Origin of the sequence: Micromonospora sp. CPCC 206061, assembly GCF_036906915.1 — a bacterium.
GTDB lineage: Bacteria > Actinomycetota > Actinomycetes > Mycobacteriales > Micromonosporaceae > Phytohabitans.
Map to the genome: position 1 here is coordinate 1 of NZ_JBAKHX010000075.1, position 40,467 is coordinate 40,467.

A 40,467-nucleotide genomic window follows, 5' to 3' on the forward strand; every position below is an offset into this window, starting at 1 on the left:
CTGTCCGCCGGTCGCAAGTAGACAGTTAGCAAGATCCAGTTACACCGTTATCTTGACAGTCCCTCGACGATTTCGTGGGCGCTCACGAGCCTGGAGGCATGCAGCGGGCTGGATCCGCTCATGGTCATGAAATCCGCAATGATGTGCACGTGAGTAGTCTTGTCATCGCCGCTGGACGACGACACTCGTTGGGCCTGTGTGCCGACGGCACCGTGGTTGCGGTCGGCACGGGAACATCTGGTGAGTGTCGAGTCGAAGATTGGGTCCATGTGGTCGCCGTGGCGGCCGGCAACGTGCATACGGCGTCGAACACTGGACGATCCCACAGCGTCGGCCTCCGCGCGGACGGCACTGTGATGGCGACGGGCTGGAACGGTGACGGGCAGTGTGACGTCTCGTCATGGCGCGACATGACCCTTGTCGCTGCGGGCTGGCGCCGCACTTTGGGGCTGGTTGGTGACGGCACCGTGCTGGCTGCGGGACGGCTCCGCGAGGGGGCATGCAACGTGAGCGAATGGCGTGAGGTTGTCGGGTTGGCTTGTGGCGACTGGCATTCGGTGGGCCTCAGAGTCGATGGCACCGTCGTTGCCGTGGGGAACGATCGCCGTGGGCAGTGCGCGGTCGACAGGTGGCGTGACGTTGCCGCCATCGCGGCTGGCTACCTCCATACGGTCGGTCTCACCAACGGCGGACGCGTCTTTGCGGTCGGGGATCAATCGGCGGGCGCCTGTGATGTCGGTGCTTGGCGGGACGTTGCGGCAGTGGCGGCTGGCAGCTACCACACCGTGGGAGTCACCGCGGCTGGCCGAGTCGTGGCCGTGGGCAGCAACGATTACGGCCAGTGCGACGTAGCCGACTGGCGCGAGATCGTCGAGGTGGCAGCCGGATCCACCCACACTCTCGGACTACGCGCGGACGGAACAGTTGTCGCCGCCGGAAACAACAAACACGGTCAGTGCGACATCACCGGCTGGGACGCGATCCGGTCGCCCAGGTAGACGAGTGATTCCCTATGCGGTCGGTGGTCGTACGCGGTCAGGGAACGCTTGATCTCGGCGCTCGCTGCCCTCGAGGTCACCGACGAGCTGCTCGCCGTGCTGACCGACGCCTACCGCGCAGCCAGCCATGCGGGCGTCCTGCTCCACCGTTGGCGCGATACGCCCAAGTATCCGTTCACTCCAGCCGTACTCGAATCAGGGATCGCGGCTCCCGCCCGGCGAGCAGCCAGCCAAGTGCTGTGGCGACCAGCGGTACGCCGGCGGCGATTACGAGCAACTCCACGACCGGCACGCGCGCCAGATCGTTCAGCTGGCTGCGGGATGAGCCCGCCACTATGACGGTGTACGCGGCGCCGATGCCCAGGATTCCGCCCAGCAGCGCGAGGCCGCCGGCCGTTGCCGAGGTGAGCGTGCGCCGGATGCGGCCCGTCGCGCCCGTCGCGGTCAGCGTGCGTAGGTCGCCGGCCGCCTCGGCCCGGATCAGCCCGACGGTCATGGCTAGGATCGCGAGCGCGAGAACTGCTCCGGCCGTCGTCGCGATCGCGCGTAGTGTCAGGAGCCCACCGCGCTTGTTGCGGTCCTCGATGACTAGCCCCGCGTCGAGCGCGAGTTCCCTTGCCCCGGTGAGCTGCTCCTGGGTCAACGGCCGGGAGGTCTCGACCAGCCAGCCGGTCCGCACCGGCTTCCAGTTGTTGCGTCGCAGGGCCGCGGGAGTGAGGAGCGTCTTTGGAAGCGACTCGTACCGCGGGTTCGGCAGCTGCTCAGTGGTTGCCTGCGGGAGGGACTCGAAAAGCAGCGACAGGTCCGAGCGGGGCTGCGTGGTCAGCACGTCCGTTGTTTGGCTGATGCTGGCTGGATCGACGCCGTAGTAACGGATCAGCTCAGGTGTGGCGACCAACGGTACCGCCGCCGAACCGGGGAGCGAGCCCTGGTCAGTCTGCGGGCCGACGCCGACCGGCGGTCGCCCGACGCGTCCACCGCCGGCGTCCTCGGTTGGTTCCTCGACGGGATCTATCGCGATTTCAAGCGGGATGAGGGTCGGGTCGGTGAGCGTGGCCGTGTATCGCCGAACCTGGGCCTCGACCGCCGCGAGCTGGGCCGGTGTGCGGTCGGGAACGCGCAGGCCGGGGGAGTCGGTCCAGATGAGGAGCTGGTGGTCGGAGAGGTTGCCTTCGGCGGCGGTCTGCTCGAGGACTCTCGCCGCGACCACGGTCGCGGTCGGGATCGCGAGCGCCACGCTGATCGCGGCCAGCGCGGCGCTCGACCGTGCCTGATGGCGGGCGAGGTCACGTAGGGCCAGTCGGGGAGCGACCGGAAGTCGGGCGCCGATGGCGGCAAGCACCCGGATCGCCAGGGGGCCGACGAACAGCAGGGCGAACCCGATCGCCAGCGTGCCAGAGACGATCAGCGCCACGTCGGCGATCTCCAGCGCGTCGCGGGATGCCTCGTTGTTTCTTCGTTGCGCGAGCCGCAGCGAGACGATGCCCAGCACCAAGAGCACGGCCGCGGCCACCGCCGACCGGCGCACCCGCTTGGGCCTTGGCGGGCGCGAGGAAAGGGCAAGCGTTATCGGTACCCGGGCAGCGGCGCGCGCCGGCCGCCACGCCGCCGCGGTCGCCGTCAGGACAGCCAGCAGTACGGCGGCGGCGATCTGCCACCACGGCAGGTCCAACCGGTCGATGCGGTGCCCCGCCGCCGCCTCGAACCGTGGTGTCACCGTGAACCACACCAGGGCACCCGCGACCGCGCCGACCACCGACGCAGCGCCACCGACCGCGGCGCCATGGGCCAGCAACACGAGACGAAGGTGTCGTGGAGTCGCGCCGACCGCGGCGAGCAGGCCGAGCTGGCGCAGCCGGCGGTGCGCGACGACGGCGAAGCCGGCCGCCGCGATGAGGCAGACGAGCAGCATGCTCACCGCGAAGGCACTGAACACTCCGGCGGCCGCCTCGACCCACTCGTGTGAAGGACGCAGCTCGTACGCCGGTTGGCCGTGTTGCGCGCGGTACTCCGCGAACCGTGCCGGGTCAGCGGCTGTGAGCACGGTGACCGACTCCGGCGGTTCGGGCCGTGCCGGCGCGACGAGGACGAACTCCGCGCGAAGATCGCCGGGGTTCTCGACCAAGCCGACCACGGTCCAGGTGCGGCCGTCGAGCGTCAGCACGCCGCCGACGCGTACCCGCAGGTCCGTCGCCACCTCGTCGGTGAGCGCCGCCTCGCCGGGTGCGGTCGGGTAGCGACCGTTCAGCAGCCGCAACATCGGCCCGCTGTACGGACCGTGTGGATCCTGCGCCCGCAGTTCGACGGTCTCCACCGAGCCCGGGACCGGCAGGTACCAGTGCCCGACCACGTCGATCGTGCCGAACCACTCGCGCGCCTGCGCGATCCGGCTATCCAGCGGCCGCTCTTCGTCGGCGTACAACGTGAACCACTGGCTGGCGGAGCCGAACCTGGCGGTGCCCGGCGGCGTCGAGTGGTAGCCGGCTGACACGCCCACGACGGCCGCCGTGACGGCGACGGTCAGGAGCGTCAGCACCGCGGCCTGCTGGCGCCACTCGCGGCGGAACAGCCGCCACGCCCAGCGGACCACCGCCCGCCGGGCCGGCAGGCCACCGTTACGGCTCACTTGTTCGTTCCTGGTGCCAGGAGGGATTCCGGGCCAGGGCTCGGTGCCGTCTGGTCGACGATCCGGCCGTCACGCAGGAATACCACGCGGTCGGCCCAGGAGGCCATCTGGGCGTCGTGGGTCACCACCACGCCGGCGACGCCATCGTGGCTGGCCAGGCGGAGCATGCGCATCACCGTCTCGCCGCTCAAGGAGTCGAGCGCGCCGGTGGGCTCGTCAGCCAGCAGCAACTGCCGTTCACCGACGACGGCCCGGGCGATCGCCACCCGTTGGCTCTCGCCGCCGGACAGCTCGTCCGGGTAGCGGGTGGCCCGCTCGGTCAGGCCGAGCTTTGCGAGTACCTCCATCGCCGCTGCCCGGGCAACCTTGGCCTTCACGCCGTCCAGTTCTAGCGGAATCGCCACGTTCTCGACGGCGGTCAGCCCGGCGAGGAGGTTGAAGTCCTGGAAGACATATCCGATCGACCTCCGCCGTAGCCGCGCGCGGTCGTTGCGGGACAGGCGCGCCAACTCGTGACCGGCGATGAAGACGTCGCCGCTGGTCGGTTCCTCCAGCGTTCCGGCGATCGTGAGCAGCGTGCTCTTGCCTGAGCCGCTCGGGCCCATCACCGCCACCAGCTCGCCGCTGCGAACGGACAGGTCGACCTCGCGTAACGCGTGCACCTCGGTGGGACCCGATCCGTAGACCTTTGACACATGGCGTAGTTCGACGGCCGCGCTCATCGCCGTACCCCCGCGATCTTGCGGCCGACGCGCGGCGCGGACATCTGGTCCTCGACCGCGGTGCGAGCCGGTAGGCGCTTGAGCCGGGCGTCCGCGGTGTCGAGCCACCGGACGATCGCTTCTATCCGGAACAGCTCCGAATCCACGACGAGCGACAGCTCCACCTCACCCTCGGCGATCTCACCCTTCAGATGCGTGTACTCCTGCATCGCCTGCACGAGGTGCCGTCGGTGCGCCTGGAGAAGCTCGGGCAGGTCAACGCCTGGCACGCGCATTGCCACGAGCAGCTTGATGACGAGCTCGTCGCGCGGTGGCGGCACCACGTCCGGTGGCGTGCGCAGCCACTCGTTCAGCTCGCCGGAGCCGCTCGGCGTGATCGTGAATACGTTCTGGGGCCCGCCGGAGCCCTCCGACACGACAAGGCCGTCACGCTCCAGTCGCTGGAGAGTGGTGTAGACCTGCCCGACGTTGAGCGGCCACACCTCCCCGGTTCTGGATTCGAACTCCTGCCTCAACTGGAGGCCGTATTTTGGGCCCTCGCTGAGCAGGGCCAACAGGGCGTGCCGGATTGTCATACCGAGTATGATACTCAGTATATCGACCTAGCCGTCAAGAGTTCACCGTCCTCAGGTCGTGCGCCCGCCTGACCTCCGGTGCCGCACCACGCTGGGGGAGTCGCCATGCGAGAAGCGTCCAAGTCAGCACCGGGTCGTGGCGCTGGACGGCGGGTCCGTGCCCTAGTCAAGGTCCGACGAGAGGCCGACCTCCTCATGCGTCATCTCGCGCAGGCCGACGCAGTCGTGCTCCCAGAAAGCGTTCGAGTAGACGAATGTCCCGGTCATCCAGGGTTCGTAGGCAGACAACTTCACGACCTGAAATGCCTCATCGGGGATCCGCAACGATGGCTTACGGAAGCCCTGTTCCACAGCACGGCCAAAACCCACACGTGAGTAGAAGTGGGGATCGCCCTCCAGGAACACCAGTGGGACACCGCGCTCGTCGAGGTGCCGCAGACCAGCGCGGATGAGCGCAGAGCCGATACCGCGGCGTTGCCACTTCGGCGCGACCGCGAGTGGACTCAGCGACTGAACCGCCACAAGCCGCCGCGGCGCGTCTAGCAGCGCCGTGCTGAACAGGATGTGCCCCACGACCTCGCCCGCCTCCTCGGACACCAGGGAAAGCGCGGCGGGATCGGCGCGGCGCAGGGCGTCCACGAGCTGGGCCACCGTGCTGCCGTGTTCGCCGCCAAAGGCGGCCTGATGGACGGAGCGTACCGCGCTATGGTCACGCGGCTGCTCAATGCGCAAGGACATGGCCGGCAAGGTAACGACTCGGACCGTGGGCGCCAAACGAATTACCGCTCACTGTGCCTGCCGTCCGGCCGCGACGAGGACGCCGCCTACGGCGTTGGACGATCACATCATCCTGACTGCTACGGGTCGCTGTCGCACGTGCGGTATGCCGGGCCTTCCTACAGGACCGGCGCGGGCGGGATGTGGCACTCGGGCAGCCGACCTTGCGCGAGCAGTTCCGCAGGAGTTTCGCGTCGGTCTTGGCTCGCAGCTTGCGTCCGCGCAGCGCGGACGTGTCGGCCGGCTCGGCCAGATGCGCGGTCACGCCGGCCTTGCCCATTTCTTCGACGATGTACCGCCAGCCGGGCTGATCCGGCCGCGTTCCCATTTGCCGCTCATCGTGCAGCGGCGTCGGTGAGGATCGCCTGGAGTCGTGCTCGGCATTCGGCGATGAACTCGGGATAGGACTGCCAGTAGTAGGAGATTCCGCTGACGCCCACCGCGATGGCCCAGGCGCGGGCGCGGGCCCACGTCAGTTCGTCGAGGTTCAGGCTGTTCCAGTAGGCCTGTCGTGCGTGGGGCGGCAGATCCCAGACGGTGGAGTGTTCGGCAACCTCGTCCTGGTGCAGCGCCATCCCGGAGATCTTGCCGCCGGACGACATCGGAAGCCAGGCATTTCCCGTCAACCTTTCCCGGCCGGCGAAGTCGAAGCAGGAAGAGGGTGGGTCCGCAGTACCGTGGACAGCCGAATAGCAGAACTGGCGTAGGCTGCCCCAGCGTGTTGAGTGTGGATTGGACCGACTGCGCCCCCGAAGAGCACATCCGCGATGCTGGAGCGATCTTCGCGGTGTTCGACCAGCAAGACTCTGGCAACGTGTCGTATGGCGTCGAGGTCAGCGGCGAACGGTACTTCATCAAGACCGCCGGAAACCGCGAACTCGACCTGCCGCATCTCACCCACGAGCAGCGGGTCGGGCTGCTGCGCAATGCGGCCCGAATCAGTCAGGCTTACCGGCACACGGCCCTGCCGCTATTGCAACGCGTGATTGAGTCGCCGCACGGGCCGATGCTGGTCTACAGCTGGGTGGATGGCGAGCTGCTCGGTGTCCCTCGCGATGCCCGCGATGATCCGGCGTCGACGTTCTACAGGTTCCGGCACCTGCCGATCGAACGTATCGTCGCCGCGCTCGACACCGTCGTCGACGTCCACGACCTGCTCGGCCGAGGTGGCGAGGTGGCCTGCGACTTCTACGACGGGTGCCTGCTCTACAACTTCACAACCCACCGTCTGTCTATTATGGACCTGGACAACTACCACTCTGGTCCGTTTCGCAACGAGATGGGTCGCATGTTCGGGTCGACCCGTTTTATGGCGCCGGAGGAGTTCGTCAAAGGCGCGATGATCGATCAACGAACCTCCGTATTCACACTCGGGCGTACAGTGCTGGTTCTGCTCGGTGACGGCACGATGAACCGGGAGGCGTTTCGCGGTCCGGAAGGGCTCTGGAGCGTCGCTATGCGAGCATGTGAAACTGAGCCCGAACGGCGCCATAGCAGCCTGGCGGAGTTCTGCGCCGAGTGGCAAACGGCCAGGTCGATGTGACGCGTCGCTGCGTCGTCCGGCGGACGACGCTGGGGCGGCGTCGCTGGTCGTCTACGACGGCCGACTCGAAGTGGCTCGCCGCGAGCGGCTGATGACCAAGGCCGGCATCCGCCTGGTGGTACCCGCGCCCTGATTGAGGTGCTACTGCTGCACCCGGCACCTGCCCTATGAGCAGGCTGTCGCCGGGCCTGGCCGGCCACGCGCGCCGGGGCGCTGACGGCACGCCTCACCCGGCGCCCCGGTCGCGTAGCAGGCGCGGTTGGTCGAACCTGGTGTTGTCGATGACCACGTCAACCGGTCGCAGCGGATCCACCTCGGCCAGATACAGCCGTTCAGCCACCAGATAGCGGTCGCGGTGCACCGCCTCGGCCTGCGCGCCGGCCCAGTCTTGATCACGGTGGGTGCCCCGCCACACGGAGGTGTCCTCGTCAACGTCGATCCAGATCCGGAAGTCCCAGAAGTCGTTGATCTCCGGGCGGAACGCGAAGACGCCATCGACGATCAGCACCGCATTGGCTGCCGCAACCGTGACGACGTCACGATGCTCGACCTGGGTCAAAGGATCGATGCTGCAAAGCACGCACTGGCCGGACCCGTCAGCCCCCGCCGGTTGCAGTAACAGCCGTGCGACCGCCTCGTAGTCGAAGGCGTTGCGGTAGTAGCCCTCCCCGGACTCGCGGTCATACAGGTACCGGTCGCGCCAGGGCTTCTTGAAGTCATCCAAGCTCGCTCGCAGCACCGGCCGGCCACGGGCGCTGATCTGCTGCGCCAGCTCGTGACCGAAGCTGGTCTTGCCCGCAGCGGTCAACCCGTCGATGCCCACCCGCAGCCGCCGGCTACCGGCGCCCAGCACCCACTCGGCGACCTGGGCCAGCATCCCCGAACGCTGCTCCGACGCCGGGCGTGGCAGCGGCTGCCGCCACGTCGACACCGACAACTGCACCGCGGCCGGACCACCGTCCATGACCCGCAACCTATCGCAGCCAGCCAGCACAGATCATCAGCGCCGGCGGACATGAGGAGGATGTCCGATCACCGTGTCCAAGCGACGACCATCTGGTGCTACCGGCCGTGACCCCGGCAACGGGAAATTGCGCGGCGCGCGGTGGCCGGAGCGGTTAGGTTGCTGGGCGTGAGCAGGATTGTGTCGGTCAACCTGGCGGTGCCGGAGCCCAACCCGGCCAAGGGCGTTGGTGTCACGGGCATTAACAAGCGGCCGGTTGATCACCTGGTCAGCGTGCGCGCACCGGGGCCCAAGACGATCGGGCTGCACAGCGGCCTGGTCGGTGACCAGATCTTCGACATCGAGAATCACGGCGGCGACGACCAGGCGGTTTACGCGTACGCGCGGGAGGACTACGACTGGTGGCAGGCGCGGCTGAGCCGCCGGCTGGCCAACGGGCTGTTCGGAGAAAACCTGACCACCGAGGGTGTGGATGTCAACGGCGCGGTCATCGGCGAGCGGTGGCGCATCGGTCCACGGTTGGTCCTCCAGCCGACGTTTGGCCGCATCCCGTGCGCCACGTTCCAGCACAAGATGGGTGAGCCGCGCTGGGTGAAGACTTTCACCCGGGCGAACCGCCCGGGTGCGTACCTGCGGGTGCTGGAGCCGGGTGAGGTGTGGTCCGGTGATCCGGTGACCGTGGAGGACCGTCCGGCGCACGGGGTGACGATCGCGCAGGCGTTTCGGGCGTACCTGACCGAGCCGCAGCTGCTGCCCGACCTGGTCGAGATCGACGGGCTGCCCGACGACCTGCGCGAGACCCTCGCGGAACGGCTTCCCCGGCGGCGGTAGCTCGTGGTCCGGTGGCCGACCGGTCGCCGCCGCGCGGGCGGCGTTGCCAATACGGAGGTCTGCGGCGCGAGGCCAGACCCCCGCGGTCGAGCGCGAGTCAACGCGTCGGGAAAGACACGTAAACTCGGCTCGGCCGCGAGGGCAGCCAGTAGGGTTCTGGGTTGCGGGCGGGGCTTAGCCGGTGCGGGCTACCCGCGACGCTGGCTCGGTGTCAGTCGTCGGTTGCCTGGTAGATGGTGGTCCAGAAGTCGTGCATGACCCGGATCGAGTCGGGTGTGGACGCGCCGACTTGGGTGAGCAGGATTCCGGTGAGTTGCTTGTCCGGGTCGGCGTAGGTCGAGGTGCCGCTTCCGCCGTCCCAGCCGAACTGGCCGATGGGCGCGTAGTCGCCGCGGTAGGTGCGTACCGCCATCCCGAGGCCCCAGCCGCCGTGCTGTCCCTGGCCGTGCGAGATGTGGACGTTGTCGCGGGCAAGGGCGGTCCGCGCGGCGAGCTGCTCGGGTGTGAGGCGGTTGGTGGTCATCAGCTCGACGGCAGGCCGAGACAGGATCCGTTCACTGCCGTGCATGCCGTGGTTGAGCAGCATCCGGAAGTAGGCGTGGTAGTCGTCGACGGTGGAGACCAGCCCACCGCCGCCGCCCGGGAAGGCCGGAGGCTGGCTCCACCGTCCACCCACGGGCTCGTCCCACACGTGGAACTCACCGGTCGTCGGATCGGGGGCGTACAGGGCCGGCAGCCGGTCGATCTTGTCGGCGGGTACGTGGAAGCCGGTGTCCTTCATGCCCAGGGGGTCGAAGAGGCGTTCGCGCAGGAACGCCTCGAACGGCTGGCCGGTGACCCTGGCCACGAGCACGCCGAGCAGATCGCTGCTGATCTGGTACTGCCAGCGCTCGCCTGGCTGGTGCATCAGCGGGAGTGTGCCGAGGCGGCGCATCCACTCGTCCGGCTCGGGCATCGGCTCCGGCAGGTTGGGCGTGAGCCCCTGCTCGAAGATCGCGCCCATGATCGGGGTGCCCAGCACCGTCATGTCCATGCCGAGCCCGAACGTGGAGGTCAGCACGTCCCGTACGGTGATCGGCCGCCGTGCCGGCACGGTGTCGTCCAGCGGGCCGTCGATCCGCTTCAGCACCCGCCGGTCGGCCAGTTCGGGCAGCCACGGCTCCACCGGGTCGTCGATCCGCAGCCTGCACTCGTCGAGCAGGACCATCGCCGCCGCGACCGAGACCGGCTTGGATGTCGAGGCCATCCGGAAGATCGTGTCCCGCCGCATCGGCGCGCCACCGTCATGACGCATCGTCCCGATCGCCTCGACGTGCGTCTCTCCGCCCCGGCTGATCAAGGCGACCAATCCGGGGATCTTCCCGGACTCGACATGCCGTGCCAGTACCTCACGCAGGCTGCGTAGCCCCGTTGCCGAAATGCCGCTGTTGCCTTGTCCCATCATGAATCTCCTGACATACAGTGTTCGATCTTGCGAGACCCGCCCCGGCGGCGATCATGGGCTTCGATGAGCGACGCACGGGGGTCGGCGGGAGCTCGGCGTGTCCCAGTTCGGAGCCCTGAGGCCGTAATCGCTGAACCGTTCATGGCACCCACCGTCGCCAACCGCTCTGACACCAGGCCGTCACCGTCCTGACACCGCCGCTGACACGCGGGCGGGAAGGAGCCAGCCGGGCCTGAACCCGTGGGCCGCGTAGTTCAGACAGTCGATGAAAGTGGTGCTCGGCCCGGGCACGACGACCAGCTCGACAACCTTGCGACGGGCGCCACGCCCGGCGGCGTTGTTCGCGTTCCACCTGCCGCATCATGGCGACCGCTCGCTGTTGGCCATGCCATATCTGCAGCATTTTCGACTCGATAGGGTTGTGGGTCGTGACGGATGTACGACTGGAGCCGATGACCGAGGATCAGTACAAGCCGTGGCGGGTCGAGGCCGAGGCGCATTACGCGCAGAGCGTCGCCGCGTCGGGCCGGTCGGCGCAGGACGCGGCTCGCAACGCCGCTGACACCTACGCGCAGCTGCTTCCCGACGAGTCCGCCACCCCTGACCACCATTTCTGGTACGCCTACGACGGCGACCGCCGGGTTGGTTTCCTCTGGGTCAAAGTCACCCACGACATTGCGTTCGTCTACAACGTCGCCGTCGAACCCGACGTACGAGCAGTTGGGTTTCACCGAGACCGGCCGCAACATGGCCAAAGACCTGTGACCGCGACCCGCCCGGCTTCTGGACCTCCTACGACCCGCCGACGGTGCTTGAGCACCACTTCGGGTGGTTGCGTATGTGGCCGTTCAGCCGCGTTCGATGGCGTTCTGAAGCAGGCGACGGTGTTGCAGCATCCAGTCGGCCGCGCGGACCTGCCAGGCCATTAGCCAGATGTGCTTGGCATCGGTTGTCTGGGGTGTGATGCCTTGGACGCGGGCGTAGCCGGCGGTGTCTCGGATCGCGAACTCGATCATGCGGGTCACCAGGCCCGCCCGCTCACGTGCGGGTAGCCCGTAGCCGTCGAGGAACGCTTTCAACCATCCGGCCCGCACGTCGGCGTCGGGGAGCCCGACCAGGTCGGCGACGTCGTCGCCATGGAGTTGTGCGCAGTACCAGCCGGTCGCGGCGATCTCGTTGAGCCGATCGGTAGGGCCGGCGTATTCCCAGCCAATGAAGGCGACCGGGCGGCCGTTGCGGTTGATGATGTTCCATGGCGCGATGTTGCAGTGACTGACGATGGTGTGCGGGCCGTGTTGGTGCAGTGTCCAGGGCATCCAGCGGGCGTCTGCTGGGGCGACGAACGACGATGTCGCGTCGTGCAGGTGGCGCATGAGCTGGCCGACCTCGAACAACGCCGGCTCCGGCGCGTCCCAGGGTTGCGGGTGAACGACCTCGCCGTCGATCCAGGTCAGGATCTCCCGGCCCGTATCGTCGAACCCGTCGCCGACGACACGGGGACAGGCATCGAACCCGACGTCCTCCAGGTGCCGCAGCAGCGCATGCGTAGTTGCCGTCCACGGCCATGCCCGTCGCAGCGCGTGGGAGCCGACTCGTTGCACCGGGGCGGGACGGCTCAGGTCGGGTCCTGACACGGCGTCGACGTCACTCATCGAGCGACTGTGGACCACAGCCCTCTACCCGTCCACTCGTTTTCTGGTCCCTGGGAGGCCGCCCGTCCGGGTCTTCAAACGTTTCCCGGGCCACGTTCGCCCCTCGCCGTCGGTATCGAGTATGCCCGGCCACTGGGTTGACGGTGACGCCGCGCGAATCCCAGGGCCTTGGCACGGTGCGGCCGGGTCAAGCCATCGCGGTATCAGCTGACTTCCGGTGTTGCGGAGGGCTCCATAGTGCACGTCGTCGCGCGCGGGCTAGATGAAGCCGGCGCCGCTGCACGCTGCTGCCATCGCGTTGATGCGGGCTGAGCGTGCGTGTCAGCGCGCTGTCAGGGCGGTGTCAGTAGCGGCAGCCATGGTCAGGTGCACGGCCGAAATACGAGCCGCCGAGTACCAGGTGACGACCTCCCGATGGAGAGCATGATGCAGCAGTTCGATACCTCCGCCCCGATCTCCGCCGTCCCGGCGAGGCGAGCTGTGATGAGCAAGCGAAGGGCCGGCGCGGTGGGGCAGACAGTCACCGGCGCGGGCCGCCTGCCGCGGCGACGCCGGCAGGCCGGTCGAAGTAGACGCTGCTCCGGTTCACCCGTTCCGTCGATGCTGACAAGGCTCGAGCGGTGAGCCGAAGCGCATGCGGCTCGTTTGCTAGGTTCGTTCTGTTTGGTGGGGGTGTCGGGCTTGCCTCCACTATTGTGGTGCCGCTGGTTGCCACGCTTACCCGGCCTGGCCGCATTAGCCCGCCGCCGGCGAGCCCCAAGAGCAGCGACCGAGAGGAGTCAGCGATGAACCGAAGTGTGGCGTTGGCCCTGGCGGTAGTCGGCGCGGTGGGCGCTGTCGCGGCGATCTTCCTGCTGCCTTGGGCACATTACGGCCAGTTCGAGGTTGCCTTGCTGCGCTTTCCACTCTGGGGCCTGTATGTCGCCGCCGCTGCGGCACTGAACATGGCCGCGGCACTCAATGCAACAGTCGGTCACATGTTGCTGAACAGCGGCGCCCGGAGGTGGCTGCGGATCTCCGGAGTCGGGCTTGGCGCCGTCGCTGCCGGTGCCGCAGTCCTGGTCATGACGTACTACCAGGACGGAACCACGCTTATCGGCCCGGCAGTACCGCTGGTCTTTCCGACGCTCGGACTCGGTGGCCCGGTGGCGCTGATTGCGGCGCTCTGCAGCACGGCCGCCACCATCGCCGCGCCGCGGCGGAGCACACGCGCCCCTGCGGTCGCCCCCGGGCGGGCTCGACGCACGGTGCATGAGGCGCTCGAACAGTAGATGCCCGCCGACGAGTACTCATCCGCAGCAACCGCCGGCCTGCTCTCCTGACTCCGGTGTGGCGACGGGCAGCAATGTCAACGGGGCCGACAGCAAGCCACCGCTGATACCGGTCGCCAGGCCACGACCCGCCGGCACGGCTGTTTCGGATGCGGTGGTGCCGCAGCATCCGCCGTCGCTGGCGCCATCGATCCGGTCGATGTCCGGTGAGACGTTGCTGCTGCACACCCCGGTTTCGGGTAGATCGAGCTGTACGTCGCGGGCCGCGGCCCAGTCGCCGGCGAGCGCGGCGACGACCGAGCGGGCCTGTTCGTAACCGGTGGCCATCAGGAACGTCGGTGCCCGGCCGTAGCTCTTCATGCCGATGGCGTAGAAGCCCGGCTCCGGGTGGGCCAGCTCGTCCACGCCGTGCGGGGGCACGGTGCCGCAGGAGTGCTGGTTGGGGTCGATCAGAGGCGCCAGCGCACGAGTCGAGCCGAGAATCGGGTCGAGGTCCAGGCGCAGTTCGGTGGTGAGGCTGTGGTCGGGACGGAACCCGGTCGCGGACACGATCCGGTCCGCGGCGATCGTGCGGGTGCCGTCGGTCACCTCGACCCGGCCGTCCGATGTGGACGTGATGCCGTGTACGGAGAATCCGGTGACGAGTTCGATGGTGCCGGCTTCGACGTGTTGGCGCAGCCGGGTGCCGATGGCGCCGCGGGCCGGCAGCGCGTCGGCGTTCTCGCCGCCGTAGGTGCGGGCCGGGCTGGCCGACCGGATCGCCCACACCACCGAGGTCCCCGGCGCCTGGTCGGCGAGTTCGGCCAGGAATAGCAGCGTGTTAGCGGCCGAGTGGCCGGCGCCGACCACGAGTGTGCGCTTGCCGGCGAACCGGTCGCGATCACGGTCGAGGACGTCGGGCAGGGCGTGCTCGATGAACGTAGCAGCGGCTGCTTCGCCGTGTGCGGGGATGCCGGACGCGCCGAGCACGTTCGGTGCGGTCCAGGTGCCGGACGCGTCGAGCACGGCGCGGGCGTGCAGGTCTTCGCCGTCGGCGAGGCGGACCAGGAACGGTGTCTGTTCGCGCCCGGCGGTGCGGACCCGGTCCACACCGAGCCGGGTCACCGCCACCACTTGGGCGCTGTAGCGGATGTGCGGCTTGAAGGCAGGCAGGTCGGCGAGCGGCTGCAGGTAGTCGGCGGCCAGTTGGCCGCCGGTGGGCAGTACGTCCAGGTCGGGCTCGACCCAGCCGGCGTCGGCGAGCAGGCGACGCGCGGCGTGGTCGATGTTGTACCGCCAGGGTGAGAACAGTCGTACGTGTCCCCACTGCCGCACCGCCGCAGCCGGGCCGTCGCCGGCTTCCAGGACGGTGAACGGAAGGCCGCGCTCGGCCAGGTGGGCGGCGGCGGCCAGCCCGACTGGGCCGGCGCCGATGACGACGACCGGCAGGTCGTCCAGACGGTTGCTCATGACAAGGTCTCCAAGGCGTTGACGGTGAACAAGGTGGTGGCCACGACGAGGCGAGCAAGTGCGGCCATGGTGGCCGCCTGTACGCGGTCTGGGGTGTCAGCGGGGCTGTGGTAGCCGGCCATGCCGGCGCCGATGCCTACCGCCGCGAGGCCGGCGGCGGCGTAGCGGCGGCGCCGCCCGGCGACCCGACCCGCCGCCCCGCGAACGGCGCGCTGGACAACGCCGCCACCGTCGGGGACAACCGCCGCTCGGACACCGCGTCCAGCAGCCGACCCAAGCCCTCGACCGGGACCGGCGTCGCGAGTTCGCGGGTGGTCATCCGCAGCAGCCCGCGCCGGAGGCGACCGCCTCCGCCTTGGCCACCGTGCCGCAGCAGCCACCCGACGCCTGTGCCTCGGCCTGGGTGCCGCAACACGGGGAAGCCTCCGCGCTGACCGGGTCGGGCAGGGTGATCGTGGTGGTCTGGGGTGGGTTGCCGCAACAGCCGCCTGAGCCGGTCAGGGCCAGGGCCGCGGCCGGGTCGCCGACGAAGGCGCCCGGCGTGCGGCCCGGGGTCTGGGTGTCGTTCATCTCATGCTCCTTCAACAGGTGGCCTGCTCGGTCGTCGATCGGGATGGGACAAGGTTCGGTTTAATGGGGCACTGTCCAGGACGCTGTCTTGACGTTCTTCTAATCAGAGAGTTGCACGCTGTTTCGAGATCTGTCAACCTAGAGGCATGTCGAAGCAGGCGGCGGCCCTGACCCTCAATGACCTGAGTGCTGGCCAGCCATGCTGCGCGCCGATCACCGAGGACCGCATCCCCGCCGAGACCGCGACCGTGCTCGCCCCCGCCTTCAAGGCACTGGGCGACCCGGTCCGGCTGCAACTGATGTCGATGATCGCGTCCGCGCCCGACGGCGAGATCTGCGTCTGCGACCTCACCCCGGCATTCACCCTGTCCGGACCGACGATCTCCCACCACCTCAAGACCCTGCGCGAAGCCGGCCTCGTCACCGCTGAACGACGCGGCACCTGGGTCTACTACCGAGCCCAGCCCGGCCTCATGCGCCAACTCGCCAGCCTGCTTACCGTCGAGGCGTCCGTCCTGGTCGGCTGACCCGCACTCGACGCGGACCTGATCCTGTGTAGGGCTGGCTCGGGCTGAAGGGACGTCGCGGTCAGGGGTTGATCAGTCTCCAGTCGCCTTCGGAGATGATGTCAACGGTGCCATCGACAACCTTGATGGCGGTGTTGTCGTCGATGGCGTAGGTCGGGACCGGGATTTCGGACGCCCACTTTTGGATGTTGGACAGCTCGGCGTCCTCTATGTCCGGATGATTGAGGTGGGGGTACCGCGTGAAGTCCACCAGCCCCAGCGCCCGGTCGGCGCCCTGCGCCATGTTGCTGCCGTCGGGGACGAATCCAAGGTTGAATTCGGCGTCGCAGTTGTACGGGGTGACCGCGATACTCCCGGCGCTGACCCCTATATAAACCGTGTCACTCAGCGACGGTAGGAGGTCGGCCAGACCCGACTGGCGCAGCCAGTAGGTCAGGTACAGCACATCGCCGCCCCAGACGAGGAGGGCATCGGCCTCCCGGACCGCCGGGACCCAGTTCTCTTCTCGAATGGTCGGCAGTGCGGTGAGTTCCAACATCCCCAGGGACTTCCAACCCAGCTGGCACAGCGGGATCGAAGCCTGGCCGTGAATCGCCTTCCACGCCCTCTCACCCCCGCCGGAGAAGGGGTAGACACCGGTGGGAATGAACAGGGCCGTGGACTCGGCGATCGGCTTGCCCAGCAGGTTGACGAGCGCGTCGGAGATGCTCGGGTTACAGATGCCCGACGATGTGAGAAGGAACTTCATGAAATCCGCTCTCCTGACGCCGCATGACGGTGATCATGTTGCCCATGAGGACCAGCGTCCCGCTCGCTAACCCGAGCGACACATCGATGGATCATCCGTTGGCGGCCGTCCAACCGTCAACTGCCTCCGCCCGCACGACGACGACTGTCCTTTGTCATTGAGGTATGTTTCTCGTGTCAGCGAGCTTTGTCCCCGCGGGGATTTCTGCCATCGAAGTTTGCGCGGTGCCCGCTTGTGCCATTGCCGGTTGACCCAACGCTGTCGTTGATTCGGGCTGGAAGGTAGGCCTGCGCCGAAGAGCTTCGACCCGCACCGCTTCCGGCTGATCGACGCGGACCCACTCGACAGGGGCGTGGTCGTGCTGCGTTATCGCGCCGGGTGACGGCCGTTCAGGTTCCGCAGGTGAAGCGGTCCACCAGTAGCGCGAGGCGCCGTGCGTGGTCGGCGCGCCGCAACCGGCCGCTGCGCATGAGCGTCACCAGCCCGTGCAGCGCGCTCCAGAAGGTCTCGGTCAGCGCCTCAAGCTCGTCGGCCGCGGCGATAGGGCGCACCGTTTCGGCCAGCTCGGCGAAGCCCCTGGGCAGGTCGATCGGTGCGTCCGGACTGGCGAACGGTAGGTCGACGCGAAGGGTGAACATCGCGTCGTAGAGGGCGGGCCGGCGTTCCGCGAACGAGGTGTAGGCCTCGGCGACGGCGGCCACCGCCTGGCGCTCGCCGGCCGCGGCGGCGCGTGCGGCCGCCAGGTCCCGGGCCAGGTCGGCGAAGCCCTCCACGGCGACGGCGGCCATGATGGCCTCCTTGCCCTTGAAGTGGCTGTACAACACCGGCTGGCTGTATTCGATCTCGGCGGCGAGCCGGCGCGTCGTGACCGCGTCCCACCCCTCCGACTCGGCTAGGTCCCGCGCCGCGGTGATGATCGCGCGTTCCCGTTCCGCCCGCTCACGCTCGCGGCGCTCCCGAATAGCCATGCCCAGAATCCTAGCACTGCTAGCGATCCTGCCAAGGCTATGCTAGCTTCGCTCTTGTTCCTAGCGTCGCTAGATTTTGGAGTGAGGCACATGCTCAATCCCATCGCCTACGGGCTCGCGATCGTCCTCAACCTGTTCCTCGTGTACATGGGATCCCGATTCCTGCTGCAGCCACGTCCGTCGGCCGCCGGATACGGCGTACCGGTCGCCCCGGACGGCGACACCACCTACCTCACGGTGAAAGGCCTGCGCGACCTCGTCTACGGCCTGGTCGGGCTCGCCCTGATCGCGTTCACGACCGCTGACGCCGTCGCCTGGTTCATGCTCGTCGTCACCCTCAACCCGCTGGGCGACACGCTGATCGTGCTGCGCCACGGCGGCACCAAGGCGGTCGCCTTTGGCATCCACTTCGCCACGGCCGTGGTCGTACTCCTCGACGCCGCCCTCCTGTTCGCGGTGTAGCGCCGCTGCCGCGGGTGCAGTGTGCACTGCCGCTCGCCGGCACCACCGCCGTTCTCACCCACCCGGACGCTGAACCGCCCTTCTGAACCCCAGCCCAGCAACGCCCCGCCACGCAAAAGTGGGCCCCCAAGGTCAGCGACATTGATCAATGGAAACCGCTCGACCCGGGCCTGGAAGTCACGCACATCTAGGCCCCGTTCACACGAACGAAGCCAACCGGTGGAACCCCACCCTTCGGAACGAGCCCGCCATGCCCACAATGCCTTGCCTCGGAAATGCACGGTGATCTGCGGGTTACCGCGGATGGTTCGGGTGCGGTGTCGCATGTCGGTGCTGTGCTGCCGCGGATGCTAGCCAATCGTCAGGCGGGTCGGCGCCGAACACGACGTCGCCGTGGAAAGTGGCCCGGCCGCACGGGCCATCCAACGTGAACACCGCCCGGTCGAACCGGCTGCCGTCGAACCGGATCGTGCCATGGAACTGGGCACCGATGAACTCGGCGTACTCAGCCTCGCAGCCGCTGAAGTCCAGGTCGACAAGCGTGGCACCACAGAGCCATAGGTTCATGTCGTGCCATTGCCCTGGGCCGGGCCGAAGTCGCTGAGCGAGTATCTGCTGCGCTTCATATCGCAGCCGCAGCAGCGTGGTCTGCTCGGCGGTGCGGCCCTCGGCGCGTAGGTCGAACGGTATGGGAACCCGCAGGAACGCGCACAGGGTCATCACGACTCGCTGCCGCTGCTCGGGCCGGTCGTCACCGAGCCGGGCCAGGACCTGCAGCCCGGCCGAGCGGACGGCCGGATCGCGGTCGGCTAGCTGCCGGGTGTAGGGCATCACCGACGCGTCGGGCACCAGATCGCCGCCGCCCTCGATGTCATCCGACGCGCTGACCATGCCAGATCGCACTGTCCAACCGAGCGGCCACACGGACTCGCCGTCGTCGGTGCCGCCGGCCCAGTACGCACCGGTGAGGTCGACCGCAGGTTGGTCAAGATGGACCCGTCCGGCGAATTGGGCACCGGCGAACGTGGCCTCACCTGCGAACCGGGCGTAGTAGAACCAGGCCGGGCCGTCGAAGCGGACGTCGCGAAACGACACATCGTGGGCGAACCGCGCGCCGTCGCCGCCTTCCTCCCAGTCCTGGTAGTCCTCCATGAGCACCGCGACGGGCCAGCCCGGATCGTCCTCGTTCGGCTCGTCCCACGGCGCCGGGTCGATCTCGTCGACCGTCTCCCATGCCTCGTCGTCATCCCACCATGTGTCGGTGCCCCGGCCGAACCAGGCCATGCCGCCGAACACTGCGCCGGTGAAGTCCGCCCGTCCGCGAATCCGGGCCCGGCCGAACTCGACGTCGCCTTCGAACCGCACGCCGGCAAAGCTGGCGTCGCCGTAGAAGACAGCTCGCTGGAACGCGACATCGTCATCGAACGTGGCACCGTCGAAAACCGTGGTGCCGTGGAACCGGGTGTCGGCGAACCTAGCGCCGTCGAGCCGGCAGCCGCTGAAATCGGTATCGGTAAGCGTCGCTCCTGACAGATCGACACTGATGTCGTTCCACCGTGCCACGGCCTCCGTCGTGCCGCCCACGCGCAGCCGGTCCGTGAGTAACCGCAGCACCGCACAACGCTCCTCGGCCGCGACGTCGCTCGGCTCGGTCGGGGTACGCAGCCAGCCGCAGATCATGTCCGTGACCGGTTGCCGCAACTCTGGATCGGCCACGGCTAGTGCGATCAGGCCGTCCGTCGCCGCACGTCGCATGCCAGGCGCCGCTGTCGCGAGCCGATCGGCAGCCGCTCGGTACGCCGTCGAGGTCTCGTCCACGGGCGAGAGCCTAGTTGACATAGCCTTGGTCCCGGGGATCTGCCGCGTGCTGGTCAGGTCAAGTCATCGGGTGAGCGTTTGTCGGATCGCATCGCGATCGGGGTGTTGACGCGCGCGTGCGACGACTGTGCCATGGGGGCCAGCAACTCGCCCGCGACCTGCTGGCCGGCTCCGGCCAGCCACCGTCGTATGTGGACGCGATGAACGCCAAGGACTTCGCCAGGGTCGCGAGCCTGTTCGCCGCCGACCGTCGTGTCGATGATGTAGCCGACGTTGGTGATCGGGTTCAGGTCGTCCGAGGGTTCACAGGCCGATGTCGGTCAGCCACTGGCTGGGGGTTCGGGGGACGATGCCCAGTAGCTTCTGGGCGGAGCGCTCGGCCGCGATCGAGCCGGCTGCGCCAGTTCGAGTACGGGCTCACCCCTCTCGGCGAGGGGCTGCGCGACGTCCTGGAGGCGATGGCGACCTGGGCCAAGGCGGTGCCCGATCCCGGGGCCGACGTCACCGTCTGATTTGCGCCCTCCGGGGGTGGGGGAGGCGGTCACGCCGAGGACGCGAGCCTCTGCCGTAGGGCGTCGTTGTCGTCGTGGTGGACGACCTCGTCGAACCGCAGTCGCAGCCCGTACTTGGCCAGCAGGTCGGCGACGATCGCGTCGAGTTGTTCGCGGTGTTCTTTGGTGCGGGCCTGAAGGTATGCCTCACGGACCTCTTCGGGCTCCCCGGCGAGGACCTGGTCCATGCGCTCGCGGATGTACCGCTTGAGGTTGATGTGCTCCATGTACACCTCGCCCACCCCTGCCTCGACGAGCCGGCCGAAGAGGTCGTCCAGGAGCTCGGGTTGGGTGGCGAAGTGTGGCAGGAGCGGGCCGACGAAGGCGTAGGTGGGGATGCCTGCCTCCCTAAGTTCGGCCAGGGTGCGCAGGCGGCGGGAGGCGAGCGGGGCCCGTACCTCCAGCCAGCGGCTGACCTTGTCGTCGGTGGTGGTCACGCTCATGCCGACCTCGGCGCGGGGCAGGCTGGTGAGCAGGTCGATGTCGCGGGTGACGACAGGTGACTTGGTGAGGATGCGGACCAGGCCCGGGTACTCAATGGCCTTCAGCTCGCGCAGGATGCCTCGGGTGAGGCGGTATTTCGTCTCGTGGCCCTGGTAGGGATCGGTGACCGAGCTGAGCAGCATCGTGCCCCGGCGCTTGTCCTCCGGCATCCTCGCGAGCTCTTTGCGGGCCAGCTCCACCGCGTTCTTCTTGACGTATAGGTAGTCGCCCCACTCCTTGACGGATCGGTCGAACTGCCGCCCGGCGAAGCTGGCGAAGCAGTAGGCGCAGCCCAGCACGCAGCCGGTGTATGGGTTGATCACGTAGTCGTTCGACGGAGTCTTCGACTTCTGGATCAGGGTCTTCGCCTCGATCTCGACCGGTTCCATGGCCGACTTCCTTCCTGCTGTTCAACCGTTCGCCGTCAGCGCGACCGGTCTCCTGTGCTGTCCAAGAGCGGTCCGCTGGTAGGCCACCGGACCCTCATCCAGGAACAATAATCCCAGGAAGTTGATTCCATGGAAGATAAGTGGTTTGCTGGACAGCAGTCGATCACGGCTCGCGGTCCTGCCGTGGGTCAGCTCGCCGAGTTGGCCGAGAGTAGTTATCACCCGCCGAGTCCAGCCCACCTCATAGAGTTACTGCACCCCCGGGAAGGGGGTGAGGAGGAATGTCATGACCGTTCCCGCCTTCAACTCGGTCGCCTGGTTCGAGTTCGGCTCCGACCAGCCGGAGAGGGTCAAGGAGTTCTACGGCGAGCTCTTCGACTGGAAGTACGTTCTCAACACCAACACCCCGGGTGTCACATATCACTCGGTGATGACGCCGGGCGGTCAGCAGCCGACCGGCGGCGTATGGGAGTCAGAGGGCGCGTTCCCCAACTACGCGATCTTCTACGTCCTCGTCCAGGACGTCGCTGCGACCGTCGAACACGCCGAGAGACTGGGAGCCGAGGTGCTCATGGCACCGGTCTGCGACGCCGCGGGCTTCACCTTCGCCCGGCTGCAGGACACGGCGGGCAGCCACTTCGGCGTGTTCTCCGCACCCGCGCTCTGACCGGTTCCGCGGAGCCGCGTTCTCACCATTCTCCGCCTGGAGGTTCCCGATGTCCGGCGCCAGCGCCACCAGCGAAAAGATCCCCGTCCGTGTCTACGGTGGTCCGACCACCGTGATCGAGTACGGCGGGCTCAGGTTCGTCACCGACCCCACCTTCGACCCGCCAGGCGAGTACCCCATGCCCCTGCCCGGCGACCACAAGCTCGTCAAGACCGACCCTGCGCTCGTCACCGCCGCCGACCTGGGCCACGTCGATGCCGTCCTGCTCTCCCATGACGAGCACGACGACAACCTCGACCACGCCGGCCGCGCCTTCCTGCCCCAGGCGTCGGTCGTCTTCACCACTGCCAGCGGCGCCGGTCGTCTGGGCGGGAACGCTCGCGGGCTGGCCTTCTGGCAGACCGCCGAGCTCAAGCGGCCCGACGGCGCCACCGTGACCGTCACGGGGTTGCCGGCCCGGCACGGCCCCGCCGGCTGCGAACCGATCACCGGCGACGTCATCGGTTTCATGCTCACCGCCGACGACCTGCCCTCGGTGTACGTCAGTGGCGACAACGCCGCCCTGGAACACGTCAAGGAGATCGCCGAGAAGTTCGCCCCCATCGACACCGCGATCCTCTTCCTCGGCGGCGCCCGCATGGCCTTCGCGTTCGAAGGCGCCCTGCTCACCCTCGACAGCGCCCAGGGTGCCGAGGCCGCGAAGGTGCTCGGCGCCCGCCGGGTCGTCCCCGCCCACTACGACAGCTGGGCCCACTTCACAGAAGGGCGAAACGAGATCGAGGCCGCGTTCACCGATGCCGGCCTGGCTGGCTGCCTCGACTTCGCCCGCTAGCCATTCATCCCCGTACAAGAACCTTTGGAGAAACCACCATGACCAGCACGAACATCGACATCGCCCGCACCTACTTCCAGGCCGTGCAGACGGGAGACATGGCCACCCTCGGCGAACTCCTCGACGAGTCGATCGTCTGGCACCAGCCCGGCGCCAACCAGTTCTCCGGCGTGCACAAGGGCCGCGACGCCGTCTTCCAGATGCTCGGCAGCATGATGGAGACCAGCCGGGGCACGTTCGCTATCGACAGGATCCACACGTTCATGGCCAACGGCGACCTGGTCGCCGCCACCATCCACTTCAGCGGCCGCCGCGACGACGCGTCGATGAGCATGGACGGCGTTGACCTCCTGCGCGTCACCGGCGGCAAGATCACCGAGATGTGGCTCTTCTCCGACGCCCCGGCCGCCGAAGACGCCTTCTGGGGCTGAACCTCTGTGGTGTCCGGGGCCGGTTCGGCCTCGGACACCACGAGCCGATCCCGCGAACGCGCAAGGCACGGTCAGCCCACGGGCACTGCGCGGGCGTCGCGGCTCACGACGCCGGCCGGCCAGGCTGCTTCGGCGCCCGCGTGCCCGGCACCGGCGTTTGCTCGGCGGCCTTCCGCTCCGCGTCCAGGGCCCGTCCGGCTGCCCGCAGCGTGCCGAGAACCACCGTTACCTCGCGCACGGACTGCTCGGGAATCACCGACCCGATCCGCAGCTCCAGCTCTTCCTCGAAGACCTCCAGCGCCCCGTCGACCAGCTTCCGCCCCTCAGGCGTCAACTCGACGACCGAGGAACGGCGGTCGTTCGGATTGGCCCGCCGCTCGCACAAGCCCGCCGCCTCCAGACGGTCGACCACCTTGCTCGTGCCGCCCACCGTGATCGAGAACTCCTCCGCGATGTCCTGGATCCGCGGCCCGGGCCGGCGCAACAGCAGGTGCAGCACCTCGAACGAGGTCAGCGGCAGGTCGTACTCGGCCCGCAACCGCCCCTCGATGCCGTTCCACAGCTCGATCTCCAACGAGACCAGCTCCCGGTACAGCTGCTTCAGGTCAGCCATCACTCATCTTCCGAAGAACTATCTTCCTTAGATGATTGATGGTAGGTCATCGGTGTCCGGACTCTCACCAATCCGGGCGCTTTGAAACTCGTCTCGAGCAGACCCGTCGTGTACTTGTCGCACCACCTGCCTTCGTGTCGGCGTGGTGCCGAGCTGTCCCCACACGGCCGTCGGCGTCTGATCGGCGTAGGCGGGTGCCCTCTCCCATGGCGGCAGGTGATCGACGGGCGAGAACCTCCACGGTGTTTGCGACGGCCGGTGGCTACTGCAGCATCTCGGCGGTGATGGGTAGTTCGCGGATGCGCCGGCCGGTGGCGTGGAAGACGGCGTTGGCGATGGCGGGTGCCACGCCGACGTGGACGAGCTCGCCGATGCCCTTGACGCCGATCGGGTCGACCTCACGGTCCTCTCCGCGCAGGTAGATGGCGCGCAGATTGGGTACGTCGGCGTTGACGGGGACCAGGTAGTCGGCGAGGTTGGCGTTGGCGATGCGTCCGTCGCGCGGGTCGGTGACGGTGTGTTCCAGCAGCGCGGTGCCGATACCGCCGACCATGCCGCCGATTGCCTGGCTGTCGGCCAGGGTGGGGTTGACGATGCGGCCGGCGTCGTAGACGCCGAGCATTCTGCGTACCCGGACCAGGCCGAGGTGGGCGTCGACGGCGACTTCGGCGAAGGTCGCGGCGTAGCCGTACAAGGAGAACCGCTCCGGCGGTGGTGGCGGGGCGAAGGAGCCACGTGCGTCGAGGTGGGTACGGCCCTGGCGGGACAGCAGCTGGCTGTAGGTCTCACCGCGGGCTGGTTGATCGCGTAGGGACATCCGGCCTTGGTGGACGATCACCTTGTCGGGATCGGCGCCGTAGAGCGGAGAATTCGCGTCCTGGACGGCGAGGGTGATCGCCTGTCGCCGGACCTTGTCGCTGCCGTCCTGCACGGCGGATCCGACGCTGGCCATGGTCTGCGAGGCGCCGTGCATCGGGGTCGGCGGCATCAGCGAGTCACCGAGCAGGAACTGCACGCTGTCCAGGGCCAGCCCCAGGGAGTCGGCGGCGACCTGCGTCATCGAGGTGTAGGTGCCGGGACCCATGTCGCTGCTGGCGGCCTCGACCACGGCGCTGCCGTCGGCGTCGAGGCGGACCCGGGCCTGCGCGGCGTTGCGCGTCGCGTCGTAGACGCCGGCGGCCATGCCGGTGCCGATCAACAAGTCACCGTCGCGCCGCGAGCGCGGCGCCCGTGGTCGGTTCTGCCAGCCGAACTCGTGCGCTCCCACGGTGAGGCACTCCCGCAACCGTCGGGTGGAGAAGGGCAGACCGGTGGATTCGTCTCGCGTGGGCTCGTTGCGGTGGCGCAGTTCGACAGGGTCGACGCCGATGCGATAGGCGAGTTCGTCCATCGCCGACTCGATGACGTGCGCGGCGGTGGAATAGCCGGGCCCGCGCATCCACAGTGGCGTGTTCACGTCCAGCGACACCGTGCGGTAATCCTGGCTGACGCGCGGCATGCTGTACAGCATCTGCCCGGTCGTGAGGATGCCCTCCTGGAAGTTCTCGTACCGTGACGTCTCGGCGCGGATGTGGTGTGCCGCCGCGCTGAGCCGGCCGTCCCCGTCGCTGCCCAGCCGTAGCCGGTATCGGTACGCCGGCCGGAACCCCGTCCCGAAGTACATCTGCCGCCGGGTCAGTACCAGCTTGACCGGCCGGTCGAGCTCACGGGCCGCGAGCGCCGCGATGATCACGTGCGGCCAGCAGCGAAGACCGGAGCCGAATCCGCCGCCGACGAACGGGGAGAGGACCCGCACCGACCCGAGGGGCAGGCCGAAGACGGCTGCGAGTTCGGCCTGGGTGCCGCCGACCCATTGGGTCTTGTCCCAGACGGTCAGCCGGTCACCGTCCCAGGCTGCGATGGTCGCGTGCGGCTCCATCGGGTTGTGGTGGTTGCGCGAGGTCCGATAGGTGACGTCCAGCTGCACCGCTGCGGAGGCCAACGCCTCCTCGGCGGTGCCGCGCGCGTAGGTCACGGGTTCGTTGGTCGGTGCGGAGTCCAGGTCGTACGAGGGATGCTCGGTGTCGTAGGCCACCTCGACCAGGCTGGCGGCGTGCTGCGCGCTCTGCAGCGTCGCGGCGACCACGACCGCGACCGGCTGGCCGAAGAAACGGATTTGGTCGTCCTGGAAGACACGCAGCCGCTGTCCCGGCGGGTTGGTGGATCCGGTGTAGTCCCGGTACGGCAGCTGCGGCGCGTTCACGTGGCTGATCACCGCGAGCACGCCGGGCTGGGTGGTGGCGGCGCTGACGCCGATGCCGGTGATCCGGCCGCGGCCGACGGTGCCGTCGACCACGACGGCGTGCACGACGCCCTCGATGGGGTGGTCGGCGGCGAATCGGGCGGCGCCGGTTACCTTGAGCCGGCCCTCCACCCGCAAGGTGGGCGCTCCGACGGCGATATTTGGCTGACCGGTCACATGCCACCTCCTACGACGCGCAGCTGGCGCTCCACCGTGCGCATGAGCAACTCGACCTTGAAACCGTTGTGGCGCAGCGGCCGGGCGCCGGCGGTGGCGTAACGCGCCGCGCGGGTCCACAACGCCGGTGACGGACGCTGACCGATGAGGTGCTGCTCGACCGCGCGCAGCTTCCACGGCACGGTGCCCACGCCACCGGCCGCTGCCCTCGCCTCGCGGATCACTCCGCCGCGCACGTGCAGCGCGACCGCGGCGGAGCACAGCGCGAACTCGTAGGACTGGCGGTCGCGTACCTTCAGGTAGCCCGAGGCCAGCGGGCGTGGATGGGCGGGAATCTCGATCGCGGTGATCAGCTCGCCGGGCCGGATGGCCTGTTCGTGCTGCGGCGTGCTGCCGGGCAACAGCAGGAAGTCGCCGATCGCCACATGGCGGGCACCGTCGGGTCCGAGCAGGTGGACGGTCGCATCGAGTGCGGTAAGGGCCACGGCGAGGTCCGAGGGGTGGGTGGCTACGCACGCGTCGGAGGTACCGAGGATCGCGTGCGTGCGGTTGTAGCCATCCAGAGCGGCGCAGCCGGAGCCGGGCTGCCGTTTGTTGCACGCCGCGGAGACGTCACGGAAGTAGGTGCACCGGGTGCGCTGCATGATGTTGCCGCCGAGGCTGGCCATGTTGCGCAGCTGTGGAGAAGCGCTGAGTTCCAGCGCCTGCGACACGACGGGATATCCGGTGCGGACCAGCGGATGCCGCGCTGCCTCGGCCATGCGGACCAAGGCACCCAGCCGCAGCCCGCCGCCGGTTGTGGCCGCGATGCCGCGTAGCGGCAGCGCATCGATGTCGACCAGCTCGTCGGGGCGTTCGACGGTTTCGCGCATCAGATCGACCAGCGTGGTACCGCCGGCGATGTACCGGCCACCGCGATGGCCGGCCGCCAACGCCGCCGGCACGTCGCTGACTCTGGTGTAGGAGAAGGGGAACACGGCTCACCCCTCCTCAGCGGTCTGCTCGACCGCGGTCTGCTCGACTGCTTTGACAATCTTCACGTAGCAGCCGCAGCGGCAGATGTTGCCGCTCATCCACTCGCGGATCTCTTCGGGAGAGCCGCTGTGCCCTTCCCGGATACAGGCGACGCCGGACAGGATCTGCCCAGGTGTGCAGAACCCACATTGGAAGGCGTCCTGGTCGATGAACGCCTGCTGCAGTGGATGCAGCTCGTCGCCTTGCCGGCCGGCCAATCCTTCGATTGTCGTAACCTCGGCGCCGTCCAGGCGTACGGCAAGGGTGAGGCACGCGTTGACGCGGCGGCCCTCGACCAGCACCGTGCACGCCCCGCACGCCCCGGCGTCGCAACCCTTCTTCGTCCCGGTCAGACCCACTTGCTCTCGCAGTAGATCCAGCAGCGACGTGCGGTTATCCACCATGCCACTGTGCGGCCGCCCGTTGACGATTACCGAGATCGGGCTCGACATGACCCCCGCGACGGGCTGTGCGAGCAGGAAGTCGTCCGCCTCGGCCACCCGCGTCCGTACGTCCGTCAGGCTGAGCGCTACCAGGGGTGCGCCGCGAGGGCTGGACAGGTGCTCGGGAGTCGGCGCCGACTCTGCCATGTACCGCTCCTTGGTGGGTAGCCGCTAAGGCCCAAGCCAGGTTTGGAAGACCCAAGCGGGGCCGAGACGGTCGGCCCCGGTCTGCCGCGGTAGCCGAACTGACTGTGCCGTACGTCGTCAGATCATTGACGCTATGTTCGCCGGCGTACTAAGGAAAGCGATGATTTCCGATCAAGTTGATCGCTATGTGCAATGCTACGGCTCATGGCTGACGTCGAGCTGCGCCGCCCGTTAGGAGTCCCGTCCTAGGCTCGCGAAGGTCGCCGCGTCGGGCCGACCTTATGCGCGCCAGCCTTCTTCGCGCCTGCCAATGCGCGAGCGAGCGAGATTGCCGTATGAGCGAGCGAGATTGCCGTATGCGGAGCTGGCCGCGGTCGCGGCGCAAACGAACTGTCATGCCGGCGCCGGTCGGTCGGTCGGTATAGCGTGACTGATGGGCTACCTGCCCGGATACGCGACACCGCGAGCAGCCCCTGGTCGGCGCCGATCTGGATCAGCGGAAGCGGGCGGCCGTCCTCGGCGACGGCCTCGAGTTCATAGTGCCTAGCGTTGGAGCCGTTGAGGATGCGCAGCCGGTAGACGCCGGTGTCGACCTCGTGTACCGGCCATGTCGATCGCCACAGCCTTGATCTGGTACAGGTCGGTGATGGCCAGGGTGGCCCGGCCCGCAACGGGCCGGGCCACAGCTCATCGCCGCGCGGTGCCGGGTTGGAACCTGACAGCAAGCGGCGTGGCGAGAAACACGGACGAGTACGTGCCGACGCCGACGCCGACCAGCAGCGCCACCGCGAAGTCCACAAGCGACCCGCTGCCCAGCACCGCGAGCGCGCCGAGGATAAAGACCGCGCCCAGACCGGTATTGACCGTACGCGGGATGGTTTGCAGGCAGGCCCGGTTGGCGAGCTCGGCGATGTCGCGGCGGCGTGGCTTGCCCCGGACGAGCTCCCTGAACCGGTCGAAGACCACGACGGTGTCGTTCACCGAGTAGCCGATGACGGTCAGCAGCGCGGCGAGGAACACGCCGTCGACCGGGCGACCCAGCCACGCGAACACCCCGATCACCAGTATCACGTCGTGCAGCATCGCCAGCACCGCGGCGGCGCTCCACCGCCATTGGAACCGGACGGTCAGATACAGCAGCTGCGCGGCGAGTGCCACGGTGAGCGCGACGGCGGCGTTGCGCCGCAGTTCGGCGCCCAGGCTCGGGCCGATCAGCTCGTCCCGCACCGGTGTCGCGGTGCCCGCAGCCGCTTCGGCGAGCGCGGCGCGGACCCGCCGCTCGGTGTCGTCGTCGAAGCGACCGGCCCGTACCGAAACGTTGCCGTCCCCGGACTCGTTCACCACGGCGTGCGGCAGGCCGGTCGACTCGACGGCGGCGCGGGCGGCGTCGGTCGACAGCGGTTGCGTCGTGGTGTACTCGACCATCCGGCCGCCGGTGAATTCGACGCCCAGATTCAACCCGCGAGACGCGATACCGGCGACCGCGAGAATCACCGCCACTGTGGACACCGCGAGCCACAGCCGTCCACGGGATATCAGGGCCGGTTGGCGCCGCTCGATCGCCCGCCGCACCCAGCCCGCGTGACCGAGGCCGCTCCACGCCGGTCGCCGCGACAGCCACCGCCGCCGCAGCGCCACCTCCAACAGCAGCCGGGTCACGATCAGCGCGGTGAACATCGAGGCCAGGACCCCGACGCTGAGCGTGACGCCGAATCCCCGTACCGGCCCCGACGCGAACAGGAACAGCAACGCCGCGGCGAGCAGGGTGGTGATGTTCGAGTCGGCGATGGCCGACATGGCGCGGCCGAAGCCGCGTTCGGTGGCGCGTAGCAGGCTCCGGCGGCCGCCTGCGAACTCCTCTCTGGCCCGTTCGAAAACCAGCACGTTGGCGTCGATCGCCATGCCTATCGCGAGCACGAACCCGGCGAGGCCGGGCAGGGTCAGCGTCGCTCCGAGCGCCAGCAGCGCCGCGTACGAGACCAGGCCGTACGAGGCGAGCGCAACTGCCGCGAGGCCGCCGGCGATGCGGTACACGCCGGCGATGAACAGCATCGTGGCGGCCACGCCGATCAGCGCGGCCCACGTCGAAGCGTCGATCGCGGCGCGGCCCAGGGTCGGCCCGACGGTCCGCTGTTCGACGATCTCCACCGGTACCGGCAGCGCGCCGGCTCGGATCAGCAGGGCCAGATCCTTGGCCTCCGCGGCCGTGAAGCGGCCGGTGATACGCATCGAGTCGCCGGAGTACCCGACGTCGCAGACCGCCTCGGCGCCCATCTCCGGCGAGCTGAGGACCCTGTCGTCGAGGACGATCGCCAACCGCCGGGTCGGGTCACCCAGCGGCGCGCAGGCCAGCTTCGCCGACAGCCGCTGCCAGTCGCGTTCGGCCCGGCTGTCGGCGAACTTCACCACGACCTCCCAGCCGCCGAGTTCGCCGATGACGGCGTTCGCGTCGTCGATCCGTTGCCCGGCAAGCTCCACCGGGCCCAGCGGCAGCCTGCGGCCGCTTTCGTCCGGCAGTACCCGGTCGGCCCCGGTCTCGGCCGCGAGCACCGGGTGGAACGTCAGCTGTGCGGTCTTTCCGATGACCGCGACAGCGGTCGCGGGGTCGGAGACGCCGGGCAGTTCGACGATGATCCGGCGGTCGCCGGCGCGGATGAGTGTCGGTTCGGTGACGCCAAGCTCGTCGACCCGCCGGCGCAGCACCTCCAGGGTCTGGTCGGTGGTGGCGCGGTTGGCCTGATTCAGTTCTCCGTCTTTGGTTTCCAGCACTATCTGGGTACCGCCGCGCAGATCCAGCCCAAGCTTCGGCGGGCGGGTGGCGACCAGCCACCCGCATACGCCGAGCACGACGAGGGCGAGGAAAGCGCGCGCGGCAACGGCGCGCGACACGATGAGATTCTCCTTTGAGGACAGTTCGGACAGGACGCGGGAAATCACCGCGTCGCTGGCGGCGCCCTGCCCTGGAAAACCTGCCGGTGGAGCCCCGGGCGCTGCTGCCCCGCGGCCGCACGCACCACCCACCACAGCGCCGGCGGCGCCAACATGACCGCGGCGGACCAGGTGGCGCTGGCGACCTCGACACCGGCGGTTGCCGACCCGCCCCGCTTGACCAGCAGCACCCCGACCTTTGCGCGCAGCTCTGGCGAGAGCGGGGCGGCGAGCACGGCCCGGACGGTGTTGGCCGTCTGGCCCTTATCGTGCCGATGGGTGGTCTCAGCGGGCCCGGTGACCGCGATGGTGGTCAACAGCAGCGCGACGACGATCGGCAGGCGCTGCGCCCACCATCGTGCGGTCATCCTCGAACGGTACCGTGCACCCTTACGGTGAGCGGATGGATTTGCTCGTGGTGGGCGGTAGCGGCTTTCTCGGCCAAGAAGTCACACGCCAGGCGTTGCTCGCGGGCGACCGCGTCGTGGCGACCTTCCACAACCACGCTCTGCCCACCGCCGGCGTCGACTGGCGAAAGCTGGACATCAGACGCCGCAACGACGTCGCGGCCCTGGTCGACCAGACCCGTCCTGCGGTGATCATCAACGCCGCGTACCGGCAGACCGACTGGGCAACCACCGCAGACGGCGCCATGCACGTCGCCGCAGCGGCGGCCGCTGCCGGAGCCCGGCTGGTGCATGTGTCCAGCGACGCCGTCTTCTCCGGCGCCACGGTGCGATACGACGAAGCGTGCGACCCCGACCCCACAACCCCTTACGGCGCCGCCAAGGCCGCGGCCGAAACCGCGATCAAGGGTCTGGACCCGACCGCCATCATCGCGCGAACCTCGTTGATCATCGGAGACGGCGGCTCACCCCAGGAGAAGCTGGTGCACGCGCTCGCCTCCGGCACCAGGACCGGTGCCCTCTTCACCGACGACGTACGCTGTGCGGTCCACGTCACGGACCTGGCTTCGGCGCTGCTGGAGCTGGCCAGATCCGCGTACCGCGGCATCCACCACGTCGCCGGCACCGACGCCGTCACCCGGTACGAACTAGGAGTGCTCATCGCGCGCCGGGACGGTCTCGACCAGACCGCCCTGCCCACCGGCAGGCGCGCCGACACCGGCATCCCGGGTCCTCTCGACGTCCGCCTCGACTGCACCAAAACGCAGTCACGACTGACCACGCGGCTACGCGGCGCACGCACGTTCCTCGCCCAGGTTCACCGACGTTGAGTGGGCGAGGCTACCAGGCAGCGGGAGCGATAGACGCTGGATCATCGAGGCGTCCAATTACCTGGACGCCCGAATCATTGGACGTGGGGTGACTTGCGTCGATCCAGATCATCCGCCAATCCAGGCACTGTCCATCGATGATCCGTCGTGTGACGATCTGTGTTCGGTACGTGTTGATGGGTGATCTGACGGGGGACCCTCATGAACAGCGAACTTCGCCGTGGCCTTGGCCTCTTCACGGCCGCGGTGCTGGCCGCGTCCTTGCTCGGGCCGACGCCCGCAAACGCCGGACCCGCGCCCGGCGATCCGAACGGCGATCCACCCACCAAACGGCCGGCCAAGACCGTCACGCTGATCACGGGCGACCGGGTCAGCGTCGCCGCCGACGGCGGGCTGGTCGAGGTCACGCCCGCCGACGGACAGCAGCGTGCCGCCGTGCGCTTCTCGATCCAGCGCCAGCACGGGCACCTGATCGTCGTGCCCAGCGATGCGGCTCGTCTGGTCGCCGAGGGCCGGGTGGATCTCCGGCTGTTCGACGTGACCACGCTCATCGACTTCGGCTACGACGACGCGGCCAGCCGCGAGGTACCGATCCTGATCGGCGGTGCGCACAGCCAGGCCAAACTGCGGCGCGCGGATCTGACCGGCGCCGGCGCCGCGGTAACACGAACGCTGACCAGCATCCACGGGTTCGCCGCCCGCACCCCTAAGCGCGACGCGGCAAGGTTCTGGACCGCGGCGACGGCCACCGGCAGCGGGGTGGGCAGGCTGTGGCTCGACGGGCTGAGCCAGGTCAGCCTCGACCAGAGCGTCCCGCAGATCGGAGCGCCGACAGCCTGGTCCGCGGGGTACGACGGCACCGGTGTGACCGTGGCGGTGCTCGACACCGGCATCGACACGACACACCCGGACCTGGCGGGCCAGGTCGTCGCCGCGGCCGACTTCACGGGCGAGTCCAACACCACCACCGACCCGAACGGTCACGGCACCCACGTGGCGTCCACGATCGCCGGCACCGGTGCGGCGTCCGGCGGCCAGTACCGTGGCGTCGCGTCCGGCGCGAAGCTGCTCAACGGCCGGGTCTGCCGCGTCGACGGCCGGTGCGCCGATTCGGCCATCGTGGCCGGGTTGGAGTGGGCCGCCGCCACCCAGCACGCCGACGTGGTCAACCTGAGCGTGGGCGGGCCGGACACCGAGACCATCGACCCCAAGGAGGCCGCGGTCAACCAGCTCACCGCCGACCACGGCACGCTCTTCGTGATTGCGGCGGGCAACCGCGGTGACCAGGGGCCGGAGACGGTGGACTCGCCGGGCAGCGCGGAAGCGGCACTCACCGTCGGCGCGGTGACCAAACAGGACGCGCTGGCCCCGTTCTCCGGCCTGGGGCCCCGGATCGGCGACGCGGCGTTGAAGCCGGACCTGACCGGGCCCGGCGTGGACATCAACGCCGCACTGTCCAACCAGGCCGGTGGAAGTGCGGCGCGGCGTTACACCCGGTTGAGCGGCACCTCGATGGCCACCCCGCACGTGGCCGGCGCCGCCGCCATCCTGGCCCAGCGCCGTCCAACATGGACACCGGGTGAACTGAAGGCTGCTCTGATGGCGTCGGCGCAATCGGCCTCCGGCGTCAGCGCGTACGCCCAGGGCGCCGGGCGGGTGGACGTGGCTCGGGCGATCAACACGACGCTCACCGCGTCTCCGCCGAGCGTCAGCCTGGGGCGCCAGCTCTGGCCGCATACCGACGACACCCCGGTGACCCGTACGGTGAGCTACCGCAACGCCGGCAGCGCGCCGGTCACCCTGGCGCTCTCCCTGGCGGTCATGGACCCCGCCGGTGCACCGGCGCCCGCCGGCATGTTCGGCCTTGGCGCCACCTCGGTCAGCGTGCCGGCCGGCGGTCAGGCCAGCGTCCAGGTCACCGCCAACACCCAGGTGGCCGGCCCGGACGGTTACTACACCGGCCGGATCACCGCGACGGCCGGCGGTGTCGCGGTCGCCACCACGCCGATCGCCGTCGACCGCGAAGGCGAGAGCTACGACCTCACGCTGCGCCACCTGGACCGGCAGGGCCAACTTGCCACCGAGTACTCCACTGTCGTGTACGGGCTCGACCAGCAGCGCTCCTGGCGCCGGTTCGACCCGGACGGAACGCTGACCATCCGGGTACCGCGTGGGCGTTACCACTTCGACTCGCTCGTCACCACGGGTGCCGGCGTCGAATACACCATGCTGGTCCGGCCGGTGCTTGAGGTGACCGCGGACACCACTGTGGACGTCGACGCCCGGCTGGCCGCGCCGGTGACCGTCACGGTCCCGCGCCCGACCGCCCGGCTGCGGCACGGGCTGATGGGCTACATGATCCGCTCTGCCAGCCTGTCCTTCTCCGGGTGGGACCTGCGTTCGCTGACCGGCCTCTCCTCGGGCCACCTGGGCCCCGTGGTGACGGCCAACGACATGGCCTCCCAGACGGTGACGACGTGGGGGCAGCCAGGCCCGAACAACGACTACCTGGACAGCCCGTACGCCTACCACCTCGGCTGGATCGAAGACGGCCGGTTCCCGACCGGCGTCACACGGCACGTGAGCGACAGCCAGCTCGCCACCTACCAGACCAGCTATGCGGCGCAGACCGCGACGCAGCGGTACGGCTGGCAGCACGCACATACCGCGCCGCTGGTCAACCGGCTCGGATGGATATCCATAACGGACCGGATGCCGTTCACCCTGCCTGCCACCCGGACCGAGTACTACACGACCGACAGCCTGCTGTGGAGCCGCGTCTACGCGGAGTCGTCGACACCGACATTCCCGAGCCAAGGCCCCGACACCGTTTTGGAGACCGCCGCGACGGCGCTGTCGCCCGGCTCGTACACCGACCGGTGGAACGCCGGCCCGTTCGTGCCTGGGCTGCTGGGGCCGACCGGTCCGGGCCGGTGGGCGAGCCGCTCCGGCGACGTGATCAACCTGGAGTTGCCGCCCTACGGCGACCAGTCCGGTCACGCCGGGACCTCGGTCACGACGACCGCGCGGGTCGCCTTGTTCCGCGGCGGGACGCTGGTGGGCGAGAGCGACAGCCCCGGCTTCGCCACGTTCACCGTGCCGGCGGCGGCCGCCAGCTACCGGCTGACCCTCGACGCCACGCGCGGCACCGTCTCCGACTTCGCGACCCGCACCAGCGTGGCGTGGACGTTCCAGTCACAGTCCACACCGGACTGGCCGCCCACGCGGCTGCCGCTGATGGTCACCCGGTTCCAGCCGAACCTGGACGACCGCAACCGGGCACCGTCCAGCACCGCGTACAGTTTCCCGGTCGCGATCGACCGCCAGCCGGGGGTGGCCGCGTCGGCATTGCAGAGCCTCACCGTCAACGTGTCCTATGACGACGGTGTCACCTGGCAGCCGGCCACGGTGTCCGGCTCAGGTGACGCCCGTACGGTTACGGTGACCCACCCGGCCGGCGACGGCTTCGTGTCGCTGCGGTCGCAGGCGCAGGACGCCGGTGGCAACACGGTGGACCAGACCATCATCCGCGCGTACCGGCTGGGCGGCACCACTGCGCCGCCACCGCCGGTTTCGTTGAAGGCGCAGTACCAGGTGGGCAGCGCCGCCGCGACCACCAACCAGATCGGCAATCAGCTGCGGCTGGTCAACACCGGCACCAACCCGGTCTCGCTGGCAAACGTCAAGATCCGGTACTGGTACACCGCCGATGGCGCCCAGTCGCAGCAGTACCACTGCGACTTCGCCGCGATCGGCTGCGCCGCGGTGACCGGGTCGTTCACTTCGCTGGGCGCGCCACGGCCGGGCGCCGACACCTACCTGGAGCTGTCGTTCGCCTCCGGCACGCTGGACGCCGGTGCGAACACCGGCGCCATCCAGAGCCGGTGGAACAAGTCTGACTGGACGAACTACACGCAGACCAACGACCACTCGTTCGACCCGACGAAGACCGCCTCCGCCGACTGGACCCGGGTCACCGTGCACTATCAGGGTCAGCTCGTCTGGGGCAGCGAACCCTGACCGGTGACCAACACCCCAGGCGGCGGCCGGCTAATGGAGGTAAGACTGCGGAACTGGTCTCGCTGGCCTTAGCGGATCTGGATCGTGGTCGGCGGTGCGGAGCCGTGCTGGAGGCCGCCGAGTCTCTCGACGTAGCCGGAGGCGCTCCACGTCGCGGTGCGCATGCGGCTGCTCGACCGCGTACCAGCAGGGCGCTGGCCGGATCGACGTGGCCCGCGCGGCCGCCCAGACGGTGATCACCGAACCAGCCAGTGTGTCGTTTGGCCGGCAGGTTTGGCCGTACGAGGGCGGCCCGGACGCCCGTGCGGTGACCTACCGCAACACCGGCGACGCCGACGTCACCTTGGCGTTGGCTCTCACCGTGACCGGCCCGGATGGCGTCACCGCGGCAGCCGGGATGTTCACCGTCAGCGCCGACAGGGTGACCGTGCCGGCCGGCGGCAAGGCGCAGGTGACTGTCACGGCGGATCCGTCCGGCGTCCACCCGGCGGGACTCTATTCGGGCGCCCTGGTAGCTGTCGCCGGGTCGACCCGCGTGGTCACTCCGGTCGGCATCCACAGGGAACCGGAAAGCTACGACCTGACCGTCTCCTTCCTTGACCACGACGGCTCGCCGACGCACAACGCCTTCCCGAGGGTGATCGGGTGGGATCAACCGGTATGGGCATGGCTCAGGGTGAACGCCGACGGCACCTCGACCGTGCGGCTGCCCAAAGGACGCTACAACCTGGGTGCGTACATCGAGGCGGCTCAGGGAACGGCCCTGTTGATGCAGCCGGTCGTCAACTTGACCCGGAACCGCGCCATCACCTTCGACGCCCGGATGGCCAAGCCGGTCTCGATGACCGTGCCCGAGCCGTCCGCCACGCTCGGTTTCGTGGAGGCCGGCTACAGCTTTTATCGCTCGTTCGACTCTCCCGAATCGGGGATGACGACGGGAGCGGACAGCTTCGATCGGGTGCGGATGGCGCAGATCGGCGACCCGGTGGCACCGGGTGAGCTGGTTGGCATCGTGGCCGCGCAGTGGGCCCGGTCTGACGGCGCGGGCGACTTCACCGACAGCCCCTATCTGTACGCCGTGGCGGAGGCATTTCCGGGCCGGATGCCGACCGGCTTCGCCAGGAACCACCGGGCCAAAGACCTGGCCGCTGTGCGCCAGCGCTTCGCCGCTGGCGCGCCAGGACAATCGGCAGTCCGAGCCGTGTTTCCCTTCTTCACCCCGTTCATGGAAGCATCGGGGCTTACCGTTCCGACGTCATTGCCCAGCACGCGGGTGGAATACCACAACACGAACCGCGTGCGCTGGACATCAGACCTGGGACGGGTAGTCACAGCCGTCGCTGTTGACGTTGGTGAGGAAGCAGGTGAGGTCGCCGACGGTGGACACGATTCCGCCGGCCGCCCAGGCGACTCGGCGACTGAGTCACCGTGCGATACGCGACTGGTTGTTGACCTTCGACTGTACGGTCTGTGGTCATGGGCAAGGTCAAGTCCGCAGAGCCCCGCCGGCAGCGACACCCATGGTGAAGCAGACGTGCCCGAGGCCGTTCGCTGTGGGGCTGATGCTGGTCTGGATCGGCGTGTGGGTGGGCACGCTCGACGTGGTGGCCAACACGGTTGGGCTGTTCACGATGACGTGGGTGTGGCGCGATCACATCGAGGACTACCCGGTCGCCTTGCTCGTGATCGGCGTGGTTGCCGTCGTCGGCGTCGCCGCAGCGATCGGCACGGTTTCGCTGCTGCGGCGCGCACGGGGCCAGAGTCGGTCCGGGCGGATCGGGCTGGCGGCACTGATGTTCTGCTTCGTACCAGGCGCCGCCGCGAACTTCGCCGTAACCGAGCTCGCCTACCTCATCTGGACGGTCACCGACTGGGCCAGCCAGCACGGCAACCAGATACCGGACTGGACACCGCCCCTCCTGGTCGGGTCGCTGGTCGCGGACGGCGTGCTGCTTTCACTCGCGCTGACGGCCGGCATCCTGCTCCTTTTACCCGTCAGCGCCCGGCACACCAGCCGTTCATGAATCCTGCCGATTCACCCCCAGCCGTCGACCCACAGCAGCGCCGTGTGTATGCGGCGGGGACTGCCCAGCAGTCGTTTGCGTGTGCCAGCGACGAGTACGACGAGACCGCACAGCAGCCGCCACGCCTACGAACGAACGTGCCAACAGATCCTCCGGGAAGCAACCCTGTCCCGGCCGTGCCTGCCGGCAGGAGCTTACTGGCTGCGCGTCTGTTAAAGAGTGGGCACGATTGGCCGGATGGTGCCGTCGGTGTTGAATTCCATGCGGTCGATGGTGGTTTCGCGGTTCGTGCCGTTGCCGGCCGGTACGGCGAATCGGTGGTATGCCACGTACCAGGTGTCGGTGCCGGGTGCGCGGACCACGGAGTGATGACCGGTGCCCTTGATGCCGGCGTCGAGCCGCTTCTGCAGCACGACACCGCGTTTGGTCCACGGGCCGAGTGGTGAGGAGCCGGTGGCGTACGCGACCCGGTAGTCCTCGCTGCGGGTGTCGTTCTCGGACCACATGAAGTAGTAGACGCCATTGCGTTTGAACACGAACGCCCCCTCGTTGTACCCAGACGGGGTGATGACCCGCACGCGAGCCGGATCGAATGAGGTCATGTCGTTGTTCAACGGCACTACCCGCGCGGCGCCCTGCCCCCAGTACAGGTACGACTGCCCGTCGTCGTCGGTGAAGACCATCGGGTCGATCGCCTGCCCGGAGTATTGACCGCTACGGATCAGCGGTCGTCCCAACGCGTCCCGGAACGGGCCGGTGGGCGAGTCAGCGACCGCCACGCCGAGCTGCTTAGCGGTGTTCCCGCTAGCGAGTCCGCCGGAGAAGTAGAGGTAGTACCGGCCGTTCCTGGCCGCGACCGCTGGTGCCCAGGCAGAGTTGTCCGCCCACGATACGTCGGGCCCGTGGTTGAGGATAACGCCGTGGTCGGTCCAGTTCACCAGGTCGGTGGAGGAGAACGCCTTGTAGTACGTGCCGCTCCAGCTCGCGTACCCGTCCGTGGTCGGATACAGGTAGTAGCGGCCGTTGAAATTCATGATGTGCGGGTCGGCGAACAATCCCGGGATGACCGGGCCTTGGGTCGTCTTCGGCGCCCATGGCGCCGTGATGCGAAACGAGCTGTCCGCCTGGAACTGGGCGGTGGACTGGTAGGTATCCAGCCAGAGCGCGGAATCCCGGTGCCGGATCCGCCGGCTCGGGTAGTTGTGCGAGACCAGCGAGACCGAGCCGGCAACAGATCCCGCGACCGGGCAGAACGTCGCATCGCCCCGGAACGTCGCATCGCCGGTGTTGGCGTCGACCCTCAGCCGGTAGTCGCGATGCCGCAGGAACAGCCCACTCTTGGTCTGGAACGAATAGCACGCCGGCGACGCCAGACCGTTCACGATCGTGAAGGTCGCGTCGCGCTTGGTCTGCGCGTCGCTGCCCGCCGTCACCGGCGCGATCTGCCCGGTGGAGTTGAGGTGTCGCATGTACCGGCCGGCCTGGTTGACTGACTCCAGCGACTGCGCACCGGTCGGAATCGTGTCCGCGGACGCGACCGAGCCCGGTACGACGACCAGAGCAGCCACCGCGGTCAAGACGATGGCGCTGGCTCCGGCACGGCGGGTGAGCGTTCGTCGAGAAGCGTGCACGTCATCGCCTTTCTAGGATGGGGACGGCGGGGCGTACCCCGTGATCCGGCTGTCAAGGCGCCAGCGCGTCCGCGGCACCGCTGGCCCGGATCAAGGGGGCGGTGTTGCCGGCAACTCCCGCGGTTGTGCGCATGAGAAAAAGCTCCTGTTGCTGTTGGTGACTTGAAGGTCGGGTGGTTGGTCTATCGGACGTCGATGGCGTCGATGTTCGGTAGGCCGTCTGCTGTGGTGGGTACCAGCCGGACGGTGTTGCTGCCGGTGTTCAGCGCGGCGGTCAGGGTTTTGGTGGTCCATGCCGTCCATGTGCTGGTGCTTTCGAAGGACACGGTCGCGACGGTGGTTCCGTTGATGACCAGGCTGGCCGGGCGGGCGCCGCTGGTGCCGTTGGCGAATCGGACTGCGAGTGTGGCCGTGCCGGCGGCGGCCGCGTTCACTGTGAGTTCGGAGTAGGCGCCGACTGCGTTGGTGCCGTTGCAGAATCCGCTGCCGGAGAAGCCGGTGTGGTTGGAGTCGATCGTGCCTTGGCACACCGCTGGTGAGTTTTCCGCCTCGTACCGTTGGCCTGTGGGCTCTTCCGAGCCGGGGACGAACTCCCATCTGGTGTTGGAGCCGGCTGCGTCGGATGGGAGGCGGTCGCGGGCGGCGGTGTCGCCG

At 68.7% G+C, this 40,467-nt stretch carries 37 protein-coding genes; 13 read left to right on the forward strand and 24 right to left on the reverse strand.

Annotated features, from left to right (window positions below; genetic code table 11):
- Positions 1-98 precede the first annotated feature (98 nt).
- Positions 99-998, forward strand: a complete 900-nt coding sequence (locus V6V89_RS33015; protein WP_334623466.1) for an RCC1 domain-containing protein — start codon at positions 99-101, stop codon at positions 996-998.
- Positions 999-1,173: 175 nt separating this feature from the next.
- Here V6V89_RS33015 and V6V89_RS33020 read toward each other — a convergent pair whose 3' ends face one another.
- The 5 genes from V6V89_RS33020 to V6V89_RS33040 form a co-directional block, all read right to left on the reverse strand.
- The gene (locus V6V89_RS33020) at positions 1,174-3,624 is read right to left on the reverse strand and encodes an FtsX-like permease family protein (RefSeq protein ID WP_334623467.1); all 2,451 of its coding nucleotides are present in this window, start codon (positions 3,622-3,624) and stop codon (positions 1,174-1,176) included.
- Complete coding sequence (locus tag V6V89_RS33025) at positions 3,621-4,346, reverse strand: ABC transporter ATP-binding protein (protein WP_334623468.1); 726 nt, start codon at positions 4,344-4,346, stop codon at positions 3,621-3,623. Before V6V89_RS33025 ends, V6V89_RS33020 begins: the two co-directional genes overlap by 4 nt.
- Positions 4,343-4,921 (reverse strand): PadR family transcriptional regulator, encoded by a 579-nt coding sequence (locus V6V89_RS33030; protein WP_334623469.1) that lies wholly within the window; start codon positions 4,919-4,921, stop codon positions 4,343-4,345. The genes V6V89_RS33025 and V6V89_RS33030 overlap by 4 nt, the downstream gene beginning before the upstream one ends.
- Before the next feature lie 162 nt (positions 4,922-5,083).
- Entirely contained in the window at positions 5,084-5,659 is a 576-nt protein-coding gene (locus V6V89_RS33035; protein ID WP_334623470.1) for a GNAT family N-acetyltransferase, read from the reverse strand.
- A 374-nt stretch (positions 5,660-6,033) separates the two neighbouring features.
- The gene (locus tag V6V89_RS33040) at positions 6,034-6,273 is read right to left on the reverse strand and encodes a hypothetical protein (protein ID WP_334623471.1); all 240 of its coding nucleotides are present in this window, start codon (positions 6,271-6,273) and stop codon (positions 6,034-6,036) included.
- Between the two features lie 143 nt (positions 6,274-6,416).
- Between V6V89_RS33040 and V6V89_RS33045 the strand changes: the two genes are divergently transcribed.
- On the forward strand, positions 6,417-7,241 hold the full coding sequence (locus V6V89_RS33045) for a serine/threonine protein kinase (RefSeq protein WP_334623472.1): 825 nt from the start codon (positions 6,417-6,419) through the stop codon (positions 7,239-7,241).
- Positions 7,242-7,467: 226 nt separating this feature from the next.
- On the opposite strand, the gene V6V89_RS33050 is transcribed toward V6V89_RS33045, so the two are convergent.
- The gene (locus V6V89_RS33050; protein ID WP_334623473.1) at positions 7,468-8,205 is read right to left on the reverse strand and encodes a uridine kinase; all 738 of its coding nucleotides are present in this window, start codon (positions 8,203-8,205) and stop codon (positions 7,468-7,470) included.
- Positions 8,206-8,373: 168 nt separating this feature from the next.
- Between V6V89_RS33050 and V6V89_RS33055 the strand changes: the two genes are divergently transcribed.
- Positions 8,374-9,036, forward strand: a complete 663-nt coding sequence (locus V6V89_RS33055) for an MOSC domain-containing protein (protein ID WP_334623474.1) — start codon at positions 8,374-8,376, stop codon at positions 9,034-9,036.
- A gap of 211 nt (positions 9,037-9,247) precedes the next feature.
- Here the strand turns inward: V6V89_RS33055 and V6V89_RS33060 are convergent, their stop codons facing one another.
- Positions 9,248-10,477, reverse strand: coding sequence for a serine hydrolase domain-containing protein (locus tag V6V89_RS33060; RefSeq protein ID WP_334623475.1), 1,230 nt, complete (start codon positions 10,475-10,477; stop codon positions 9,248-9,250).
- An 851-nt stretch (positions 10,478-11,328) separates the two neighbouring features.
- Positions 11,329-12,132 (reverse strand): aminoglycoside phosphotransferase family protein, encoded by an 804-nt coding sequence (locus tag V6V89_RS33065; protein ID WP_334623476.1) that lies wholly within the window; start codon positions 12,130-12,132, stop codon positions 11,329-11,331.
- A 785-nt stretch (positions 12,133-12,917) separates the two neighbouring features.
- On the opposite strand from V6V89_RS33065, the gene V6V89_RS33070 reads away from it, so the two are divergent.
- The gene (locus V6V89_RS33070; protein WP_334623477.1) at positions 12,918-13,403 is read left to right on the forward strand and encodes a hypothetical protein; all 486 of its coding nucleotides are present in this window, start codon (positions 12,918-12,920) and stop codon (positions 13,401-13,403) included.
- An 18-nt stretch (positions 13,404-13,421) separates the two neighbouring features.
- Here V6V89_RS33070 and V6V89_RS33075 read toward each other — a convergent pair whose 3' ends face one another.
- From V6V89_RS33075 to V6V89_RS33085, 3 genes are all read right to left on the reverse strand, one after another.
- Positions 13,422-14,852, reverse strand: coding sequence for an FAD-dependent oxidoreductase (locus V6V89_RS33075; RefSeq protein WP_334623478.1), 1,431 nt, complete (start codon positions 14,850-14,852; stop codon positions 13,422-13,424).
- Positions 14,853-14,988: 136 nt separating this feature from the next.
- Positions 14,989-15,171, reverse strand: a complete 183-nt coding sequence (locus V6V89_RS33080; RefSeq protein ID WP_334623479.1) for a hypothetical protein — start codon at positions 15,169-15,171, stop codon at positions 14,989-14,991.
- Entirely contained in the window at positions 15,168-15,422 is a 255-nt protein-coding gene (locus V6V89_RS33085; protein WP_334623480.1) for a hypothetical protein, read from the reverse strand. The genes V6V89_RS33080 and V6V89_RS33085 overlap by 4 nt, the downstream gene beginning before the upstream one ends.
- 146 nt (positions 15,423-15,568) lie before the next feature.
- Between V6V89_RS33085 and V6V89_RS33090 the strand changes: the two genes are divergently transcribed.
- Positions 15,569-15,949: an ArsR/SmtB family transcription factor gene (locus V6V89_RS33090; RefSeq protein WP_334623481.1), complete on the forward strand. Its 381-nt coding sequence runs from the start codon at positions 15,569-15,571 to the stop codon at positions 15,947-15,949.
- 61 nt (positions 15,950-16,010) lie between these two features.
- Here the strand turns inward: V6V89_RS33090 and V6V89_RS33095 are convergent, their stop codons facing one another.
- On the reverse strand, positions 16,011-16,697 hold the full coding sequence (locus V6V89_RS33095; protein WP_334623482.1) for a Type 1 glutamine amidotransferase-like domain-containing protein: 687 nt from the start codon (positions 16,695-16,697) through the stop codon (positions 16,011-16,013).
- A gap of 389 nt (positions 16,698-17,086) precedes the next feature.
- Entirely contained in the window at positions 17,087-17,665 is a 579-nt protein-coding gene (locus V6V89_RS33100; RefSeq protein ID WP_334623483.1) for a TetR/AcrR family transcriptional regulator, read from the reverse strand.
- A gap of 90 nt (positions 17,666-17,755) precedes the next feature.
- Here V6V89_RS33100 and V6V89_RS33105 point away from each other — a divergent pair, with 90 nt between their 5' ends.
- Positions 17,756-18,127: a DUF4267 domain-containing protein gene (locus V6V89_RS33105; RefSeq protein ID WP_334623484.1), complete on the forward strand. Its 372-nt coding sequence runs from the start codon at positions 17,756-17,758 to the stop codon at positions 18,125-18,127.
- 294 nt (positions 18,128-18,421) lie between these two features.
- Here V6V89_RS33105 and V6V89_RS33110 read toward each other — a convergent pair whose 3' ends face one another.
- A complete protein-coding gene (locus tag V6V89_RS33110) occupies positions 18,422-19,945 on the reverse strand; it encodes a pentapeptide repeat-containing protein (protein ID WP_334623485.1) in 1,524 nt (507 codons plus the stop codon).
- Between the two features lie 116 nt (positions 19,946-20,061).
- On the opposite strand from V6V89_RS33110, the gene V6V89_RS33115 reads away from it, so the two are divergent.
- Complete coding sequence (locus V6V89_RS33115) at positions 20,062-20,457, forward strand: hypothetical protein (RefSeq protein ID WP_334623486.1); 396 nt, start codon at positions 20,062-20,064, stop codon at positions 20,455-20,457.
- Positions 20,458-20,486: 29 nt separating this feature from the next.
- On the opposite strand, the gene V6V89_RS33120 is transcribed toward V6V89_RS33115, so the two are convergent.
- Positions 20,487-21,368 (reverse strand): SPL family radical SAM protein, encoded by an 882-nt coding sequence (locus tag V6V89_RS33120; protein WP_334623487.1) that lies wholly within the window; start codon positions 21,366-21,368, stop codon positions 20,487-20,489.
- A gap of 286 nt (positions 21,369-21,654) precedes the next feature.
- Between V6V89_RS33120 and V6V89_RS33125 the strand changes: the two genes are divergently transcribed.
- Genes V6V89_RS33125 through V6V89_RS33135 form a run of 3 tightly spaced genes read left to right on the forward strand, consistent with a single transcriptional unit; the run spans position 21,655 to position 23,298 of the window.
- Positions 21,655-22,035, forward strand: a complete 381-nt coding sequence (locus V6V89_RS33125) for a VOC family protein (RefSeq protein WP_334623488.1) — start codon at positions 21,655-21,657, stop codon at positions 22,033-22,035.
- Positions 22,036-22,084: 49 nt separating this feature from the next.
- Positions 22,085-22,867: an MBL fold metallo-hydrolase gene (locus V6V89_RS33130; RefSeq protein ID WP_334623489.1), complete on the forward strand. Its 783-nt coding sequence runs from the start codon at positions 22,085-22,087 to the stop codon at positions 22,865-22,867.
- Between the two features lie 38 nt (positions 22,868-22,905).
- Entirely contained in the window at positions 22,906-23,298 is a 393-nt protein-coding gene (locus V6V89_RS33135) for a nuclear transport factor 2 family protein (RefSeq protein WP_334623490.1), read from the forward strand.
- Positions 23,299-23,401: 103 nt separating this feature from the next.
- Here V6V89_RS33135 and V6V89_RS33140 read toward each other — a convergent pair whose 3' ends face one another.
- The 6 genes from V6V89_RS33140 to V6V89_RS33165 all read right to left on the reverse strand — a co-directional run bounded on the left by V6V89_RS33140 (position 23,402) and on the right by V6V89_RS33165 (position 31,269).
- On the reverse strand, positions 23,402-23,911 hold the full coding sequence (locus V6V89_RS33140) for a MarR family winged helix-turn-helix transcriptional regulator (RefSeq protein WP_334623491.1): 510 nt from the start codon (positions 23,909-23,911) through the stop codon (positions 23,402-23,404).
- 262 nt (positions 23,912-24,173) lie between these two features.
- On the reverse strand, positions 24,174-26,369 hold the full coding sequence (locus tag V6V89_RS33145; RefSeq protein ID WP_334623492.1) for a xanthine dehydrogenase family protein molybdopterin-binding subunit: 2,196 nt from the start codon (positions 26,367-26,369) through the stop codon (positions 24,174-24,176).
- Positions 26,366-27,346: an FAD binding domain-containing protein gene (locus V6V89_RS33150; protein ID WP_334623493.1), complete on the reverse strand. Its 981-nt coding sequence runs from the start codon at positions 27,344-27,346 to the stop codon at positions 26,366-26,368. The genes V6V89_RS33145 and V6V89_RS33150 overlap by 4 nt, the downstream gene beginning before the upstream one ends.
- A 3-nt stretch (positions 27,347-27,349) precedes the next feature.
- The gene (locus V6V89_RS33155; RefSeq protein WP_334623502.1) at positions 27,350-27,835 is read right to left on the reverse strand and encodes a (2Fe-2S)-binding protein; all 486 of its coding nucleotides are present in this window, start codon (positions 27,833-27,835) and stop codon (positions 27,350-27,352) included.
- Between the two features lie 825 nt (positions 27,836-28,660).
- Positions 28,661-30,862 (reverse strand): protein translocase subunit SecD, encoded by a 2,202-nt coding sequence (gene secD, locus V6V89_RS33160; protein ID WP_334623494.1) that lies wholly within the window; start codon positions 30,860-30,862, stop codon positions 28,661-28,663.
- Positions 30,863-30,906: 44 nt separating this feature from the next.
- On the reverse strand, positions 30,907-31,269 hold the full coding sequence (locus V6V89_RS33165) for a hypothetical protein (protein WP_334623495.1): 363 nt from the start codon (positions 31,267-31,269) through the stop codon (positions 30,907-30,909).
- Positions 31,270-31,304: 35 nt separating this feature from the next.
- Between V6V89_RS33165 and V6V89_RS33170 the strand changes: the two genes are divergently transcribed.
- Together V6V89_RS33170 and V6V89_RS33175 are read left to right on the forward strand one after the other, a co-directional pair.
- Complete coding sequence (locus V6V89_RS33170; RefSeq protein ID WP_334623496.1) at positions 31,305-32,138, forward strand: SDR family oxidoreductase; 834 nt, start codon at positions 31,305-31,307, stop codon at positions 32,136-32,138.
- Between the two features lie 201 nt (positions 32,139-32,339).
- Positions 32,340-36,158, forward strand: a complete 3,819-nt coding sequence (locus tag V6V89_RS33175; RefSeq protein ID WP_334623497.1) for a S8 family serine peptidase — start codon at positions 32,340-32,342, stop codon at positions 36,156-36,158.
- A gap of 312 nt (positions 36,159-36,470) precedes the next feature.
- Here V6V89_RS33175 and V6V89_RS33180 read toward each other — a convergent pair whose 3' ends face one another.
- Positions 36,471-36,620 (reverse strand): hypothetical protein, encoded by a 150-nt coding sequence (locus V6V89_RS33180; RefSeq protein ID WP_334623498.1) that lies wholly within the window; start codon positions 36,618-36,620, stop codon positions 36,471-36,473.
- 1,058 nt (positions 36,621-37,678) lie between these two features.
- On the opposite strand from V6V89_RS33180, the gene V6V89_RS33185 reads away from it, so the two are divergent.
- Positions 37,679-38,182, forward strand: coding sequence for a hypothetical protein (locus V6V89_RS33185; protein WP_334623499.1), 504 nt, complete (start codon positions 37,679-37,681; stop codon positions 38,180-38,182).
- 212 nt (positions 38,183-38,394) lie between these two features.
- Here the strand turns inward: V6V89_RS33185 and V6V89_RS33190 are convergent, their stop codons facing one another.
- Both V6V89_RS33190 and V6V89_RS33195 read right to left on the reverse strand, forming a co-directional pair.
- Positions 38,395-39,813 (reverse strand): family 43 glycosylhydrolase, encoded by a 1,419-nt coding sequence (locus tag V6V89_RS33190; RefSeq protein ID WP_334623500.1) that lies wholly within the window; start codon positions 39,811-39,813, stop codon positions 38,395-38,397.
- Between the two features lie 182 nt (positions 39,814-39,995).
- Positions 39,996-40,467: carbohydrate-binding protein (locus tag V6V89_RS33195; RefSeq protein ID WP_334623501.1), on the reverse strand; the 472-nt coding region annotated here is incomplete at its 5' end.

Coding starts and splice junctions, on each gene's coding strand:
- V6V89_RS33015 (WP_334623466.1), top strand. CDS start 99: ATGCAGCGGGCTGGATCCGCTCATGGTCATGAAATCCGCAATGATGTG.
- V6V89_RS33025 (WP_334623468.1), bottom strand. CDS start 4,346: ATGAGCGCGGCCGTCGAACTACGCCATGTGTCAAAGGTCTACGGATCG.
- V6V89_RS33030 (WP_334623469.1), bottom strand. CDS start 4,921: ATGACAATCCGGCACGCCCTGTTGGCCCTGCTCAGCGAGGGCCCAAAA.
- V6V89_RS33035 (WP_334623470.1), bottom strand. CDS start 5,659: ATGTCCTTGCGCATTGAGCAGCCGCGTGACCATAGCGCGGTACGCTCC.
- V6V89_RS33040 (WP_334623471.1), bottom strand. CDS start 6,273: ATGGCGCTGCACCAGGACGAGGTTGCCGAACACTCCACCGTCTGGGAT.
- V6V89_RS33050 (WP_334623473.1), bottom strand. CDS start 8,205: ATGGACGGTGGTCCGGCCGCGGTGCAGTTGTCGGTGTCGACGTGGCGG.
- V6V89_RS33060 (WP_334623475.1), bottom strand. CDS start 10,477: ATGGGACAAGGCAACAGCGGCATTTCGGCAACGGGGCTACGCAGCCTG.
- V6V89_RS33065 (WP_334623476.1), bottom strand. CDS start 12,132: ATGAGTGACGTCGACGCCGTGTCAGGACCCGACCTGAGCCGTCCCGCC.
- V6V89_RS33070 (WP_334623477.1), top strand. CDS start 12,918: ATGAACCGAAGTGTGGCGTTGGCCCTGGCGGTAGTCGGCGCGGTGGGC.
- V6V89_RS33075 (WP_334623478.1), bottom strand. CDS start 14,852: ATGAGCAACCGTCTGGACGACCTGCCGGTCGTCGTCATCGGCGCCGGC.
- V6V89_RS33080 (WP_334623479.1), bottom strand. CDS start 15,171: ATGACCACCCGCGAACTCGCGACGCCGGTCCCGGTCGAGGGCTTGGGT.
- V6V89_RS33085 (WP_334623480.1), bottom strand. CDS start 15,422: ATGAACGACACCCAGACCCCGGGCCGCACGCCGGGCGCCTTCGTCGGC.
- V6V89_RS33090 (WP_334623481.1), top strand. CDS start 15,569: ATGTCGAAGCAGGCGGCGGCCCTGACCCTCAATGACCTGAGTGCTGGC.
- V6V89_RS33095 (WP_334623482.1), bottom strand. CDS start 16,697: ATGAAGTTCCTTCTCACATCGTCGGGCATCTGTAACCCGAGCATCTCC.
- V6V89_RS33100 (WP_334623483.1), bottom strand. CDS start 17,665: ATGGCTATTCGGGAGCGCCGCGAGCGTGAGCGGGCGGAACGGGAACGC.
- V6V89_RS33105 (WP_334623484.1), top strand. CDS start 17,756: ATGCTCAATCCCATCGCCTACGGGCTCGCGATCGTCCTCAACCTGTTC.
- V6V89_RS33120 (WP_334623487.1), bottom strand. CDS start 21,368: ATGGAACCGGTCGAGATCGAGGCGAAGACCCTGATCCAGAAGTCGAAG.
- V6V89_RS33125 (WP_334623488.1), top strand. CDS start 21,655: ATGACCGTTCCCGCCTTCAACTCGGTCGCCTGGTTCGAGTTCGGCTCC.
- V6V89_RS33130 (WP_334623489.1), top strand. CDS start 22,085: ATGTCCGGCGCCAGCGCCACCAGCGAAAAGATCCCCGTCCGTGTCTAC.
- V6V89_RS33135 (WP_334623490.1), top strand. CDS start 22,906: ATGACCAGCACGAACATCGACATCGCCCGCACCTACTTCCAGGCCGTG.
- V6V89_RS33140 (WP_334623491.1), bottom strand. CDS start 23,911: ATGGCTGACCTGAAGCAGCTGTACCGGGAGCTGGTCTCGTTGGAGATC.
- V6V89_RS33155 (WP_334623502.1), bottom strand. CDS start 27,835: ATGTCGAGCCCGATCTCGGTAATCGTCAACGGGCGGCCGCACAGTGGC.
- V6V89_RS33165 (WP_334623495.1), bottom strand. CDS start 31,269: ATGACCGCACGATGGTGGGCGCAGCGCCTGCCGATCGTCGTCGCGCTG.
- V6V89_RS33170 (WP_334623496.1), top strand. CDS start 31,305: ATGGATTTGCTCGTGGTGGGCGGTAGCGGCTTTCTCGGCCAAGAAGTC.
- V6V89_RS33175 (WP_334623497.1), top strand. CDS start 32,340: ATGAACAGCGAACTTCGCCGTGGCCTTGGCCTCTTCACGGCCGCGGTG.
- V6V89_RS33185 (WP_334623499.1), top strand. CDS start 37,679: ATGGTGAAGCAGACGTGCCCGAGGCCGTTCGCTGTGGGGCTGATGCTG.